49 protein-coding genes and 1 pseudogene (2 of these 50 cut by a window edge) are annotated in these 56,979 nt (G+C 73.5%); 21 read left to right on the plus strand and 29 right to left on the minus strand.

What is annotated here, in order from left to right; all coding sequences use genetic code 11:
• The 6 genes from AB0C22_RS10920 to ligA form a co-directional block, all read right to left on the minus strand.
• On the minus strand, positions 1–1,936 hold the 5' portion of the coding sequence (locus tag AB0C22_RS10920) for a transketolase C-terminal domain-containing protein (protein ID WP_219468029.1). The gene continues 422 nt to the left of window position 1, outside the view; only the first 1,936 of its 2,358 coding nucleotides appear in the window; it begins with the start codon at positions 1,934–1,936; the stop codon falls past the left edge of the window.
• 154 nt (positions 1,937–2,090) lie between these two features.
• On the minus strand, positions 2,091–3,590 hold the full coding sequence (gene gatB / locus AB0C22_RS10925) for an Asp-tRNA(Asn)/Glu-tRNA(Gln) amidotransferase subunit GatB (protein ID WP_219468026.1): 1,500 nt from the start codon (positions 3,588–3,590) through the stop codon (positions 2,091–2,093).
• A 13-nt stretch (positions 3,591–3,603) separates the two neighbouring features.
• Positions 3,604–5,079, minus strand: coding sequence for an Asp-tRNA(Asn)/Glu-tRNA(Gln) amidotransferase subunit GatA (gene gatA / locus AB0C22_RS10930; protein WP_357534682.1), 1,476 nt, complete (start codon positions 5,077–5,079; stop codon positions 3,604–3,606).
• Positions 5,080–5,191: 112 nt separating this feature from the next.
• On the minus strand, positions 5,192–5,497 hold the full coding sequence (gene gatC, locus AB0C22_RS10935; RefSeq protein WP_088641698.1) for an Asp-tRNA(Asn)/Glu-tRNA(Gln) amidotransferase subunit GatC: 306 nt from the start codon (positions 5,495–5,497) through the stop codon (positions 5,192–5,194).
• Between the two features lie 189 nt (positions 5,498–5,686).
• Entirely contained in the window at positions 5,687–8,059 is a 2,373-nt protein-coding gene (locus AB0C22_RS10940) for an EAL domain-containing protein (RefSeq protein WP_219468024.1), read from the minus strand.
• A 191-nt stretch (positions 8,060–8,250) separates the two neighbouring features.
• Entirely contained in the window at positions 8,251–10,389 is a 2,139-nt protein-coding gene (gene ligA / locus AB0C22_RS10945; RefSeq protein ID WP_219468020.1) for an NAD-dependent DNA ligase LigA, read from the minus strand.
• Between the two features lie 182 nt (positions 10,390–10,571).
• Here ligA and AB0C22_RS10950 point away from each other — a divergent pair, with 182 nt between their 5' ends.
• Positions 10,572–11,084: a type II toxin-antitoxin system PemK/MazF family toxin gene (locus tag AB0C22_RS10950; protein WP_219468016.1), complete on the plus strand. Its 513-nt coding sequence runs from the start codon at positions 10,572–10,574 to the stop codon at positions 11,082–11,084.
• Positions 11,085–11,335: 251 nt separating this feature from the next.
• Here AB0C22_RS10950 and AB0C22_RS10955 read toward each other — a convergent pair whose 3' ends face one another.
• The 7 genes from AB0C22_RS10955 to AB0C22_RS10985 form a co-directional block, all read right to left on the minus strand.
• Positions 11,336–12,337 (minus strand): ADP-ribosylglycohydrolase family protein, encoded by a 1,002-nt coding sequence (locus tag AB0C22_RS10955; protein ID WP_357534685.1) that lies wholly within the window; start codon positions 12,335–12,337, stop codon positions 11,336–11,338.
• A gap of 102 nt (positions 12,338–12,439) precedes the next feature.
• Positions 12,440–12,808 (minus strand): VOC family protein, encoded by a 369-nt coding sequence (locus tag AB0C22_RS10960; RefSeq protein ID WP_208567309.1) that lies wholly within the window; start codon positions 12,806–12,808, stop codon positions 12,440–12,442.
• Between the two features lie 37 nt (positions 12,809–12,845).
• Complete coding sequence (locus AB0C22_RS10965) at positions 12,846–13,853, minus strand: methionine synthase (RefSeq protein ID WP_219468009.1); 1,008 nt, start codon at positions 13,851–13,853, stop codon at positions 12,846–12,848.
• 104 nt (positions 13,854–13,957) lie between these two features.
• On the minus strand, positions 13,958–15,031 hold the full coding sequence (gene mnmA, locus AB0C22_RS10970; RefSeq protein WP_219468006.1) for a tRNA 2-thiouridine(34) synthase MnmA: 1,074 nt from the start codon (positions 15,029–15,031) through the stop codon (positions 13,958–13,960).
• A 466-nt stretch (positions 15,032–15,497) separates the two neighbouring features.
• A complete protein-coding gene (locus tag AB0C22_RS10975; RefSeq protein WP_208567312.1) occupies positions 15,498–16,673 on the minus strand; it encodes a cysteine desulfurase family protein in 1,176 nt (391 codons plus the stop codon).
• Positions 16,674–16,960: 287 nt separating this feature from the next.
• Positions 16,961–17,629 carry a class F sortase gene (locus AB0C22_RS10980; protein ID WP_357534688.1) on the minus strand — a complete coding sequence of 223 codons (669 nt, stop codon included), beginning with the start codon at positions 17,627–17,629 and terminating at the stop codon, positions 16,961–16,963.
• The gene (locus tag AB0C22_RS10985) at positions 17,626–18,456 is read right to left on the minus strand and encodes a DUF4397 domain-containing protein (protein WP_208567314.1); all 831 of its coding nucleotides are present in this window, start codon (positions 18,454–18,456) and stop codon (positions 17,626–17,628) included. Before AB0C22_RS10985 ends, AB0C22_RS10980 begins: the two co-directional genes overlap by 4 nt.
• Positions 18,457–18,707: 251 nt before the next feature.
• Between AB0C22_RS10985 and AB0C22_RS10990 the strand changes: the two genes are divergently transcribed.
• Together AB0C22_RS10990 and AB0C22_RS10995 are read left to right on the plus strand one after the other, a co-directional pair.
• Entirely contained in the window at positions 18,708–19,313 is a 606-nt protein-coding gene (locus AB0C22_RS10990; RefSeq protein WP_208567315.1) for a sigma-70 family RNA polymerase sigma factor, read from the plus strand.
• The gene (locus tag AB0C22_RS10995) at positions 19,267–20,145 is read left to right on the plus strand and encodes an anti-sigma factor (RefSeq protein WP_219468004.1); all 879 of its coding nucleotides are present in this window, start codon (positions 19,267–19,269) and stop codon (positions 20,143–20,145) included. Before AB0C22_RS10990 ends, AB0C22_RS10995 begins: the two co-directional genes overlap by 47 nt.
• Positions 20,146–20,382: 237 nt before the next feature.
• On the opposite strand, the gene AB0C22_RS11000 is transcribed toward AB0C22_RS10995, so the two are convergent.
• The 4 genes from AB0C22_RS11000 to AB0C22_RS11015 all read right to left on the minus strand — a co-directional run bounded on the left by AB0C22_RS11000 (position 20,383) and on the right by AB0C22_RS11015 (position 23,756).
• Positions 20,383–21,342: an electron transfer flavoprotein subunit alpha/FixB family protein gene (locus AB0C22_RS11000; RefSeq protein ID WP_208567317.1), complete on the minus strand. Its 960-nt coding sequence runs from the start codon at positions 21,340–21,342 to the stop codon at positions 20,383–20,385.
• A gap of 11 nt (positions 21,343–21,353) precedes the next feature.
• The gene (locus AB0C22_RS11005; protein WP_208567318.1) at positions 21,354–22,133 is read right to left on the minus strand and encodes an electron transfer flavoprotein subunit beta/FixA family protein; all 780 of its coding nucleotides are present in this window, start codon (positions 22,131–22,133) and stop codon (positions 21,354–21,356) included.
• Between the two features lie 406 nt (positions 22,134–22,539).
• Positions 22,540–22,956, minus strand: coding sequence for a hypothetical protein (locus AB0C22_RS11010; RefSeq protein WP_219468001.1), 417 nt, complete (start codon positions 22,954–22,956; stop codon positions 22,540–22,542).
• Between the two features lie 2 nt (positions 22,957–22,958).
• Positions 22,959–23,756, minus strand: coding sequence for a GNAT family N-acetyltransferase (locus tag AB0C22_RS11015; RefSeq protein WP_219467998.1), 798 nt, complete (start codon positions 23,754–23,756; stop codon positions 22,959–22,961).
• A gap of 41 nt (positions 23,757–23,797) precedes the next feature.
• Here AB0C22_RS11015 and AB0C22_RS11020 point away from each other — a divergent pair, with 41 nt between their 5' ends.
• The 3 genes and pseudogenes from AB0C22_RS11020 to AB0C22_RS11030 form a co-directional block, all read left to right on the plus strand.
• Complete coding sequence (locus tag AB0C22_RS11020; RefSeq protein WP_208567321.1) at positions 23,798–24,187, plus strand: DUF202 domain-containing protein; 390 nt, start codon at positions 23,798–23,800, stop codon at positions 24,185–24,187.
• A complete protein-coding gene (locus AB0C22_RS11025) occupies positions 24,184–24,510 on the plus strand; it encodes a DUF202 domain-containing protein (protein WP_307799210.1) in 327 nt (108 codons plus the stop codon). The genes AB0C22_RS11020 and AB0C22_RS11025 overlap by 4 nt, the downstream gene beginning before the upstream one ends.
• A gap of 27 nt (positions 24,511–24,537) precedes the next feature.
• Positions 24,538–24,927: pseudogene (locus AB0C22_RS11030) on the plus strand (PLD nuclease N-terminal domain-containing protein); the annotation flags it as partial.
• Between the two features lie 158 nt (positions 24,928–25,085).
• Here the strand turns inward: AB0C22_RS11030 and AB0C22_RS11035 are convergent.
• The 4 genes from AB0C22_RS11035 to AB0C22_RS11050 form a co-directional block, all read right to left on the minus strand.
• Positions 25,086–25,904 carry an ABC transporter permease gene (locus AB0C22_RS11035; protein WP_208567323.1) on the minus strand — a complete coding sequence of 273 codons (819 nt, stop codon included), beginning with the start codon at positions 25,902–25,904 and terminating at the stop codon, positions 25,086–25,088.
• Entirely contained in the window at positions 25,901–26,893 is a 993-nt protein-coding gene (locus tag AB0C22_RS11040) for an ATP-binding cassette domain-containing protein (protein WP_357534691.1), read from the minus strand. Before AB0C22_RS11040 ends, AB0C22_RS11035 begins: the two co-directional genes overlap by 4 nt.
• A 144-nt stretch (positions 26,894–27,037) precedes the next feature.
• Positions 27,038–28,660 carry an acetolactate synthase gene (locus AB0C22_RS11045; protein WP_208567325.1) on the minus strand — a complete coding sequence of 541 codons (1,623 nt, stop codon included), beginning with the start codon at positions 28,658–28,660 and terminating at the stop codon, positions 27,038–27,040.
• A 149-nt stretch (positions 28,661–28,809) separates the two neighbouring features.
• Complete coding sequence (locus tag AB0C22_RS11050) at positions 28,810–29,583, minus strand: enoyl-CoA hydratase-related protein (RefSeq protein ID WP_219467988.1); 774 nt, start codon at positions 29,581–29,583, stop codon at positions 28,810–28,812.
• A gap of 98 nt (positions 29,584–29,681) precedes the next feature.
• Here AB0C22_RS11050 and AB0C22_RS11055 point away from each other — a divergent pair, with 98 nt between their 5' ends.
• The 3 genes from AB0C22_RS11055 to AB0C22_RS11065 all read left to right on the plus strand — a co-directional run bounded on the left by AB0C22_RS11055 (position 29,682) and on the right by AB0C22_RS11065 (position 31,266).
• Positions 29,682–30,269, plus strand: coding sequence for a DUF6232 family protein (locus AB0C22_RS11055; protein WP_219467985.1), 588 nt, complete (start codon positions 29,682–29,684; stop codon positions 30,267–30,269).
• Positions 30,270–30,415: 146 nt separating this feature from the next.
• Positions 30,416–30,898, plus strand: coding sequence for a DUF6232 family protein (locus AB0C22_RS11060; protein WP_208567328.1), 483 nt, complete (start codon positions 30,416–30,418; stop codon positions 30,896–30,898).
• Positions 30,895–31,266 (plus strand): hypothetical protein, encoded by a 372-nt coding sequence (locus AB0C22_RS11065; protein WP_208567329.1) that lies wholly within the window; start codon positions 30,895–30,897, stop codon positions 31,264–31,266. Before AB0C22_RS11060 ends, AB0C22_RS11065 begins: the two co-directional genes overlap by 4 nt.
• A 23-nt stretch (positions 31,267–31,289) precedes the next feature.
• Here the strand turns inward: AB0C22_RS11065 and AB0C22_RS11070 are convergent, their stop codons facing one another.
• Entirely contained in the window at positions 31,290–32,981 is a 1,692-nt protein-coding gene (locus AB0C22_RS11070) for an alpha/beta fold hydrolase (RefSeq protein ID WP_357534694.1), read from the minus strand.
• 375 nt (positions 32,982–33,356) lie between these two features.
• Here AB0C22_RS11070 and AB0C22_RS11075 point away from each other — a divergent pair, with 375 nt between their 5' ends.
• Positions 33,357–34,169, plus strand: coding sequence for a hypothetical protein (locus AB0C22_RS11075; protein ID WP_219467980.1), 813 nt, complete (start codon positions 33,357–33,359; stop codon positions 34,167–34,169).
• A 237-nt stretch (positions 34,170–34,406) separates the two neighbouring features.
• On the opposite strand, the gene AB0C22_RS11080 is transcribed toward AB0C22_RS11075, so the two are convergent.
• Positions 34,407–35,300, minus strand: coding sequence for a ribokinase (locus AB0C22_RS11080; RefSeq protein ID WP_219470737.1), 894 nt, complete (start codon positions 35,298–35,300; stop codon positions 34,407–34,409).
• Between the two features lie 184 nt (positions 35,301–35,484).
• The gene (locus AB0C22_RS11085; protein ID WP_308291041.1) at positions 35,485–36,315 is read right to left on the minus strand and encodes an ABC transporter ATP-binding protein; all 831 of its coding nucleotides are present in this window, start codon (positions 36,313–36,315) and stop codon (positions 35,485–35,487) included.
• Between the two features lie 131 nt (positions 36,316–36,446).
• On the opposite strand from AB0C22_RS11085, the gene AB0C22_RS11090 reads away from it, so the two are divergent.
• Positions 36,447–37,478: an ATP-binding cassette domain-containing protein gene (locus AB0C22_RS11090; RefSeq protein ID WP_219467976.1), complete on the plus strand. Its 1,032-nt coding sequence runs from the start codon at positions 36,447–36,449 to the stop codon at positions 37,476–37,478.
• Entirely contained in the window at positions 37,475–38,488 is a 1,014-nt protein-coding gene (locus AB0C22_RS11095; RefSeq protein ID WP_357534697.1) for an ABC transporter permease, read from the plus strand. Before AB0C22_RS11090 ends, AB0C22_RS11095 begins: the two co-directional genes overlap by 4 nt.
• A gap of 235 nt (positions 38,489–38,723) precedes the next feature.
• Here the strand turns inward: AB0C22_RS11095 and AB0C22_RS11100 are convergent, their stop codons facing one another.
• The gene (locus tag AB0C22_RS11100; RefSeq protein ID WP_357534699.1) at positions 38,724–39,899 is read right to left on the minus strand and encodes an ROK family transcriptional regulator; all 1,176 of its coding nucleotides are present in this window, start codon (positions 39,897–39,899) and stop codon (positions 38,724–38,726) included.
• Between the two features lie 199 nt (positions 39,900–40,098).
• Between AB0C22_RS11100 and AB0C22_RS11105 the strand changes: the two genes are divergently transcribed.
• Positions 40,099–41,580, plus strand: a complete 1,482-nt coding sequence (locus tag AB0C22_RS11105; RefSeq protein WP_357534701.1) for a glycoside hydrolase family 3 N-terminal domain-containing protein — start codon at positions 40,099–40,101, stop codon at positions 41,578–41,580.
• 174 nt (positions 41,581–41,754) lie between these two features.
• Here the strand turns inward: AB0C22_RS11105 and AB0C22_RS11110 are convergent, their stop codons facing one another.
• Together AB0C22_RS11110 and AB0C22_RS11115 are read right to left on the minus strand one after the other, a co-directional pair.
• Positions 41,755–42,117 (minus strand): STAS domain-containing protein, encoded by a 363-nt coding sequence (locus AB0C22_RS11110; protein ID WP_219467964.1) that lies wholly within the window; start codon positions 42,115–42,117, stop codon positions 41,755–41,757.
• A 427-nt stretch (positions 42,118–42,544) separates the two neighbouring features.
• Positions 42,545–43,207: a GNAT family N-acetyltransferase gene (locus AB0C22_RS11115; protein WP_208567338.1), complete on the minus strand. Its 663-nt coding sequence runs from the start codon at positions 43,205–43,207 to the stop codon at positions 42,545–42,547.
• A 203-nt stretch (positions 43,208–43,410) separates the two neighbouring features.
• Here AB0C22_RS11115 and AB0C22_RS11120 point away from each other — a divergent pair, with 203 nt between their 5' ends.
• Together AB0C22_RS11120 and AB0C22_RS11125 are read left to right on the plus strand one after the other, a co-directional pair.
• Positions 43,411–43,605: a DNA repair protein gene (locus tag AB0C22_RS11120; protein ID WP_244252307.1), complete on the plus strand. Its 195-nt coding sequence runs from the start codon at positions 43,411–43,413 to the stop codon at positions 43,603–43,605.
• 105 nt (positions 43,606–43,710) lie between these two features.
• On the plus strand, positions 43,711–44,229 hold the full coding sequence (locus tag AB0C22_RS11125; protein WP_208567340.1) for a hypothetical protein: 519 nt from the start codon (positions 43,711–43,713) through the stop codon (positions 44,227–44,229).
• Positions 44,230–44,331: 102 nt separating this feature from the next.
• Here the strand turns inward: AB0C22_RS11125 and AB0C22_RS11130 are convergent, their stop codons facing one another.
• Positions 44,332–45,048, minus strand: a complete 717-nt coding sequence (locus AB0C22_RS11130; protein ID WP_219467962.1) for a Clp protease N-terminal domain-containing protein — start codon at positions 45,046–45,048, stop codon at positions 44,332–44,334.
• A gap of 180 nt (positions 45,049–45,228) precedes the next feature.
• On the opposite strand from AB0C22_RS11130, the gene AB0C22_RS11135 reads away from it, so the two are divergent.
• The gene (locus AB0C22_RS11135; protein ID WP_208567342.1) at positions 45,229–46,128 is read left to right on the plus strand and encodes a hypothetical protein; all 900 of its coding nucleotides are present in this window, start codon (positions 45,229–45,231) and stop codon (positions 46,126–46,128) included.
• A 317-nt stretch (positions 46,129–46,445) separates the two neighbouring features.
• Entirely contained in the window at positions 46,446–47,273 is an 828-nt protein-coding gene (locus AB0C22_RS11140; protein WP_357534877.1) for a DUF72 domain-containing protein, read from the plus strand.
• 137 nt (positions 47,274–47,410) lie between these two features.
• On the opposite strand, the gene AB0C22_RS11145 is transcribed toward AB0C22_RS11140, so the two are convergent.
• Positions 47,411–49,861 carry a tetratricopeptide repeat protein gene (locus AB0C22_RS11145; RefSeq protein ID WP_357534704.1) on the minus strand — a complete coding sequence of 817 codons (2,451 nt, stop codon included), beginning with the start codon at positions 49,859–49,861 and terminating at the stop codon, positions 47,411–47,413.
• 364 nt (positions 49,862–50,225) lie between these two features.
• On the opposite strand from AB0C22_RS11145, the gene AB0C22_RS11150 reads away from it, so the two are divergent.
• The 4 genes from AB0C22_RS11150 to AB0C22_RS11165 form a co-directional block, all read left to right on the plus strand.
• The gene (locus AB0C22_RS11150; RefSeq protein WP_357534706.1) at positions 50,226–51,521 is read left to right on the plus strand and encodes a hypothetical protein; all 1,296 of its coding nucleotides are present in this window, start codon (positions 50,226–50,228) and stop codon (positions 51,519–51,521) included.
• A gap of 642 nt (positions 51,522–52,163) precedes the next feature.
• The gene (locus AB0C22_RS11155; RefSeq protein WP_357534708.1) at positions 52,164–53,486 is read left to right on the plus strand and encodes an MFS transporter; all 1,323 of its coding nucleotides are present in this window, start codon (positions 52,164–52,166) and stop codon (positions 53,484–53,486) included.
• A complete protein-coding gene (locus AB0C22_RS11160; protein WP_219467947.1) occupies positions 53,483–55,300 on the plus strand; it encodes a prolyl oligopeptidase family serine peptidase in 1,818 nt (605 codons plus the stop codon). The genes AB0C22_RS11155 and AB0C22_RS11160 overlap by 4 nt, the downstream gene beginning before the upstream one ends.
• Positions 55,301–55,553: 253 nt before the next feature.
• A protein-coding gene (locus AB0C22_RS11165) for a RiPP maturation radical SAM C-methyltransferase (protein WP_357534880.1) crosses the window boundary here: on the plus strand, positions 55,554–56,979 show its 5' portion. The gene runs 509 nt beyond the window's last position; only the first 1,426 of its 1,935 coding nucleotides appear in the window; the start codon lies at positions 55,554–55,556; its stop codon lies beyond the right edge, outside the window.

Here is a 56,979-nt window from a genome sequence, read left to right on the forward strand (position 1 = left end):
GCGGGTACGCCTGGTGCGCGTCCACCAGCCGGTACGCCCCGGCGACCACCTGCCGGCGCAGCACCGCGTCGCCGAGGCGGACCCGGGCCGCCTCGAACGGTGTCTGGTCCAGCGGGCGGGTGCTCAACCGGAAGTAGTACGCCCCGTCCTCGGCCGGCGCGGCGGTAGCGGCCGGCGCAGCGCCCTGCGCGATCTGCCCGAACGCGTCACAGAGCAACCAGTCGAGGCTGGTCGCGTACGCCGGTTCGCAGAAGGTGACCCCGGGCAGTTCCAGGCCGACGGAGGCGGTGATGGTCGACTGGTGGGCGCCACCCTCCGGGGCCAGCGTGACGCCCGACGGGGTGCCGGCCACCACGAACCGGGAACCCGAGTAGGTGCCGTAGAGGAACGCGTCCAGCCCGCGCAGCACGAACGGGTCGTAGACGGTGCCGACCGGCAGCAGCGGCTGCCCGGACAGGTCCCAGGACAGGCCGAGCTGACCCAGCAGCAGGAACAGGTTCATCTCGGAGATGCCCAGTTCGATGTGCTGCCCGGCGGGGCTCTCCGTCCAGCGCAGCATCCGGTCCTGCGACCAGGACCGCCGCTCCGTCGGGGCGAACACCCCGGTCCGGTTGATGAACCCGGCCAGGTTGGTGGAGGTCGCCACGTCCGGCGCGGTGGTGACCAGGTAGGGCGCGACCTGGGGGTCCCGGGCCAGCTCCACCAGCACCCGCCCGAACGCCTCCTGGGTGGAGATCGGCTTCTGCGTGCGTACCCCGGTGGACTCCGGGACGGTGACCCCCAGCGAGCGGTGGCGGGGCGCGCGGGCCAGCGCCTCACGGCGCGCGCCGGCCCGGATGCCGGCCGGACTCGCCGGGTCGAGCCGGTCCCACTCGGTCGCGGTGGTCAGGCCATGCGCCGCCCGCAACACGTCGACCTGCCCGGTGGACAGCAACGCCGAATGGTTGCGCGGATTACCGGCGAGCGGCAACCCCCACCCCTTGACGGTGTACGCGAAGACGACGCTGGGCCGGTCGGTGACCGCGTCGCACTGCGCGTACGCGTCGAGCATCGCCGCCAGGTCGTGCCCGCCCAGGTCGGTGACGAGCGGGGCCAGCTCCTCGTCGGTCAGATCGGCGATGAACCCGGCGATACCGTCGGGCGCCCCGTCCAGGAACTGCTGCCGCAGCGCCGGCCCGGCCAACCCGAACAGCGACTGGTACTGCTCGTTGGGCATCCGGTCGATCCAGTCGCGCAGCGCCGCCCCACCCGGCCGGGCGTACGCCTGCGCCAGCCGACGGCCGTACTTGACCTCGACGACGTGCCAACCGGCGGCCTCGAACTGCCCCCGCCACTGGTCGATCCGGATGCCGGGCACCACCCGGTCCAGCGACTGCCGGTTGAAGTCGACAAGCCACATCACGTTGCCGAGGCCGGTGGTGGCCGGGTCGGCGACCGCCTCCCAGATGTTGCCCTCGTCCAGCTCGGCGTCGCCGATCAACGCGACGAACCGGGAGTGCGGGCGGGCCCCGAAGTGGGCGTCGACGTAGCGGCGGGTCACCGCGGCGAACAGTGGGGCCGCCGCGCCCAACCCGACCGAACCGGTGGAGAAGTCCACCTCGTCCGGGTCCTTCGTCCGCGACGGGTACGACTGCAACCCGCCCCGCGCCCGCAGCTGCGTCAGGTACGACCGGTCCAGGTTGCCGAGCAGGTATTGAATCGCGTGGAACACCGGGGAGGCGTGCGGCTTGACCGCCACCCGGTCCTCGGCGTCCAGGTGGGCGAACCACAGCGCGGTCATCGCGGTGACCAGGGAGGCACTCGACGCCTGGTGCCCACCGACCTTCACCCCGTCGCCGGTGTCCCGGTCGTGGTTGGCCGCGTCCACGATCCGGGTGGCGAGCCACAGCACCCGCCGCTGGATCTCGTCGAGGACGTCGAGGTCGTGCTCGTTCACGGCAACTCCATCCGGGCGTCGCCGTTGACGCCCTCGGTGGGGGGTCGCGCGGGTCGCGCGCGTACCCCGGGGGAAGGGGTGAGGGCCACCGTCGGGTCACGACGGCGGCCCTCGCCGGTCGCGGGCGGGAAGCCTCGGCTCCGGCCCGCTCGGGTCAGCCCTGGACGCCGAGGCGCTCCAGGATCAGGTCACGGAGGGTCTTGGCGTCGGCCTGGCCACGGGTGGCCTTCATCACCGCGCCGACCAGCGCACCGGCAGCGGCGACCTTGCCGCTGCGGATCTTGTCGGCGATGGCCGGGTTGGCGGCGATCGCCTCGTCCACGGCGGCGGTGAGCGCGCCGGTGTCGGAGACCACCTCCAGACCCCGGTTGGTCATGATCTCGGTGGGCGAACCCTCGCCGTCGACCACGCCCTCCAGCACCGTCCGGGCCAGCTTGTCGTTGAGCTTGCCCGCGTCGACCAGGCCCTGCAGCTCGGCGACCTGCGCCGGGGTGGCCCCGATGTCGGCCAGCTCCACACCCGTCTCGTTGGCCCGGCGGGACAGCTCACCCAGCCACCACTTGCGGGCCGCCGCCGGGGTGGTGCCGGCCGCCACGGTCGCCTCGATCAGCTCGACCGCACCGGCGTTGAGCACCGACTGCATGTCGAGGTCGGACAGGCCCCACTGCTCCTGGAGCCGGCGACGGTGCAGCCGGGGCAGCTCCGGCAGGGCCGCCTTCAGCTCGGCCACCCAGGCGGTGTCCGGGGCGAGCGGCACCAGATCCGGCTCCGGGAAGTAGCGGTAGTCGGTGGCGGTCTCCTTGGACCGGCCCGGCGTGGTGTCCCCGGTGTCCTCGTGGAAGTGCCGGGTCTCCTGGGTGATCCGGCCGCCCGCGTCCAGCACCGACGCCTGCCGCAGGATCTCCGAACGGACCGCCCGCTCCACCGACCGCAACGAGTTGACGTTCTTGGTCTCGGTGCGGGTGCCCCACTCCTCGCCCGGCAGGTTGAGGGAGGTGTTGACGTCGCAGCGCAGCGACCCCTCCTCCATCCGCACGTCGGAGACCCCCAGCGAACGCAGCACGTCGCGCAGCTCCGTCACGTACGCCTTGGCGACCTCGGGGGCGAGCGCACCGGTGCCGGGAACCGGCTTGGTGACGATCTCCACCAGCGGGATGCCGGCCCGGTTGTAGTCGACGAGCGACTCGGTCGCCCCGTGGATGCGGCCGGTGGCCCCACCGACGTGCAGCGTCTTGCCGGTGTCCTCCTCCAGGTGCACCCGCTCGATGCCGATCCGCACCAGCTCGCCGTTCACCTCGACGTCCAGGTAGCCGTCGGAGCACAGCGGCTCGTCGTACTGGCTGATCTGGAAGTCCTTCGGCATGTCCGGGTAGAAGTAGTTCTTCCGGGCGAACCGGCACCATTGCGCGATGGAGCAGTTCAGCGCCAGGCCGATCCGGATGGTCGCCTCGATGGCCGCCTTGTTGGCCACCGGCAACGAACCGGGCAGGCCCAGGCACACCGGGCAGACCCGGGTGTTGGGCTCCCCACCGAAGTCGGTCGGGCAACCGCAGAACATCTTGGTGTTCGTGCCCAGCTCGACGTGGGTCTCCAGGCCGATCACCGGCTCGTAACGCGCAACGACCTCGTCGTACGCGGGCAGTGTCGTCGTCATCTGAACTCCAGCCTCACAGTGCCGGTGGGGTGAACGTGCCGACCACGGACTCCAGCGCGGCGGCGACCCGGTACATCCGGTCGTCGGCCATCGTCGGGGCCATCACCTGCAGACCGACGGGCAGCCCCTCGGACAGGCCGCACGGCACCGAGATGCCCGGCCCGCCGTACAGGTTCGTCGGGATGGTGAACAGGTCCGCCAGGTACATCTGGTACGGGTCGGCGGTACGCGCCCCGATCGGAAACGCCACGAACGGCGTGGTGGGCGAGATCAGCGCGTCGACCTGCTCGAACGCCGAGGTGAAGTCCCGGGTGATCAGGGTACGGACCTTCTGCGCCTGCCCGTAGTAGGCGTCGTAGTAGCCCGACGACAGCGCGTACGTGCCGACCATGATCCGCCGCTTGACCTCGGCGCCGAACCCGGCCTCCCGGGTCAGCGACATGACCTCCTCCAGCGACCGGTTGCCGTCGTCACCGACCCGCAACCCGAACCGGACCCCGTCGAACCGGGCCAGGTTGGAGGAGCACTCGCTCGGCGCGATCAGGTAGTACGCCGGCAGCGCGTACCGGAAGTGCGGGCAGGACACCTCGACGATCTCGGCGCCCAGCTTGGCCAGGGTGTCCACCGACTCGCGGAACGCGGCCATCACGCCCGGCTCCGCGCCCTCACCGGTGAACTCCTTGACGATGCCGAGCTTCACCCCGGTCAGGTCGCCCGTCGCACCGAGCTTCGCGGCGGCGACCACGTCCGGCACCGGCTGCGGGATGGAGGTGGAGTCGCGCGGGTCGTGCCCGCCGATGACCTGGTGCAGCAGCGCCGCGTCGAGCACCGTACGGGCACACGGGCCCGGGGTGTCCAGCGAGGAGGAGAACGCGACGAGGCCGTACCGGGAGGTGCCGCCGTAGGTGGGCTTCGCGCCGACGGTGCCGGTGACCGCGCCGGGCTGGCGGATCGAGCCACCCGTGTCGGAGCCGATGGCCAGCGGGGCCTCGTACGCGGCCAGCGCGGCGGCGCTGCCCCCGCCGGAGCCGCCCGGGATCCGGTCGGTGTCCCACGGGTTGTGCGTCGGGCCGTACGCCGAGTATTCGGTGGAGGAACCCATCGCGAACTCGTCCATGTTGGTCTTGCCGAGCATCACCGTGCCGGCCGCGCGCAGCCGCTGCACGATCGTCGCGTCGTACGGCGGACGCCAGCCTTCCAGGATCTTGGAGCCGACGGTGGTCGGTACGCCCTTCGTGGTGAGCACGTCCTTCACCGCCACCGGCACCCCGGCCAGCGGTCCGAGCTGCTCACCGGCGGCCCGCCGCTCGTCGACCGCGCGGGCGGCGGCCAGCGCCCCCTCGGTGTCGACGTGCAGGAACGCGTGCACCCGGTCGTCGACGGCGGCGATCCGGTCCAGGTGGGCCCGGGTCACCTCGACCGCGGAGGTCTCCCCCGAGGCCACCAGGCCGGCCAGGTCGGTCGCGGTCATTCTGGTCAGGTCGGTCATGCCGTCGCCTCGCTCCGCTCACCGGCGCCCCGGACACCCGGCGCACTGTGCTCGATGGTTCGCTCGCCCCGCCCGCTCACCGGATCACACCCGGTGTCACGTTCACACCCGCTCACGACGCCACGTCCTCGTCCAGGATGCGCGGGACGCGGAACCGCTGCTCGGCGACGTCGGGGGCACCCGACAGCGCCTCCTGCGGGGTCAACCCGGGCACCACCACGTCGTCGCGGAGCACGTTGGTCAGCGGCACCGAGTGGGAGGTCGGCGGGATGTCCGCCGCCGTGACCTCGCCGACCTGCGCGACCGACTGGAGGATCACGTCCAGTTGGCCGGCGAAGGTGTCCAGCTCCTCCTCGGTGACGGCGAGCCGCGACAGTCGCGCGAGGTGCGCGACCTCCTCGCGGGAGATGGCGGCCATCGGTGCCCCCTTCGTGGCTGTGCTGCTGCGTCTCGGTGTGCCGGCCGCGCCGTCGACGGGATTGACGCGCGGTGACCGGAGCGAGTCTATTGTCCTGCGCTCACCCCGACACCTCCGACTCCCCCTGCGTCCGGGCCGCCGGCCGGTCCGGGGGCCGCCCGCCCACCCCCGTGGATGTGCCGGCGACCGTCAGCGGGCGTGCCGGCGGGGGATCTCGGCGTCCGGGCTGGGGACGGGGCTCAGCGGGCGGTAGCGGGCCAGCCAGGCGGTCAACTCGTCGGCGGGCATCGGGCGGGCGTAGAACCAGCCCTGCGCGGCGTCGCAACCGGCCGCGTGCAGCAGCCGCCAGGTCCGTTCGTCCTCGACCCCCTCGGCGACCACCCGCAGGCCGAGCGCACCGGCCAGCTCGATCGTCGACTTGACGATCGCCGCGTCGTCGGCGTCCTCGGCCATCCCCAGCACGAACGACCGGTCCACCTTCACCTCGGACAGCGGCAGCCGGCGCAGGTGCTGCAACGACGAGTAGCCGGTGCCGAAGTCGTCCAGCGAGATGGCGACCCCCAGCTGGTGCAGCCGGGTGATGGTGGCCAGCACCCGTCGGGGGTCGGCCATCAGCGCCCCCTCGGTGATCTCCAGCTGCAGCCGTTCCGGGCGTACCCCGGCACCGGCGAGCCGGTCGGCGATCCGGTCGACGATCTCCCCGGTGTGCAGGTCCCGCACGCTGACGTTGACCGCCGCCCGCAGGGTGATCCCGGCCGCCGACCACGTCGCGAGCTGCGCCACCACGTCGTCGATCACCCGGTAGGTGAGCAGGCGCATCACGGCGCTCTGCTCGGCGACCCGGATCAGCTCCTCCGGGTCGACCATCCCCCGGCGCGGGTGCCGCCAACGCAGCAACGCCTCCACCCCGACCACCTCGCCGGTGGCGATGGCGACCTGCGGTTGGTAGTACATGGTGATCTCGCCGACCTCCGCCGGGCCGGCCGGAGGCGCGACGTCCTGCGCCGCCGGGGTCGGCACGGCCGGCCGGTGCTCCGGGACCCCACCGTGACGGCGGACCGGGTCGGCACCGGTGAGGATCCGGTTCAACAACTCGTCGGGGTGCACCGGTGTGGGCCGCTGCCGTCGGCGCGGCAGCCACCACCGGCCCGGTCCGCCGACGCGGGGGGCCGGGCCACCGGCGGGTCCGTCGACGGGGGCCAGCCGGGACGGCAGTGTCGCGCCGTCACCGCCGCGCACGGCCCGCCCGCCCGTCGGCCCCGCCTCCAGTACGCGCCGCAGGTCGGCCAGGAGCGCCAACCGCTCGGCGGAGTTGTGGTCGGACTCGGCCGCGTACATGGCGACGGTGTCGTTGCGGTGCTTCGCGTCGTACATGGCGACGTCGGCGTGGCGCATCAGGGTGGCGTAGTCCTCGCCGTGGTCGGGGAAGAGCGCGATGCCGATCGAACCGCCGACGTCCAGTGGCAGCCCGTCCAGCGACACCGGTTCGGCCAACGCGGCGACCACCCGGTCCGCCAACTCCCGGGCCTCGGCCACCCCGTCGAGCCCACCGGCCACGATCGCGAACTCGTCCCCGCCCAGCCGGGCCAGCAGGTCGCGCTCCCCGATCACCTCGGCGAGCCGGGCACCCACCTCGACCAGCAGCCGGTCACCGACCGCGTGGCCGAGCGCGTCGTTGACGTTCTTGAACCGGTCCAGGTCGATGAGCAGGAGCGCCACCTGTGCGCCGCGGTCCCCCCGGGCGACCCGCTCGGCATGCCGGTGCACCTGCTCGGCCACCTCGGCGAGCAGCGCCTTGCGGTTGGGCAGGCCGGTGAGCGGGTCGAGGGCGGCGAGCTGGACCTGTTCGTCGGAGAGGTGCGCCATCCGGTAGACCGCGAACAGGGGCACCAGCACCAGCGGGATCAGCGCGGCGTTGGCCCGCGCTGCGGTGACCAGGACCGGGGCGAGCAGCAGCAGCGAACCGGTGGAGAGCAGTTCGAAGGGCAGCCCCTGCCGGGCGGCCGGCCACCACCGGCCACCGAAGCGCAGCCGCAACGCGGTGCTGACCAGCCCGTAGTTGACGACGAACCAGGTGACGGTCGCACCCCCGGCGGTGAGGACGTCGGTCCAGCCCACCCGGTCGTCGTCGAACAGCCCGCCCGGTCCGAGCCGGAGCACCAGGTGGGCGGCGGTGAGCGCGCAGGCGTACTGGGCGGCGTTGAAGGTGGTCCGCCAGGGGGCGTGGCCCAGCCGTACGCCGGAGACGGCGACCGCGACGGCCTGCACCAGCACCGCCGGCCCGAGCCCCCAGCCGAGCAGGATGGCGAAGGTGAAACAGGTGGACGGGAAGACCGCTGAGGTCTGCCGGCGTCCCGAGGGGATGAAGGGTCGGGCGTCGCAGCCGACCGCGAGCACCGCCATCGTCCAGAACGCCACCGGGAGCTGGTCCAGCCGGCCGACGAGGTCGATCAGCGGCCCGACGCAGGCCAGCACGGCCAGGCCGATCACCCCGACGACGAGGCCCAGGAACGGCCCCTCCTGCCCGCCCGGGAACGAGTTGCGGGGGTCGGCGGTCTCCATCGCACCTCCCGGGCACGCCCCATCAGGGTGTACGCCGGTCGCACACCTGCCACCATGAAACGCCCTGGGTGCCGGTGGACCCGTACGACAGCCACGAATCGGTCGTAGTCGTGACTAAGTTGGTATACGACCCCAAGATTCACCTATGGGCGGAGCAGGACGGGCGGACGGTCAGGTCAGCGGCCGGACGCTCAGCTCTCCTCGACCCGGGCCACCTCGCGGGCCGCCTCCGGGCCGGCGTCGAGCAGCACCCGGAAGCCGTCCTCGTCGAGCACCGGCACCTTCAACCCGGCCGCCTTGTCGGCCTTGGACCCGGGGTTGTCGCCGACCACCACGAAGCCGGTCTTCTTGGAGACCGAACCGGTGACCTTGCCGCCCCGGCTCTGGATCGCCTCGGCCGCCTGGTCCCGGCTGAACCCGGCGAGCGTGCCGGTCACCACCACGGTGATCCCCTCCAGCGGGCGCGGCCCCTCGTCGACCGCCTCCTCGGCCATCCGGACCCCGGCCTCGGCCCACTTGCGGACCACGTCGCGGTGCCAGTCGACGGCGAACCACTCCTTGATGCTGGCGGCGATGGTCGGACCGACCCCGTCGACCGAGGACAGTTCCTCCTCGGCAGCCGCCTCGATCGCCGCCACCGAACGGAAGTGCCGGGCCAGGGCCTGCGCGGCGGTGGGCCCGACGTGCCGGATGGAGAGCGCCACCAGCACCCGCCACAGGTCGCGTTCCCGGGCCACGGCGAGGTTGTCGAGCAGCTTGGTCGCGTTGGTGCCGAGGCTGCCGTCCTTGTTGACGAAGAACGGCGAGCGGGCGAGCTGCGCGGCGTCGAGGGCGAACAGGTCACCCTCGTCGCCGATGATCTCGGCGTCGAGCAGCGCGGCGGCGCCCTTGTAGCCGAGCACCTCGATGTCGAAGCCGCCCCGCCCGGCGAGGTGGAAGACCCGTTCCCGCAGCTGCGCCGGGCAGCTGCGGGTGTTGGGGCAGCGGATGTCGACGTCGCTCTCCTTGGCCGGGGCGAGCGGCGTGTTGCAGGACGGACAGTGGGTGGGCATGACGAACGGGCGGGCGTCGGCGGGTCGCAGCTCGATGACCGGGCCGAGCACCTCGGGAATCACGTCGCCGGCCTTGCGCAGCACCACCGTGTCGCCGATCAGCACCCCCTTGCGTTCGACCTCGCGGGCGTTGTGCAGGGTGGCCTGGGCGACCGTCGAACCGGCCACGTGCACCGGCTCCAGCACCGCGTACGGGGTGATCCGGCCGGTCCGCCCGACGCCGACCTCGATGTCGAGCAGCGTGGTGTTGACCTCCTCCGGCGGATACTTGAAGGCGATCGCCCACCGGGGCGCCCGGCTGGTCGAGCCGAGCCGACCCTGGATGGGCACCGGGTCGACCTTGACGACCACCCCGTCGATCTCGTGCTCGACGTCGTGCCGGTGCTCGGCGTAGTGGGCGATGTATTCCGCCACGCCGGCCAGGTCGGGCACCACCCGCCAGCGGTCACTGGTCGGCAGCCCCCACGCCTTCAGCGCCGCATACGACTCGGACTGGGTGGCCGGCCGGAAGCCGGTGCGGGCGCCGGTGCCGTGCACCACCAGCCGCAGCGGCCGGGACGCGGTGATCCGGGGATCCTTCTGGCGCAGGCTGCCGGCGGCGGCGTTTCGCGGGTTGGCGAACGGCGCCTTGCCCTGCTCGACCAGGCTGGCGTTGAGGTCGGCGAACCCGGCGACCGGGAAGTAGATCTCGCCCCGCACCTCCAGCAGCTCCGGAACGTCGGGGAACTCGTCGGACGGGGTGAGCCGGGCCGGCACGCTGCGGATGCTGCGCACGTTGGCGGTGACGTCCTCACCGGTGCGCCCGTCGCCCCGGGTGGCGGCGCGGACCAGCCGACCCTTCTCGTAGGTCAGGTTGATGGCCAGGCCGTCGACCTTCAGCTCGCACAGGTAGGGCACCGGGCCACCGGCGTCCCGCTCGACCCGCTCGGCCCAGGCGGCCAGCTCCTCGTCGGCGAAGGCGTTGTCCAGCGACAGCATCCGCTCGGCGTGGGTGACCGGGGTGAAATCGGTGGAGAAGGTGCCGCCGACCCGCTGTGTCGGCGAGTCGGGGGTACGCAGTGCCGGGTACTCCGCCTCCAACGCCTCCAGCTCGCGCAACTGCCTGTCGAACTCGGCGTCGGTGATGGTCGGCGCATCGAGGACGTAGTAGCGGTACTGGTGTTCGGTCAGCTCCTGACCCAACGTGGCGTGCCGCTCCCGGGCCTCGGGGGTGGGCTCACCGCCGGCCGCCGCCTCCTGGGCCGCGCTGACCTGCTGGGGAATCTCTTCTTCCGACACCCTGTCGCCTCCGGACACCGTGCGAACCTCCCCCGTGATCACGCTACTGGAGCACGGTAACCGGCCGGTGGGACATTCCCCCTGCCTGCCCCACCCCGCCCGACGGGCGACCGGCCCCGGGGCGTGCGACGATCGCCGCACGTCGGCGGCGCGGTGGCCGCCCGGAGGAAGGCGGGGTACCGATGCCGGAGTGGTTGCTGTGGGGGCTGCTGATCGTCCTGGCGGTCGCCGCCGGCTGGGCCTGGAACGAGTGGCGACGCCGGGGCGGGCGACCGTCGAGTGGCGACGGGCGCACCCGACCGGAGCGGGGCACCCCGCCCCGGGACCGGGCCCGACCGACCGCGCCACCGCGTCCCCGCACCCCCACCGGCACGCCCCGCCCGGGTGACATCTGGTGGGCGGACGTACCGTTCCACGACGGCACCGGCTCGAAGGTACGCCCCTGCCTGGTGGTACGCGCCGACGACCGGGGCATCGAGGTCCTCAAGATCACCAGCCAGGACAAGAGCGACCGGGACGACCACGTATCGATCCCGACCCGGGACTGGGACCCGGACGCCGAACACGACAGCTGGCTGGATCTGGCCGAGCCGATGCGTATCCCCGCCGACGCCTTCTCCCGCCGGGCCGGTAGCTGCGACCCGGCCCTGTGGCGGCGGGTGAAGCGACTGCACGGGCGACGCAGCCCGGCCTGAGCACCGCACCACCCCCGGCGCTCCCGTCGTGGTGACCGACACCGCGACGGCGCGGCATCCGGCCGGCCGGGCGGCATCCGGCCGGCCGGGCAGGTGGGCGGCATCCAGCCGGCCGGGCATCCGGCCGGGTGGCATCCGGCCCGGCGGCCGGGCGGGCGGTCCGGCGGCCGGGCGGGCGGTCCGGCGGCCGGGCGGGCGGTCCGGCGGCCGGGCGGGCGGGCGGGTTGGCGGCATCTGGCCGGGCGGGCGGGTCAGTCCCAGGCCGCGCCGAGGGTGGCGAGCTGGTCGGCGTACTCGATGCGGGTGGACCAGGCAGGCGGCCAGCCGGACAGCCCGTAGGCCGCGCCGAGGAACGCGCCGGCCAACGCGGCGATCGAATCCGAGTCACCCGCGGTGGTCGCGCCCCGGCCGAGCGCGGCCACCGGGTCGTCGGGGTGCCGCCGGACGCAGAGCAGCGCGGTGGCGAGCGCCTCCTCGGCGATCCAGCCCTCGCCCGTGTACCGGCACGGGTCTCCCCCGTCGTCCGGTCGGCGCAGCGCGGCGTCGAGCCGCTCCAGCGCCGACCGGCACTCGTCCCAGCCGGTGGCGATGAACTCCGCCGGGGAGTCCGCCCCGCACCGCCGCCACAGGTCACCCAACCAGTCGTCGCGGTACGTGTGGCGCTGGTCGCGGGCCCGGTCGGTCAGCAGGCCGGGCAGCTCCGTCAGCGCCGCGCCGTCGCACAGCACCCGCACCGCGTACGCGGTCAGCTCACTGGCGGCCAGGCCGGTGGGGTGGCCATGGGTGAGGCCGGCCTGGAGCTGGGACAGCCCGGCGAGGGTGTCCAGGTCGACGTCGAGCAGGCCGACCGGGGTGACCCGCATGTTCGCGCCGCACCCCTTGGAGTCGACCACCGTCGCCTGCTGCCAGGGCAGCCCCCGACCCAGCTCGCCGCAGGCCCGCAGGCAGGTCATCCCCGGTGCCCGGTTGTTCTCCGGGCTGGCGGCCCAGTCCAGGAAGCGCCGACGCAGCAACGGTTCGACGGCCTCCGGGGTGTACCCGGGTGCGTCGTGCAGGGCCCACGCCACCGCGAGCGCCATCTGGGTGTCGTCGGTGACCAGCACCGGATCGCCGACCAGTTCCCGTGGCCCCGCCGGGCCGTACCGGCGGTGGATCTCGGGCACGGACAGGAACTCGGTCGGCTTGCCGAGCGCATCGCCGTAGGCGAGCCCGAACAGCGAACCGGAGGCGCGACGGAGCGAGGAGTCGATCACGACCCGATCATGCCCCGCCCAGGCCACCCCGGCACCCCGGACGCCGCCGGCCGGGCAGCGCCACGGCGGCACCCGCCGCTGCCCGTCCGGCGGCGGAAGGCATCAGTCCCAGCAGAGGCAGAACGGGTGGCCCACCGGGTCGGCGTACACCCGGAAACCCTCCCCCTCGCCGGGCAGCCGCCGGGCGCCCAGGGCGAGCGCCGCCTTCTCGGCCACCTCGATGTCGTCGACCGTGACGTCGAGGTGGACCTGCTGCGGACGCGCCGGATCAGGCCAGGCCGGGGGAATCAGGTCGGTTGCCTGTTGGAAGGCGAGCCGGGGCTGCTGCCCGAGCGGACCGCCCAGCACGACCCACTCGTTGCCGTCGGAGTCCGCCTCGACCAGGGGCAGACCGAGCAGCTCGGCGTAGAAACCGGCCAGGGCACGCGGATCGGGACAGTCGATGGCGACGGTACGCAGTTTTCCAATCATGACCGTCATCCTGCCCACCCGGTACGACGGAAAACCCTCACTCCTCGTGCAGCCGGCGGGCGGCGTCCCGGCAGGCGGTGAGCACCGCGCGGGCGTACTCCGGGCCGGCTCCGGCGAGACCGCAGGCCGGGGTGACCACCACCTGCTCGGCGAGCTGACGGCGCGGAAAGCCGAGGCGGTCCCAGAGTCCGCGTACCCGATCGGCGAGCTGGGCCGACGTCGGCGCGCGGCCGGCCGACGGCGGCTGCGTCGGCGCCACCCCGGCCAGCAGGCCGAGACCGGCGTCGATCGCCTCGCCCAACGGGTCCAGGTCGGTGAGCAGGGCGAGGTCCAGCGCCACCCCGACCGCCCCGGCGGTGCGCAGCAGCTCCAACGGCACGTCCGGGGCGCAGCAGTGCACCACCGTCGGCACCCCGGCCGCCTTGATCACCTCGCTCAGCAGGGAACGGGCGACGGTGGTGTCGACCGGCCGGTAGGTGCCCAGACCGCTCTCGGTGCGGACCCGGCCGGCGAGCGCCGCCGGCAGCGACGGCTCGTCGAGTTGGAGCAGCACCGAGGCCCGGGGCAGCCGGCGGGCCACCGCCTCGACGTGCAGCCGCAGCCCCTCCGCCAGGGACGCGGTCAGCTCCCGCACCGCACCCGGGTCGCGCAGCAGCCGCCCGCCGATCGGCAACTCCACCGCCGTGGCCAGGGTGAACGGTCCCGCCGCCTGCACCTTCACCGGCCCGGCGTACGCCTCGGCCTGCTCGGCGAGCTGGTCGAGGTCACGTTCCAGCAGGTCCCGGGATCGGCGCAGGTCCCGACCGGGGCGGGGGGCGATCCGCCAACGGGCGGCGTACAGCTCCACCGGCAATTCCACGAGCAACCCGCCGGTACGCCCGATCAGGTCGGCGCCCGGCCCCCGGGCGGGCAACTCGGGCAGGTGCGGTAGGGCGGGCAGTTCACCGATGACGATCCGTTGCGCCTCGGCGATGTCGGTGCCGGGCAGCGAACCGATGCCGGTCGCCGCGCCCGCCGGCCAGGGCCAGAGCTGCTGTCGAGTCACCGCCGAAGGGTAACCGGCCCCCGCCGACCCACCCGACCGACGGTCAGTTCAGCAGCGACCCACCCGACCGACGGTCAGCCCGACGGCACCCCGTCGTGGGCGGATCAGCCGGTGATGGTGGCGGAGCCGAGCACCACGTCACCGGCCGGATCCGGCCGGTACGCCACGACGGCCTGCCCGGCGGCCACCCCGCGCACGGGACGGCGCAGCTCGGCGACGAGCGTGTCGCCGTCCACGCTCACCGTGGCCGGTACGACGTCGCCGTGCGCCCGCAACTGCACCTCACACTCGATCGGCGCGGTCGGCCGCGCACCACCGGTCCAGACCGGACGGCTGGCGCGGACCACGGAAACCTCCAGCGCCTCGGCGGGTCCGACGGTGACCGTGTTGGTCTTGGGGGTGATGGAGAGCACGTAACGCGGCCGCCCGTCCGGGGCGGGCCGGTCCAGGTGCAGGCCGCGCCGCTGGCCCACCGTGTAGGCGTACGCGCCGGTGTGACTGCCGACCACCTCGCCGGTGGACGCGTCGACCACCTCGCCGGGCGCCTCGCCGAGCCGCCCGGCGAGGAAACCCCGGGTGTCGCCGTCGGCGATGAAGCAGATGTCGTGCGAGTCGGGCTTCTCGGCGACCGCCAGGTCACGCCGGGCCGCCTCGGCGCGGACCTCCGCCTTGGTGGCGTCACCGAGCGGGAACACCGACCGGTCGAGCTGCGCGCGGGTCAACACCGCCAGCACGTACGACTGGTCCTTGGCGAGGTCGACACTGCGGCGCAGCAGCCCGTCCGGGCCGAGCCGGGCATGGTGACCGGTGACCACCGCGTCGAAGCCCAGCGCCACCGCCCGGTCCAGCACCGCCGCGAACTTGATCTTCTCGTTGCAGCGCAGACACGGATTCGGGGTACGCCCGGCCGCGTACTCCGCGACGAAGTCGTCCACCACGTCGGCGTGGAACCGCTCGGCCATGTCCCACACGTAGAAGGGGATGCCGATCACGTCGGCAGCCCGCCGCGCGTCCCGGGAGTCCTCCAGCGTGCAGCACCCCCGGGCCCCGGTCCGGAAGGTCTGCGGGTTGCGGGACAACGCCAGGTGCACCCCGGTCACGTCGTGCCCGGCGTCCACCGCCCGCGCCGCCGCCACAGCGGAGTCCACCCCGCCCGACATCGCCGCCAGAACCCTCACCAGCCACACCCCTTCTCCCCCACCAACCCTACCCACCCACCCCACCCCCACCCTCGCCCCGTCCCGCCCTCCCCCTCCCCACCCTCGCCCCACCCCGCCCTCGCCCTCGCCCCGGTGATCAAGAGGTTCGCGTCATCCCAGCGCCCGTTCCTGACCTAAATCTCTTGATCACCGAACACCACCACCGCCCACGCGCGACGGGGCGGGCTGGAAGGCCTGCACGGGCAGGTGAGGGTGGAGGCCGGCAGGGGGCCGGGCCGGCAGGGGGCCGGGCCGGCAGGGGGCCGGGCCGGCAGGGGCGGGTGATCAAGAGGTTTGCGTCAGAATCCGGCCGACGGGTGACGTAAACCTCTTGATCACCGGGGCGGGCCGGGGCGGGAGCGGGCGGGGCGGGAGCGGGCGGGCCGGGGCGGGAGCGGGCGGGGCGGGGCGGGAGCGGGCGGGGCGGGAGCGGGAGCGAGCGCTGTTAGCGGGGGGTGCGGAGGGCGGCGGCTCGGCGGGCGCGGTCGACGGCGGCGGGTAGGGCGGCGATGAGGGCGTCGACGTCGGCGGAGGTGCTGGTGTGGCCGAGGGTGAAGCGCAACGAGGAGCGGGCCCGGTCGTGGTCGGCACCCATCGCCAGGAGTACGTGGCTGGGCTGGGCCACCCCCGCCGAACAGGCCGAGCCGGTGGAGCAGGCGATGCCCTGGGCGTCGAGCAGGAGCAGCAGGGCGTCCCCCTCGCAACCGGGGAAGGAGAAGTGCGCGTTGCCGGGCAGCCGGTCGACGGGGTCGCCGTTGAACACCACTTCGGGCACCGCCTCCCGGACCCGTCGGACCAGGTCGTCGCGGAGCGCGGCCACCCGGGCGGCGTACTCCTGCTGGCCCTTGACCGCCGTTTCGACGGCGACCGCGAAGGCGACGATGCCGGCGGTGTCCAGGGTGCCGGAGCGGACGTCGCGTTCCTGCCCGCCGCCGTGCAGCAGCGGGGTGGCGGCGACGTCCCGGGCGAGCAGCAGCGCGCCGACCCCGGTCGGGCCGCCGAGCTTGTGCCCGGTCACGGTGAGCGCGGCGACCCCGCTGGCCGCGAAGTCGACGGGGACCTGACCGACCGCCTGCACGGCGTCGGTGTGCAGCGGCACCCCGTGTTCGGCGGCCACGGCGGCCAGCGCGGCCACCGGCTGCACGGTGCCGACCTCGTTGTTGGCCCACATGGCGGTCACCACGGCGACCCGCTCGGCGTGCTCGGCCAGCTCGGTGCGCAGCCGTTCCGGGTCGAGCTTGCCGGCGGCGTCCGTGGGCAGCCAGGCGACCTCGGCGGCTTCGTGGTCGGCGAGCCAGTCGACCGCGTCGAGGACGGCGTGGTGCTCGACGGCGCTGGAGACCACCCGGACCCGGTCGGGCCGGGCTGCCCGCCTGGCCCAGAAGATGCCCTTCACGGCGAGGTTGTCGCTCTCCGTGCCGCCGCCGGTGAAGATGACCTCGGAGGGGCGGGCGCCCAGCACCGCGGCCACCCGCTCGCGGGACTCCTCCACCCGACGCCGGGCACGCCGGCCCGTCGCGTGCAACGACGACGCGTTGCCGACCTCGCGGGCGGTGGCGACGTACGCCGCCAACGCCTCGTCGAGCATCGGGGTGGTCGCCGCGTGATCCAGGTATGCCATCACTGTTCAGCGTAACGGCCGGGGCACGGACCGTCGGATGCCGGATCGCCCCGTACCGAAGTGTGGCCCGGCCCGACCCGGTCGGACCAGGCCGAAGCGTGGCCCGGCCCGACCCGGTCGGACCAGGACCGGTTCGGTCCCGGTCCGACTGGAAGCCGGGCCGACCCACCGGCGCATCACCGGCCGTCCGGACGGCGGCACGCGGGTACGCCGGCGCGGCGGCCGTCCGGAGGCCGACACGGCAGCGCATCAGGCCGACACGGCAGCGCCCCAGGCACGGCAGCGCCTCAGGCCGGTACGGCCGTGACGACGATGTTGTCCCGGTAGTGCCGGGTCTTCGGGTCGAACGGGCCACCGCAGGTGATCAACGTGAGGCGCGGCTTGCCGTCCCGGGCGAAGTACCGGTCCAGTGGGATCTTCGTCTTGGCGTACTCCTCGCGGGCGACGACCCGGTAGGCCCGCTGTTTCCCGTCCGCGCCGGTGGCGGTGAGGGTGTCGCCCCGGTCGAGTTCGCGGAGCCGGAAGAACGCCCCCTTGCCCTGCTCGGAGCTGTCGACGTGGCCGGCGATCACCACCGAGCCGGCGTCGGTCTCCAGCCCGGGGCCGTACCGGTACCAGCCGATCTGGTCCACGCTCGGCGGGACGTCGAACTCGTCGGTCCGGGTGTCGACGCCCACCGGGTTGACCGTGGCGGTGACGTCGATCGCCGGGATGCGCAGCTTCACCGGTGGCACGGTCCGCTCGTCGGTCGGCAGGCCCCCGGCGGTCACCGGCACCGAGGGGCCGGCGCCGGTGCCGGTCGTCGGACTCGGCGGGTTGCTGCTGGCCAGGGCCGCGGCCTCGTCGGTGCCGACGTCGTCGGCCGGTTGCGATCCGCAGGCCACGACGGTGGCGATGGTGAGCGCGGCGACGCCGGCGGCCATCGCCGCCAGCGCCCCGCGGTGTCGCACCGTCACCGGCGACCGGTCCGGGTGGTGGCCACCCGCGCCCCACCGCCGACCAGCAGCAGTACGCCGGCGCCCGCCAGCACGTACCACCAGGTGTCGACGCCGGTGCCGGCCTGCCCGCCGGTGCCGCTGGGCACCCCGCCCGGGGCGGAGTGCAGACCGGTGATGGTCTGGGCGACCACGTCGAGGTTCTTGGCCTCGGCCGAGCCGATCGCGTAGACGATGGTGGCGGTGCCCTCCTTGAGGTTGAGGTCCGCCGGGCCGATCGCCACGGTGTCGGTGCCGGCCAGTACCACGTCGGCCTTGACCGTGCCCGCGTCGACGTCCGCCTTGGCCTCCTTCGGGTTGGTGAGGTCCTCGAAGACCGGCTTGCCACCGGCCCGGACGTCGACCGCCGGGGCGGCGGCGGTGTGCCGGACGATCAGTCGGGCCTTGCCGGCGGCCAGCTTGGCGGTGTCGTTGACGAAGGGGGTGATCTGCGGCTTGCCGTCCGCGCTGAGGTGCGCGGCGAGGCTGATGTTGGCGCCACCGGGCACCTTGGCGTCGTCGACCTTGAGGATCGCGCTGCCGACCGGCTCACCCGGCTTGGTCAGCGCGATGTCGTACTCGCCCTCGGGCAGGGTCAGCGGGCCGGCCACGTCACCGGGCTTGAAGTTGTCGAGGGTCTTCTCGCCGTTGACGTAGACGTCGACCGGGGTGTCCGGGATGCCGTGCACGACGGAGACCTTGGACGAGGCGGCGTACGCCGGGGTCGTGGTCGCGGCGCCGACGCCCGCGAAGGCCAGGGCGGCCACCGCGCCGCCTGCGGCGACCCGACGGAAGATAGCGAGCTGCATGTCTGCCTCCTGGTGATTGGTGCTGGTTCGTCAGGTCTGGCTTGCAGAACGGGTTACGCCACCCGTCGCACCGCCGGATGCAGCCGGACACCACTTTCTTTTTCTTCGTCCGGGGTGCATCCGGGGCCGCCCCCGGCGACGAAGAGCAGGTGAGACGAGTGGAGGCGAACACGGACCGGGAGAGTGGGGCGGAGGCTGTGGGCGTTACAGTCGGGCATGCCCCAGGGAAGGCGACCCGCCCGGTGACAGCGGTGGGAACAGCAGGCCAGGAACCCGAACCCCCACCCCCCGACGAGTTGGCCGCGCGCTTCCGGGCGGGCGACGAGAGCGCGCTGCGGGAGGCGTACGACCGGTACGGCCGGGCCGTGCACCACCTGGCCACCAGCACGCTGGCCAACCGCAGCGACGCGGAGGACGTGACCCAGGCGACGTTCGTCGCCGCCTGGTTGGGGCGGGACACCTTCGACCCGGCCAAGGGTTCACTGATCGGTTGGCTGCTCGGCATCGGCCGGCGCAAGGTGATCGACCGGCTGCGCGCCTCGGCCCGGGAGATGCGGGTGGTGGAGACGGTCCGGCAGCTGCCCGAGCCGGTCGCCACCGGCGGGGACCCGGACACAGTGGTCGACCGGCTGGTGGTCGCCGACGAGCTGGCCCGGCTCCCGGACGACCAACGGCGGATGTTGGAGCTGGCCTTCTACGACGACCTGACCCACCAGCAGATCGCGACGGTGACCGGAGTGCCGTTGGGCACGGTCAAGAGCCACATCAGACGGGGCATGGCGAGCTTGAAACGCAGATGGGAGGTGGACGGTGCAGCACCTGGACCACGACCGGCTGGTCTTTCTGGCGCTCGGTGAGAGCGAGGCGGACCACGGTGAGACCGACCACCTCGGCGGCTGCGTGACCTGCCGGGGCGAGCTGGACACCCTCCGGCACGTCGCCGGGCTGGGCGCGCAGACCCAGGGCCTGCACGACCTGCCCGACCCGCCGGCCCACCTCTGGGCGGGCATCCTGGCCGAACTCGACGCCGTGGCGCAGGCGCCGTCGTCGGCGCAGGCCCACCGTCAGGATCTCGGGCCCGACCCGACGGGGGTACGTCCCGTGCCGGCACAGCCGGCGACCGGTGACGACGTCGACCCGGCGTACCGGCAGCTGTCGGCGGTGACCGGCGACCGGCCGGGTTCCCGGCGGCGGCAGTCGTCCCCGGGCAGCGGGCGGGCCGCCGCACGACCGGCGGGCCGGTCCCGGCGGTGGCCCCGCTGGGCGACCACGGTCGTCTCGGCGACCGCCGCCGCGGCGATCGCGGTGCTCGGCACCGTCGCCGTCCTCGGTGACCGGGACTCCACACCCCGGCAGGAGGTGCTGGCCAGCGCACCACTGGCCGCGTACGGCAGCACGCCGAAGGACGCCAACGGTGACGCCCGGGTCTTCGCCGACGGCCGACTGCATCTGCACGTCGCGAATCTCCCGGACGTTGCGGGGTACTACGAGGTCTGGCTGATCAATCCGACGAGCATGGAGATGTTCTCGGTGGGTGTGCTGCGGGGCAGCTCGGGTGATGCGCTGCTGCCCCTGCCCCCGAATGTGGATCTCCAGGCGTACTCGGTGGTCGACGTCTCCGCCGAGCAGTACGACAACAAGCCCGCCCACTCCGGCGACAGCCTGCTGAGGGGCACCCTGACGGGCTGATCGGTGGGCCGGTTCAGCTCCCCGGCCCGCCGATCAGCTCCCCTCACCACGGCCGGAACCGGGGTCGTGCCCCCGTCTTCCGGGTCGTTGCGCAATTCGGCGCCGGCCGGATCGCCGGGCAGCGCCGCCGCCCGCCCGTCACCACGCCGGGACCGGGCACCACGCCAGACCCGGCACCACGACGGAGCCGCCGCCCGGGCGGACCGGACGGCGGCTCCAGTGCGGACCCGGGTCGGGTCACTTACGCTTGCGGATCTCCTCGGCGGCCTGCGGCACGATCTTGAACAGGTCGCCCACCACGCCGTAGTCGGCCAGCTCGAAGATCGGGGCCTCGCCGTCCTTGTTCACGGCGACGATCGTCTTCGAGGTCTGCATGCCGGCCCGGTGCTGGATCGCACCGGAGATGCCCAGCGCGACGTAGAGCTGCGGGGAGACGGTCTTGCCGGTCTGCCCGACCTGGAACTGGTGCGGGTAGTAACCGGAGTCGACCGCCGCGCGGGACGCCCCGACGGCACCGCCGAGCAGGTCGGCCAGCTCCTCGACCAGCTTGAAGTTGTCGGCGTTGCCGACGCCGCGACCGCCGGAGACGACGATGCCGGCCTCGGTCAGCTCGGGGCGGGAGCCCTTCTGCTCGGCGACCCGCTCGACGACCTTCGCCAGCTTGTCGGTGTCGGTGACCGCGACGGTGAGCTGCTCGACGGCCGGGGTGGCCGCCGCCGGCGTCGGGGTGACCGAGTTCGGCCGTACGGTGACCAGCGGCAGGCCCTTGGTGACCTTGGACTTGACGATGGTGGAGCCGGCGAAGGCGACCTGGGTGGCGGTGCCGTCGGCGTCGAGGCCGACCACGTCGGTCAGAATGCCGTTGTCCAGCTTGACGGCCAGCCGGGCGGCGATCTCCTTGCCCTCCTGGGCCGAGGCCAGCAGGACGGCGGCCGGCTGCACCCGGTTGACCAGTTCGGCCAGCACGGTCGCCTTGGGGGCGACCAGGTGACCGTCGATCTCCTCGCTCTCGGCGGCGTAGATCTTCTCCGCGCCGTACTCGCCGAGCTTGGCGCTCAGCGCGTCGGCGGCACCGGCGCCGCCGAGCACCACGGCGCTCGGGGTGCCCAGCCCGCGGGCGAGGGTCAGCATTTCCAGGGTGACCTTCTTGACGCCGAACTCCCTGGTGGCTTCGACGACGACGAGTACCTCAGCCATGTTCAGACCCCTCAGACGAACTTCTCGGTGGCGAGGAACTCGACCAGCTTGACGCCGCCCTCGCCCTCGTCGGTGATCTTGGCGCCGCCGGAGCGCGGCGGACGCCTGGTGTGCTCGACGACGGCGCTGGTCGCGCCCTCGAAACCCACCTCGGTCGGCGCGACGCCCAGGTCGGCCAGGGACAGCGTCTTCACCGGCTTCTTCTTGGCGGCCATGATGCCCTTGAAGGAGGGGTAGCGCGGCTCGTTGATGGTGTCCCAGACGGAGACCACGGCCGGGGTCGAGGCGGTGACCACCTCGTAGCCCTCCTCGGTCTGCCGCTCCACGGTCAGCGTGCCGCCGTCGACGGTGAGCTTGCGGGCACCGGTCAGCGCGGCGACCCCCAACCGCTCGGCGAGCATGTGCGGCATGACCTGGACCCGGCCGTCGGTCGACTCGGCGCCGCAGATCACCAGGTCGGCGCCCAGCTGCCCGAGGGCGGCGGCGAGCACCTTCGAGGTGGCCACCGCGCAGGACCCGTGCAGGGCGTCGTCGAGGACGTGCACGGCGGCGTCGGGGCCCATGGAGAGCGCCTTGCGGATCGATTCGGTGGCCCGGTCGGGCCCCATGGTCAGGATGGTGACCTCGCCACCGTGCGCCTCCTTGATCTTCAGCGCCTCCTCGATGGCGTACTCGTCCATCTCGTTGATGACGTTGTTCGCCGAACCGCGGTCGACGGTGTTGTCGTCAGCACGCAGGTTGCGGTCCGCGCCCGAATCAGGCACCTGCTTGACGAGTACGACGATGTTCATCGCGATTCGACAACCCTCCTGTTGGTGGTGTGCGATCTGCTCGCCCGGTTAAGGGCGGAGCTTTGCGCGTCGTTGACACCCGGTCAACCGCGGGCTGCTGTGCAGTTGCCCACGAACGCAATGTTACCTGCCAGTAGGTTAACCCTCCGGGTCACCCGCGGTGACACAGCTCACCGCGACAGGCGCACCCTGACGCAGAGCCGACAGCCCACCCCTCGAACCTGACCACCCACCGAGAGTTGGGCCACGACCTCGTCGGGGCGGCGGCGGACGTCGACAGCGGTGAACCGCAGGAACCGGTCGGCACCAGCACGACCGACCACCCCGGACCGGCGACCTCGGGGTCGATCAGGGCCGCCGACCCGGCCCCGGGCCAGCCCGGCGCAACCGGGCACACGCGACCCGATCAGGCCGGCTCGACGGGCCCGGCCAGGGCGGTCCTGATCCGCTCGATGGCGTCCGCCTCGGCCGGCGTCACCCCCCGGTGCGCACTGGCCACCTGCTCCGCCGCCGTCACCACCAGCTCGCGGTACGCCGACAGGTCGGCCGGCGACTTCTCCCGCAGGATGTCCACCGCACGCCCCAACGCCGGCAGCACCACCGACTCGATCTCCAGCGCCGAGTCCCGGGGCAGCCGGGGCAGCCCGCCCGCGGTCAGCGCCTCCTTCACCAGGCCACTGGCCCCGGCGAACGCCCCGGACGCGGCGAAGCTCTCCCGGATCATCGCGAACACGCCCGGATCGGCGTTCGACACCAGGAAGACCGCCCCGAAGGCGCCCGTCTTGAGAACCTGCTGCTCGTCGTCCGTCAGCCGCTGCTCCATCATCACGGAGTGTAGACGTAGGGGGTGGTCGTGGTGACCGGTACGAAGCCGAGTCGCTCCAGGATCGGCCGGCTGTCCTCCGAGGCGTCCACCTGCAACAACGTCTTGCCCCGCTGGTCGGCCAGCCGGGCCCGGTAGGCCACCAGCGCCCGGTAGATGCCCCGCCGCCGCCACTGTTCGAGCGTCGAACCGCCCCACAGGCTGGCGAAGCCGGTGCCGTTGAGGTAGCGCACCCAACCGGCGCTGACCACCGTCTCCCCCGCCTCGGCCACCACCACCGTGATCGACTGCGGGTCCGCCTCGATCTCCCGGGCCAGCCCGGTGACCAGGTGGGAACGGTCGCTGCGCCAGACCTCCTCCTCCATCGCGGCGATCCGCTCCAGGTCGACCAGACCGGTGACCTCGCGCAGCCGTACCCCCTCGGGGAGCACCGGCACGGCACCCGCCAGCGGCGCGACCGGCCCGATCAGCACGGTCTCCCGGTCCTCCGGCACGAAGCCGGCGGCGCGCAGCCGGTCCGGCAGGTCGGCGGGCTCGTCGTGGGTGTTGTGCTTCCACTCCACCGACTCGCCGCGCTGCCGGAACAGCTCGACCTGCCGGGCGATCAGCGCATCCAGGTCCTCCCCGACCAGCCCGTCCAGGGTGCGGTAGGTGAGGAAACCGCCATGGTCCAGACCCAGGACGCGCACCAGCGGGCCGTCGTGTTCGACGGTCACGCCGGCCGGGACCGGGTCGGGGATCTCCGGCCGGAGCTGCCGGTCGTAGGTGTCGCGCAGGGTGGAGGCATCAAGATCGGTCATCGCTCCAGGCTATGTCGACGGTAAAGCGGATAATCGGCGTCGTGTGGCAGGCGATCAGACGGTGGTTCGACCCGTCGGACCTCAACTCCGTGGGCAGCACCCCCGACTACCGCTTCTCGCTGGCCAACGAACGGACCTTCCTGGCCTGGCTGCGCACCGGGCTGGCGCTGATCGCGGGCGGGCTGGCCGCCGCCCAGTTCCTCCCGCCGCTGCCACTGCGCCACCTGCGGGAGGCGATCGCCGTGGCGCTGCTGCTGCTCGGCGCGACCGTCGCCGTCCGGGCGGTGGACCACTGGTCCCGCACCGAACGGGCCATCCGGCTCGGCGAACGCCTGCCGGCCTCCCGCTTCCCGGCCGTCCTCGCCCTGATCGTGGCGGTGGGCGCGCTGCTGCTGGTGGTGGCGGTCCTGGCGCGCGGGGTGAGCGGGTGACCGGGGTGCCGGCGGGCGGGGACGGCACCCGCGATCCCGGCCTGCAACCGGAGCGCACCCGGCTGGCCTGGCGGCGCATGGGGCTGGCGTACACGGTGGTGACCGTGCTGGCGGTCCGGTTGGCGCTGACCGGCGACACCGCCGGTGCCCTGCTGGCCGGGGTCACCGTGGCGACCTGGTGGGCGACGCTGGTGGTGGGCTGGGGGCGGGCCACCGGCCGCCGGCAGGCCCGGATCGACACCCACGCCGTACCGCTGATGGCCCTCGGCACGACCGGTCTGGCACTGCTGTGCGTGGCGCTGGTGCTGCGTGGGGTGTGGTGACGCGCACGGCTGCGCCATGATGGGGGCATGGCCCGGCTCTATGTGGTGTTGTTCCTGCTCCAGGTGGTGCTCGCCGCCGGTGCGCTGATCAGTTGCCTCTCCGCGGAGGACGAGGGGATCCGGGGGCTGCCCCGGTTCGCCTGGGTCCTGGTCATCCTGGTCTTCCCGTTGGTCGGCTCGATCGCCTGGTTCCTCGCCGGTCGACCCGCCCCCACGGGTGACCGACGCGGCGGATGGCCGTCCGGCACCGGCTCCCGACGACCCGTCGCGCCTGACGACGACCCCGAGTTCCTGAAGTCGATCGACGAACGTGCCCGCCGGGACGACAACGCCCTCTTCCAGCGTTGGGAGGAGGACCTCCGCCGCCGGGAGGACGACCTGCGCCGGCACGACGGGAAGCGCCCCCGCGACGGTGCGCCGCCACGGGAGGACACCCCGCCCGCCGACCACCCGCCGACCCGACAGGACGCCGCACCGCACGACGGCGAACGACCCCGCGAGGGCGACCGGCCCGAGATCTGACCCCGCCGGGGTCACCCGAACACACCGGGTGACCCCCAACGTCGCCACCCCGGTCACAACCGACGGCGTAGACCCCTGACCGCGAGCGGGGCGAAGACGGCGGCGATGACGACCGCCCAGAGCAGCGACTGGAGCACCGGCCCGGCGACCGGCCCGCCGACCAGCAGGCCGCGCAGCGCGTTCGCCAGGATGGTCACCGGGTTCACCTCGACCCAGTGCTGAAGCCAGGACGGCATCGTCTCGGTCGGCACGAAGGCGTTGCTGGTGAAGCTCAGCGGGAAGATCACCGTGAAGCCGAAGATCTGCACCTTGTCCGGCTCACTGACCAGCACCCCGACCAGCACCGACATCCAGGCGGCGGCCAGCGAGAAGACCAGCAGCAGAGCGAACGCGGCGAGCAGGCCGAGCAGGCCGTTGCCGAGCCGGAAGCCGAGGATCATCCCGACGCCGAGCAGCAGCGACAACGACCACGCCTGCTTGACCGTGTCGGCGACGATCCGGCCGGCGAGCGGGGACCACCGGGCCACCGGCAACGACCGCAGCCGGTCGAAGACGCCCTTGGTGAGATCCTGGTTCAGCCCGAAACCGGTGGTCATGGTGGCGAAGAAGGCGTTCTGCACGATGATGCCGGGCAGCGCGAAGGTGAGGTATTCCCCCGGGCTGCCCGAGATCGCCCCACCGAAGACGTAGGTGAAGAGCAACACGAACATCACCGGTTGGATGCTCAGGTCGAGCAGCTCCATCGGGTTGTGTTTGATCTGCACCAGGCTGCGCCAGGCCAGCGTGCCGGTGTGCCGCAGACCGGCGGCCGGGCTGAGCCGGCGGGCCGGTACGGGTCGGGCCGACGGAGCGGCGACGGTCACGGCGGTCATGCCGGGCTCCCTTCCAGGGCGTCAGCGGTGTCGGCGAGGTCGGCGGTGTCGGCGGTGTCCTCGGCGCGGTGGCCGGTGAGGGAGAGGAACACCTCGTCGAGGCTGGACCCGCGCAGGGCCAGCTCGGCGACCTGCACCTCGGCGTCGTCGAGCCGGCGCACCACGGCGGGCAGCGCGCCCGGACCGTTGACCGGCGCGCTGACCGTGGTCTGGACGACCTCCGGGTCGACCCCGGTCACCTCGCCGACGACGGCGAGCACGGTGGCCAGGTCGGTGGCCTCGACCGGCCGGACCGTCAGCACCTGGCCGCCGGTCTTGGCCTTCAGCTCCTCCGGGGTGCCCTGGGCGATCACCCGACCGTGGTCGACCACGGCGATCTCGTCGGCCAACTGGTCGGCCTCCTCCAGGTACTGCGTGGTCAGCAGCACGGTCACCCCCTCGGCGACCAGGCCCCGGACGATGTCCCACAGGTCGTTGCGGCTGCGCGGGTCGAGACCGGTGGTCGGCTCGTCGAGGAAGAGCACCTGCGGCCGACCGACCAGGCTGGCCGCCAGGTCGAGCCGCCGGCGCATCCCGCCGGAGTAGGTCTTCGCGGCCCGGCCGGCGGCGTCGGTGAGCTGGAACCCGGCCAGCAGCTCGGCGGCCCGGTCCCGGGCGTCGCGCCGGGACAGGCCCAGCAGCCGGCCGATGAGCAGCATGTTCTCGGTGCCGGTCAGGTTCTCGTCGACCGAGGCGTACTGGCCGGTGAGGCCGATCAGCTGGCGGACCTGGTGGGCGTCGCGGCGGACGTCGTACCCGCCGACCGTGGCGTGGCCCGCGTCGGCGGTGAGCAGGGTGGCGAGCACCCGTACCGCGGTGGTCTTGCCGGCGCCGTTGGGGCCGAGCAGCCCGAAGACCGTCCCGGTGGGCACCTCAAGGTCGACCCCGGCCAGGGCGGTGGTGGCACCGAACCGGCGCACCAGCCCCTCGGCGCGGATGGCGAATGTCATCAGAACTCCCGTCGTTATCGCTGGATCGTCCAACGATGAGCGAGGGGTCTGACGTTACGTGTGTCGCCGCTGACATTCCGCCGATTTATCCGCTCGGCAGAACGCGACCGCCGCCGGGTCCGACGACGGTCGCGCGCCGGGTGGTCAGGCCAGGTTGGACGAGCGCGGGTACGCGTCGGCCGGGTCGGTGAGCACGTTGACCAGGTACGGCACCCCGGCGTCGAACGCCCGCCCCAGCGCCGGGCCGAGGTCGGCGGCCTTCGCCACCGTCTCCCCGGCCCCGCCGAGCGCCTCGACCACCTTGTCGTAGCGCAGCTCGGGCTGCAGGTCGGCGGCGACGTCGTAGCCGTACATGGCCCGCATCGGGTGCTTCTCCAGCCCCCAGATGCCGTTGTTGCCGACCACGATCACCACCGGCAGCCGCTGCCGGACCAGCGACTCGACGTCCATCAGCGAGAAACCGGCCGCGCCGTCGCCCATCAGCACGCAGACCTGCCGGTCGGGGTGGCTGACCCGGGCCCCCATCGCGTAGCCCATCCCGGTGCCCAGGCAGCCGTACGGGCCGGGGTCGAGCCAGGTGCCGGGCTGCGACGGCTCCAGGTAGCGCCCGGCGTACGAGACGAAGTCGCCGCCGTCGCCGATGGTGATCGCGTCCGGGGCGAGGGCCCGGCGCAGCTCGCCGTAGACCCGGGCCGGGCGGATCGGGTCGGTGTCGGCGGCCATCTCGGCGGCGTCACGGGCCCGTGCCGCGTCCTCGGCGGTGCGCAGCCGGGCGATCCAGTCGGCGTGGTCGGCCCGGTCGCCGGTGTGGTCGGCGAAGGCGGACAGGATCAGCCGCAGGTCACCGGCGGGGCTGGCGGCGGGCTGGACGTGCCCGGCCCGCTGGGTGGGGGCGTCGACGACGTGCACCACCGCCGCGTCGCCGAAGTCGCCGAAACTGAGCCGGAAGTCCAGCGGGGTGCCGACGACGACCACCACGTCCGCGTCGCCGAGGGCGACCCGGCGGGCCTTGGCGAAGGCGAGCGGGTGCTGCGGCGGGAGCGCGCCGCGGCCCATGCCGTTGGTGAAGACCGGCACCTGCAACGCCTCGGCGGCCTCGCGGAGCGCGGCGACGGCGTCCCCGGCGTACACGTCGGAACCGGCGATGATCACCGGACGGTCGGCGGCGGCGATCAACCGGGCCGCCTTCGTCACCTCGTCCGGGTCGGGTTCGACCGGGGCGACGGCGGTCGGGGCGGCCAGTTCGGTGTCGCCGACGGAGAAGATCGCCTCCAGCGGGAAGTCGAGGAAGACCGGGCCCCGGTGCGGGGTGAGCGCGGTGGTCAACGCGGCGGAGACCGCGCGGGGGATGTCGTCGGCGGTGAACACCGTCTCGGCGTGCTTGGTGACGGGGGCGACCAGCGGCAGGTGGTCCATCTCCTGGAGGCTGCCGGAACCCCAGCGGAACTGCGGGGCCCGGCCGCCCAGCACCAGCACCGGTGAGGCGTTGAAGAAGGCGCTGGTCAGGCCCGAGATGCCGTTGGTGACGCCGGGGCCGGCGGTGAGTACGGCGAGGCCGGGGCGGCGCTGAAGCTTGGCCACCGCCTCGGCGGCGAAGACGGCGGACTGCTCGTGCCGGACGTCGTAGATCGGGAAGCCGGTGGTGTGCGCGGCGTCGTAGAGCGGGAAGACGTGCCCGCCGGAGAGGGTGAACATCTCCCGTACGCCGTGCGCCCGCAGTGCCGCCAACGCCAGCGCTCCGCCGTGGCCCTCGACCCGTTCCGTCATCGCCGCTCCCTCGTCCGCTGACCGGAGTCACACGCTACTGGCCGGTAGGCGGGATGTGAACACCTCCCGGCACGGCGTCGGCGGCACCGCCACCATCGCGCCGGGAGTCCGCCCCGGACCAGCAGGAGCGCGGCCCGGGGCGGGACGGGTCAGCGGCCGGTGAAGTCCGGCTTGCGCTTCTCGACGAACGCGGCCATCCCCTCGCGCCGGTCGTCGGTGGCGAAGAGCGCGGCGAAGAGCTGGCTCTCCCACGCCAGCCCGGAGGTCAGGTCCATGTCCAGGCCGGCGTCGACCGCCAGCTTCGCCGCCCGCAACGCCTGCACCGGCCCGGTCAGGTACGGCCGCACCAGCGCGACGGCGGTGTCGTAGACCTCGGCGGCCGGGGCGACCCGGTCCGCCAGCCCGATCCGCAGCGCCTCCGCCGCGTCCACCATCCGGCCCGACATGATCAGATCCTTGGCGCGGGCCGGGCCGACCAGCCGGGCCAGCCGCTGGGTGCCGCCCGCACCGGGGATGACGCCGAGTTTGATCTCCGGCTGGCCGAGCTTGGCGTCCTCGGCCACCACCCGCCAGTCACAGGCCAGCGCCAGCTCACAGCCGCCACCGAGGGCGTAGCCGGTGATCGCGGCGACCACCGGCTTGGGGATCCGGGCGAGCGCGCCGACGGCGCTGGACAGGTCGGCGGCCCGCTCCGCCATGTCCACGTAGGACATGTCGGCCATCTCCTTGATGTCGGCGCCGGCGGCGAAGACCTTCTCCCCGCCGTACACGATGACGGCGCGGACGCCCGGGTCGGCGGAGGCGGCCGTCGCGGCGGCCCGCAACTCCTCCTGGACCTGCTTGTTGAGCGCGTTCATCGGCGGCCGCTCCAGCCGGATGGTGCCGATGCCGTCCCTGGTCTCCAACCGCACGAACTCGCTCACGCCACCCCTACTTCCTCGTCGAAGTCGTGCCAACCTTACGACCCGGATCGTTGGGGTACGTAGTCTGGTGTTCGCCACCCGCGCCCGGGAGTCCCGCCATGATCACGTATTACGACGACCGGTCGGTGCAGGTCACCTCCACCGCCATCCGGGTCGACGGTCGCGCCTTTCCGCTGGCCGAGATCGGCCTGGTCTGGCACCGCCGGGGCGACCGCTCCTGGCGGGTGCTCGCCGGACGGGGGGCGATCGGCGCCGCCCTGGCCGGCCCGCTGGTGGCTGCGGTGATCGGCATCGCGGTGGCGGTCTGGCTACACCGCTCCCCCACCGTCACGCTCGCCATCGTCGGCGCGTCGGTGCTGGTCGGGCTGGCCGTCGGGCCGGTCGCCGACTTCCTCTTCGACCGCCTGGACCGCTCCTACGACCAGGGCAGCCGGCAGCGTGAGCTGTGGGTCCGCTGGCATGGGCGGCCGGTGCTGCTGCTGCGCACCGGCGACGCGCTGCGCTTCGGCCGGATCTACCGGGCGGTGCAGCGGGCGATGGAGAACACCGCGCCACCACCCCGGGCCGGCCACGACCCCGGGCCGCCGGTGCGCACGGAGCGCCACGGCGGGTCGACGGCCGGCCCCGGGCGGCAGCACGCGACCGGCTCGACCGGCGAGGGCCCCGGGCCCCGCCGCAGTTCGTAGCCGTCCGCACCACCCGTCGTCCCGGGTACGGACCACCAGGTCACCGGGCCCGCGAAGCACCGGCCGACCGGCAGCCGGCCCTCAGGAAGGCCCGATCGACCGAACACGGCCCGGCACCGGCCGGCTGCGAACGGTTAGGGTTAGTGATGACCCTCTATTACCGGGACGACACGGTGCAGGTGACCTCCGAGTCGATCACGGCCGGCGGGCAGATCGTCCGGATCGCCGACGTGGCGTACGTCTGGCACGCCCGGGGGGCCACCACGATGGCCGTCCGGTCCCGCATCCTCGGACGCGGCGTACTGGTGCTGCTGCTCTCGCTGCCCCCCTTGGTCGCCCTGGTCTGCGTGGTCTCACTGCTCTGGTCGGCACAGGACCGCGGCGAATGGAAGCCGGCCCTGCTCGTGCTGGCCGCCTGCGCCGTCGGGGTGCTCGCCCTGCTGCCCTTCCTGGAGCTGCCGCTGGGCTGGCTGGACCGCTCCTACGAACGCGGCAACCGGGTCAACGAGCTGTGGGTGCAGCACCTCGGTCAGGAAGTGATGCTGCTGCGCACCCCCGACGCGCTACGGTTCGGACAGATCTACCGCGCCGTCCAACGCGCGGTCGAACAGCAGGGGGAACACCGATGAGCACCCGTCGCGGCGAGGCCGTCGCCCTGGCCGGTCTGCTCGCCCTGGCCGGCGTCACCCACTTCGCGAAGCCCCGCCCGTACGACCGGATCGTGCCCCGGGCACTGCCCGGACCCGCCCGCCGCTGGACGTACGCCAGTGGGGTGGTCGAGCTGCTGGTGGCGGCGGCGCTGGCGCACCCGGCCACCCGACGCCGGGGCGGTCTGGCCGCAGCGGCGCTGTTCACCGCGGTGTTCCCGGCCAACGTGCAGATGGCGGTGGACTGGCGACGGCAACCCCCGCTGCGCCGGGCGGTCGCCTACGGGCGGGTGCCCCTACAGGCGCCGCTGATCTGGTGGGCGCTGCGGGTGGCCCGCGCCCGGCCGTGACCCCCCGCTGCGCCGGCTGCGGGTCAACTCAGGGGCAACGCGGTGGCGACCGGCCAGGCCAACAGGACCGCGCCCACCACCGCCGGTGACCACCGGGGCGCACCGGCCCGCCGCAGCACCGCCGCCCAGGCGGCCTGCCAGCCGAGGAGCACCGCGAGCAGCGGCACCACCAGCAGTACGAACCCGGGGGCCAGCCCCACCACGGCCGCCCCGGTCAGCGCCGGCACGACCAACGCGCCGACCGCCGCGTACCGCCAGCTCCGGCCGTCCGTCACCAGCTCGGCACCGGCCAGGAAGACCAGACAGGCGACCGCCACCACGGGCAGCAGCCACCACCGGGGGCCCACCGGCACGGCCCAGGTGAGGCCCAGGTGGATCGGCACGGCGACGGCGATCGCGGCGTACCCGGTCAGCAGCAGAACGGCGACCACGGACCGCACCGGCGTGCGGCCCCCGGGTGGCGCGGCGGCCGGGACGGGCCCGCCGGCAGGAGCCGGGGCGGCGGGGACCGACGTGGCCGCGCCGACCTGGGTTGCAGCCGGAGCCGGGACGGTGGCCGGGGTTGCAGCCCGAGCCGGGACGGTGGTCGGGGTTGCAGCCGGAGCGGTGGCCGCATCCGGGGCGGGGGGCCACGTGTGCAGCGGCCACCAGCGTGCGGCGGCCAGTAGGACGCCGGTGACCAGCAGGAAACCGGTGAGGTAACCACCCATCGCAAGGGGGAGCCGGTCGGTGGGCGTCACCGCACCCGACAGCACGCCCACGCCGATGGCGCACGCCGCCACCGCCACCACGACCGGGGCGACCGTGACCGGTCGGCCGAGCCGGCGGCGGGCGGCCGGCGGCACCCGCCGCGGGCCCAGCAGCAGCGCCGCCAACGGGGCGAAGCCCAGCACGAACCCGAGCAACAGCAGCCCAGCCGGGACCAGCCGGGCGACCGGCCGCGGTGCCGTGGTGCCGCCACCGCCGACCCAGGCGGCGACCTCCGCGTGGGTACGGCCGGCGAAGAGCACCGAGACGTGTTCCGTCCCCGGCACCACCACCAGTCGTCGGCCGGCACCCCGGCGGGCGGTCGCCTCGGCGGTGGCGCGGAAGTCGGGGAATTCGAGACCGCCGACGATCAGCAGCAGCCCCTCCGGCCGGCCGTCGGGCAGCTCGCTGCCGTCGGGCAGTGAGATCGCCACGGTCCGGGCGATGTCGGGGTGACCGGCGGCGTACCGGGTCACCGCGCCCGCGCCCATCGAGTCGCCGAGCAGCACTATCCGCGCCGGGTCGACGCCGGGCCGGCCGCGCAGGTGGGCGACGGCGACGGCCAGGTCGTGTTCGAGGACGGCACGGGAGTCGACGTCGTCGCGCCCCGCCCCGACCAGCGGTGCCGGATTACCGCCGTGCCCGGCGAAGTCGACCAGCAACGCGACCACCCCCTGCCGGGCGAGCGTGTCGGCGAACGGACGCATCAGCCGGGCCGAACCGGCGAAACCGTGGGCGATCACCACCCCCGGCCGACGTCCCTGCGCCGGCCCGGCCTCCGTCCCGCCCGGTGTTTCGGCCCGCACCTCGGTCAACGGCACCCCGTCGACGGTCACCTGCCGGGTGGTCAGCCCGGCGTCCGCCCGGGACAGCCCGTAGCCGCCGGCGAACACGGCGAGCACGGCGAGGATCGCGAGGCCCGCCAGACCACGACCGGCCGGCGTCACGCCGCGGGGGCGGACCGACATGCCGGCACCCTACCGCCCGGCGCGACGGCCGCTTTCCGGCCGGCCCACACCCGCGCCCCGGCCCTGACCGCACCCCTGGCCCCGCCCCCGTTCCCGTCCCACCGTGGTCCCGCCGTCTCGGCCCCTGGTCCGGATCTGGCCCCGCCGCTGGTCCGGACCTGGCCCTGGCTGGGATCCCACCCCCGGTCCAGACCTGGCCCCACCCCTGGTCCGGACCTGGCCCTGGCTGGGATCCCACCCCCGGTCCGGACGTGGCCCCACCCCTGGTCCGGATCTGGTCCCGCCCTTGGTCCGGATCTGCTCCCGTCCCCGGGCCGGCCCGGGCCCGACCGTGCCGACGGGCAGCACTGGCCGAGCCGACGCACACTGGGTGACATGGCCCTCTCCCTGCCCCGACCGACCGCCGTCGTCGGCCTCACCCGTGCCGCCCTCGACCAGGCGGTCGGGTCGGCCGCCTCGTTCGCCGCCGTGCCGGCCCGTGCCTTCGCCGTGCTCGACGGGGTGGAGGCGCTCCTGACCCGGATCAACGGGGTGGTGGACCGGATCGAGGAGACCCTGGACCGGACCGACCGGGTGCTCACCGACGCCGAGACGGCGGTGCGTGAGGTGGCGGTGATCAGCACGGCGGCCACCACGGCCATCGTGCAGGCCACCGAGGTCGCCGGGGCGGCGGCCGTGGTGGTCGCCGAGGCCGAACGGGTCTCCGGGGCGGCGGCCGTGGTGGTCGCCGAGGCCGAACGGGTCTCCGGGGCGGCAGCCGGCCTGGTGGCCGAGGCCGGACAGGTGTCCCGGGCCGCCGGCACCGTGGTCGCCGAGGCCGGGGCGGTGGCGGGTCGGGCCGCCGGCACGGTGGCCACCGCGGAGGGCGCCGCCGCCGTCGCGTCGGAGCTGCTGACCGCATACGAGCCGGCCTTGCGTCGGGGTGCGCCGATGGCGAACCGGTTCGTCGCCGAGCTAAGCCACGAGGAGGTGGTCGCGGCGATCCGGCTGGTCGACGAGCTGCCCAAGCTCAAGGAGCACCTGACCTCGGACGTGCTGCCGATCCTGGCCACCCTTGACCGGGTCGGCCCGGACCTGCACGACCTGCTCGACGTGACCCGCGACCTGAAGCTCGCCGTCGCCGGCATCCCCGGCCTCGGCATGTTGCGCCGCCGGGGCGAACGGCTCAGCGACGACCCGGCCGGCTGAGCCACCGGTCAGCAGGATGACGCCGGGCCGGGCCGCCCGGTCGGTCCGGCGGCCGGGGCGATCGCCACGTCGGCGACAGGGCGGGCCGGGACGCGACGGGAGGCGACCGTCGGGGCGATCGCGGCGTCCGCGACAGGGCGGGCCGGGACGCGACCGTCGGGGCGGGTGGTGGACCGGGCTCGCGGGCCGGCGGTCGGTACGCCGACGTTCCCGTGCCGGCCGATCCCGCCCCGCTCGTCACGGGGCGTACAGGGCGTCGATCTCGGCACGGCGGGGCAGGGCCACGGACGCGCCGAGCCGGCGGACGCAGGCCGCACCGGCCGCCGCCGCCCAGCGCACCGCGTCGACCACCTCGCGACCCTCACCCCAGGCCACGGCCAGGGCGGCGGTGAACGCGTCTCCGGCAGCGGTCGTGTCGACCACGTCCACGGCGACGGGTGGCACGTGCACGGCCCGGCCGTCCCGCTCGACGTACCAGGCGCCCTCGCCGCCGAGGGTGAGCACCGCCCTCGGCACCAGGGCCAGCAGCGCCGCCGGCTCCTCGCGCCCCCGGCCGGTGAGCAGCTGCGCCTCGGTCTCGTTGACCACCAGCAGGTCCACCGCGGCGAGCAGCTCGGCGGGCACCTGCCGGGCCGGCGCGGCGTTGAGGATCACCCGGGTACCGGCGGCACGGGCGGCCACCGCCGCCTCGGTCACCGTCTCGACCGGGATCTCCAACTGGGCGACCAGCACGTCCGCCCCGCGTACGACGTCCAGCTCGGCGTCGGTGAGCGCGGTGAAGGCGGCGTTCGCGCCGGGGGTGACCAGGATGGCGTTCTCCCCGGCGGCGTTGACCATGACCAGCGCCACCCCGGACGCCCCGTACACCACCCGCAGATGGCTGGTGTCCACCTGCGCGGCGGTGATCCGGGCCCGCAGGGTGACCCCGAACGAGTCGGAGCCGAGCGCGCCGAGGAAGGTGCAGGCGGCCCCGGCCCGGACGGCGCCGACGGCCTGGTTGGCGCCCTTACCACCGGGCACCATCACGAAGTCGTCGCCGAGCACGGTCTCGCCGGGCCGGGGCAGCCTCGGACCGGCCCCGACCACGTCCATGTTCGCGCTGCCCACCACGACGATCCGGCTCTGCCGCACCCCACCTCCCACCGACACCACACCCTCCCCACCGCCCCGCCGGACACGACCACGACGAGTCTAAATCCCCACCCCCGCCCACCCATCCCGTCGATCATGGACTTACGGTGGCCGCAAAAGGGACATGGGAGGGCGTTTCTCCCACCACAACTCCATGATCGACGTTGGGGTGGGGGGTGGGGGGTTAGGCGGCGCGGGCGGTCCAGCGGGGGCCGTGGCGTTCGACCAGCAGGGGCAGACCGAAGGTCTTGCTGAGGTTGTCGCCGGTCAGCGTGTCGGCGAGCAGTCCCTGGGCGACCACCGCGCCGTCACGCAGCAGCAACGCGTGGGTGAAGCCGGGCGGGATCTCCTCGACGTGGTGGGTGACCAGCACCATCGCCGGGGCGTCCGGGTCGTACGCCAGCTCGGCGAGCCGGCCGACCAGGTCCTCGCGCCCACCCAGGTCGAGCCCGGCGGTCGGCTCGTCGAGCAGCAGCAGCTCCGGATCGGTCATCAGGGCGCGGGCGATCTGCACCCGCTTGCGCTCACCCTCGGAGAGGGTGCCGTACGTCCGGTCCGCCAGGTGCCCGACGCCGAGCTGCCCGAGCAGGGCACGGGCGCGGGCCTCGTCGGCCGGGTCGTAGTTCTCCCGCCAGCGGCCGACCACCGACCAGGCGGCGGTGACCACGACGTCGCTGACCCGTTCCTCGGTGGGAATCCGCTCGGCCACCGCGGCGGTGGTCAACCCGATCCGGGTCCGCAGCTCGGTGAGGTCGGTCCGACCGATCCGCTCGCCGAGCACGTGCGCCACACCCGCGCTCGGGTGCAGCCGACCGCAGGCGAGGTTGAGCAGGGTGGTCTTGCCGGCGCCGTTGGGGCCGAGCACCACCCAGCGTTCGTCCAGCTCGACCTGCCAGTCGACGTCGTGCAGCAGGGCGGTGCCGGATCGCCGGACGGCGACGCCGTCCAGGCTGACCACCACATCCGCGTCCACGGGTGAGGGGGCGGCTGCGGCGGGGAACGGGTCAGCAGTCACCGCTCCATCCAACCACGCAGCCTGAGGCCGCCCCCCACGGGCGGTGGCCCGGCCATAGGGTGGGGCACCGTGTCGTTGGTCACCACACCCGGAGGACGGCCCATGCCCGTGAGCGACGAGGAGCGGTGCGGATGAGCGCGGTCATCGAGATAGCCGGTCTGCGCAAGACGTTCCGTACCCTGCGCCGGGGCAGCCGGGTGGCGGTGGACGGTTTCGACATGGTCGTCGAGGCGGGCCAGGTGCACGGCTTCCTCGGCCCCAACGGCTCCGGCAAGACCACCACGCTGCGCGCCCTGCTGGGGCTGGTCAACGCCGACGCCGGTGAGCTGCGGGTTCTGGGCGCGTCGGCCCCGGAGCAACTGGGTCGGGTCGCCGGCCGGGTCGGCGCGATCGTGGAGAGCCCGCAGTTCTTCGGCAACTTCACCGGGCACCGTACGTTGCGGTTGCTGGCGGTCGCCGGGGGTGTGCCGACGTCGCGGGTGGACGAGGTGCTCGACCAGGTGGGTCTGCGGGACCGGGGCGAGGACCGGGTGAAGGGCTATTCGCTGGGCATGAAGCAGCGTCTCGCCGTCGCGTCGGCGTTGCTGAAGAACCCGGAGCTGCTGATCCTGGACGAGCCGGCGAACGGGCTGGACCCGGCCGGTATGCGGGAGATGCGCGAGCTGATGCGCACCCTCGCCGAGGCCGGGGTGACCGTGCTGGTGTCGAGCCACCTGCTGGCCGAGATCCAGCTGATCTGCGACCACGTCACGATCATCGCGCGGGGTCGTCGGGTGGCCGCCGGCCGGGTGGACGACGTGCTGGCCGGGCACGACCCGCACGAGTGGCGGGTCCGGGTGGCCGAGTCGGAGCGGGGCGCGGAGCTGCTGCGGACAGTCGGCCTGACGGTCACCGTCCACCCCGACGACGTGCTGGTGGTCGCGGGCGCACCGGAGTCGGAACTGATCAGCAGCACCCTCGGCGGCCAGGGCCTGTGGGTCCGCGAACTGACCCCGATCCGGCCGGACCTGGAGAGCGTCTTCCTCGAACTCACCGCCGGGGCGGCCCCACCCCGGCAGTCGGACGGTGCCGATCCGGACGACGCCCCGCCCGACGACACCGGTGCCGCCGCTGAGCCGCTGATCGAACTTGACCGGACCGAAGGTCGGAGGGTGGACGCGTGAACCTGGTCCGTGCCGAGGTGGAGCGGTTGGCCGCCCGACGCTTCGTCCAACTGATGGTCCTGCTGCTCGCGGTGGCCTTCACGGTGACCACCGCGACCACCCTGCTCGGCTCGCACCGGCCGACGACGCAGGAGATGTACGCCGCGCAGACGCAGGCCGCGCAGGCGGTGGCCGCGATGGAGGCGGACCACACCCGTTGCCTGCGGATCAGGGCGGGCGAGATCCCGATCATGGAGGACGCCGGGTACGTGCCGGCCGACTGCGGGGAGCTGGACCCGGCGCGGATGGAGCGGCTGCCGCTGGCCACCGACTACCTCACCTCGGTCTTCGTCTTCTCCCAGGAGGCGCGGGGGCTGCTCTACTTCCTGATCGCGTTCCTGGTGCTGTTCGGCTTCCTGGTGGGCGCGTCGTACATCGGGGCCGACCTGAACTCCGGCGGGGTGGTCAACCTGCTGCTGTGGCGGCCGGGTCGGCTCACCGTGCTCGGTACGAAGCTGGGCACCCTGGTCGGGGTGGTGGCCGCGCTGTCGGTGCTGGCGTCGGCGCTCTACCTGGGCACCTTCTGGACGATCGGGCAGACGGCCGGTGTGTCGGGCCCGCTGGGCGGGGAGTTCTGGGGGCAGCTCGGCGCCATCTACGGGCGGGGTCTGGTGCTGGTGCTGCTGACGACGGTGCTCGGCTTCGGGATCGCCACGTTGGGCCGGCACACCTCGGCGGCGCTCGGCGCGGTCGCCGCGTACGCCGTGGTCTGGGAGCTGGGCGCCCGGCTGGTGCTGCAGATCCTCGACGTGGCCCGGGCGGACCTGCTGATGCTCTCCAACTACCTGGGCGCGTGGTTGTCCGGTCGGTTGGAGTTCTGGGACGACCGGGGTTGTCCGCCGGGCAGCGGCGTCTGCGACGGCGGCACCTACGTGATCACCTGGGGGCCGGCGCTGCTGGTGCTGTTGGCGCTGACCGGGGCGGTCACCGGGTCCGCGTTCGCCGCCTTCCGCCGCCGCGACCTGCTCTAGCTGTACTGACCACAGACCCCGGGGTGCCGGGACCACGCCTCGCCGTCGGCGGCGCTCCCACCCCCGTCACACCGGCATCGGGGGAACTCCTGAGACGACTGCTGCCGCGCTTGCCCTGATCCCGTTCAGCCCCATCCTGCCGACCGAACTGACCGCCCCCGATCCTGGCAGGATATTGCCAGGATCGGTGAAAATGGTGAAGTATTCCTTCATGGCGGATGGGCGGGGTGAACGACTAACCGACGGTCGACCCGAACACCTCGTCCCGGACGGCGTCCAGCGCGGTGCGCAGCGCCCCCCGCAGGATCGGCTCCTCGGTCAGCCCGGTCGGCACCACCCGGGGCCGGACCAGGGTGATCGCGGCCACCTCGTGCTGCACCCGCTCGGCCAGCGCCGCGCCACCGGCCTGCCCGACCTCACCGGCCAACACCACCAGCGGCGGGTCCAGCACCACGCAGGTGCTGGCCACGCCGAGGGCGAGCCGGCGGGCGAGTTCGTCGAGAAGCGGGCCACCGGCGGTGCCGGCGGCGATGGCGGTGCGCACCGCGTCGGCCGCGTCGGGCGCGTCGACGCCGTGCTCACGGGCCACCGCCCGGACCGCGTCCGCCCCGGCGAGCTGCTGGAACGCCGGCTTGGCCCGGCGCGAGACGTCCCGGGGGATCGGCACCCCCGGCACCGGCAGGTAACCGATCTCGCCGGCCGCACCGCTGCTGCCGTGGTGCAGCCGGCCACCCAGCATGATCGCCAGGCCGACGCCGGCACCCACCCAGACCAGCACGAAATCCGTCATCCCCTGCGCCGCCCCGGACTGCGCCTCCGCCACGGCGGCCAGGTTGACGTCGTTCTCGAAGACGACCGGGGTGTGCAGGTCCTCCCGCAGCGCGGCGAGCAGCCCCCGGTGCCAGCGGGGCAGGTTGAAGGCGAAGGTGATGTCGCCGCTGGTCGGGTCGACCAGGCCCGGGGTGCCGAGCACCACCCGCCGCACGCTGTCCAGGTGCGCGCCGGCCCGACTGGCCGCCTGCACCACCGCGGTGTGCACCACGCCGACCGGGTCGTCGGTGTCCCGGGTGGACTGTTCGACCTGACTGACCACCGCACCGGTGATGTCCGCGCAGGCGGCCACCACCCGTTCCGCCCCCACGTCCACCCCGACCACGTACGCGCTGCCCGGTCGGACGGCGTAGAGCTGCGCGTTCGGCCCCCGCCCACCGGCCTGCTCGCCGACCCGGGCGACCAGCCCCCGCTCCTCCAACCGCTCGACCAGCTGCGAGGCGGTGACCTTGGACAGGCCGGTCAGCTCACCGAGGCGGGCCCGGGTGAGCGGGCCGCGTTCGAGCAGGAGTTCCAGCGCCGCACGGTCGTTGAGCGCCCGCAACAGTCGGGGGGTGCCGGGCAGCCGGGTCGCACTCATGCCACGTCCTCTGTTTTTCGTAAACTCTGCTAACGAATCGCGCTGGTCAGGGATGTCCGTAGCGTATCGGCCGACCCACGCCGGGAAACTCGGACGACCCGGCCGGCCGCGCCGACACTCGTGCCATCCGGCGGCACAGGGCCGCGACCCGGGACATCCGGGCAGCCGTACGGGACACACCGGCGGAAAGGAGACTCAGGTGGGGGATCCGGGGCTGCGCCGGCTGGCGCTGGGCACACTGCTGGCCGCCTACCCGGGGCCGGTGCCACCGGACTGGGCGGTCGACCTGGTCGCCGAGGGACTGGCCGGACACACCCTCTTCGGCACCAACGTGCACGACCCGGCCCAGCTGGCGGCGAGCACCGCCGCGCTGCGTACCGCCCGGCCCGACGTGCTGGTCGCCATCGACGAGGAGGGTGGCGACGTGACGCGGCTCGCCCACGCCACCGGCAGCCCGTACCCGGGCAACGCGGCGCTCGGCGTGGTCGACGACACCGCACTCACCCGGCGGATCTATGCGGCCATCGGCGGCGAACTCGCCGCCGTCGGCGTCACCGTCGACCTGGCCCCCACGGTGGACGTGAACACCGCCGACGAGAACCCGGTGATCGGCACCCGTTCGTTCGGGGCCGACCCGGGGCGGGTCGCCGCCCACACGGCAGCCGCCGTGGCGGGTCTCCAGTCGGTCGGGGTGGCGGCCTGCGCCAAGCACTTCCCCGGCCACGGCGCGACCGTCGCCGATTCGCACCACGAGTTGCCCACTGTGGACGCCGACACGGCGCTGCTGCGGGCCCGGGACCTGCCGCCCTTCGCCGCGGCGGTCGACGCGGGCGTACAGGCGGTCATGACGGCGCACATCCGGGTGCCGGCGCTGACCGGGGACGGGCCGGCCACCTTCAGCCGGGCTGTCCTGGTCGACCTGCTGCGCGGCGAACTCGGCTTCACCGGCACGGTCATCACCGACGCGTTGGAGATGAAGGGCGCGGCCCTCGCCGCCGGTGGGGTCGGCCCCGCCGCCGTACGGGCGCTGGCCGCCGGGGCGGACCTGCTCTGCGTGGGCGCACGGGTGGACGCCGCGCTGGTCGAGCGGGTCGTGGCCGAGATCGTCGGAGCGATCGGCGACGGCCGGCTGGACCGGGCCCGGGTGGAACAGGCCGCCGGCCGGGTCGCCGCGCTCGCCGCCTGGACCCGGGCCGCCTGCCCACCCCGCCCCCTCCCGGCCGGCGCTGACCGCACGCCCGGGTCCGGCCCGCCCGGCATCGGTTACCGGGCTGCCCGCCGGGCCGTCCGGGTGGAGGGCGAGCTGCCCCGGGGGGAACGGCCGCTCGTGGTGCAGGTGTACGCCGCCGCCACCATCGCCGAGGGGCGGGTGCCCTGGGGACTGGGCCCTCACCTGTCCCGGGTCGAGCAGGTCCGGGTGGTTGCCGCCGAGGCGGACCCCGCAGCGTTGCGGCGTCTCGCCGCCGGGCGGCCGATCGTACTGGTCGGCCGGCACCTGCACCGGCTGCCCGGCGGGCCGGCCCTCGTCGGGTCGCTGGCCGCGACACACGCGCTGACGGTGCTCGAGATGGGCTGGCCGGGGCGGTGGCGACCGAGCGGGGTGCGGGCCTTCGTCACCACCTACGGCGCGAGTCATGCCAACGGTCGCGCGGCGGCGGAGGTGCTCGGCCTGACCGACTGAGTCAGGACCTGCCTGCCGGGCCCGGCCCGACCGACGACGCCAGGTCACGCGCCCGCAGTCCGCCTCGCGGCACTTCACAGACCGGCGCTCACCCGCCGGTCCCCCACCGGCAGCCGGCCGACGACACCCGGGGGCCCGGCAGGGACAGTTGCCGTGGGCGCCCGGGGAGGTCGGTCAGCGACGCCAGGGGGCCGGGTCGGCGATGCCCGGGGGCCGGTCGCCGTGGTCGTCGGGGAGGCCGAGCAGCCGCCCGACCGCGGTGATCCGTAGCACCCGGGACACCACCGGTTGCGGGTCGACCAGCCGCAGGGTGGCTCCCCGGCCGACCGCCTCGGCCGCCCCGCGCAGCAGTGCGGCCACCGCCGTGGAGTCGAGGAAGGTGACGCCGGCGAGGTCGACGACGATCTCCAACAGGCCGGCCCGGCCGAGCGCCTCGTCGAGAGCGTGTTCCAGCCCGGGAACGGTGGCGATGTCCAGGTCACCCACCGGTGCCAGCACCACCCGGCCGGACTCCTCGCCCGGCGTCGGCAGCTGCATACCCGCCCATTTCCGCTTCGCCGGCCACCGCTGACCGCGCGCCGACCCTCGCCGCGACGGCCGACCATACCGGTGGCCCCTGACATCGTTTGGGCGGGCAGCCGCCGGAGCATCTCCGGCCGCCTGCACAGCACGGTGCGTCATCGGAGCGCGCCGGGGTGCCGGCCACCTGTCTGGGCAGCTCAAGTCCACTACCGGACAATGTCAACGCGCCGGGCGCCCCTTGCCCGGCACACCGACAAGCACATAGCGTAACCAGCGCCGTAGGTCGGCCGGCGGTGCCGGTCACGGCGGGGCCTGGGGCGGTTTGCGGACCGTGGATCCGGCCCGGGATCCACGGTCCGCGCGCCATCCGACCGACGTGGCCGGCGAGCGACCGGGTGCCCATCTCGGGCTGGACGCCACCCGTACCGCCCCCGGACGCCGGTCAGGGCGGGTAGACGCCGCACGACGACCAGCCCCGGTCGGGGAAACCGGCCGCCTCGGCGACCCGGGCGGAACCGAGGTTCGCGGGGTCGTGGCGGTAGGTCGGCACCGCACCCTCGTCGAGCACCCGCCGGGCGGCCTGCGCGACGAGTCTGCGGGCCAGCCCCCGGCCGCGCGCCGCCGGGACCGTGCCGACCGCCAGTTCATGCCCGTACGCGTCGTGGCGTTTGATCCCGACACCGGCCAGGTAGCCGCCGTCGTCGTCGCGGACCACGAGCACGTCGGAGTCGAACAGGTGCAGCCAGGGCGGCAGGGCCGGATCGGTGGGAGCGGTCCACCCGCCGACGTCGGGCAGTGCCGGCGGGGTGAGACACCACCGGAACACGTCGTCGTGGACCACCCAGCCGGGCTGCCCGACCATGGCCGGCAGGGCCTCGTGCAGCGCGGAGCGTGACCTCGCGGCGAGCGCCCGGACGGCTTCGACCCGTCGCGGCGGCACGGAGAGCACCGTGCTGCCGGCGACCCGGACGGCGATCGCCGGGCGGAGACGGCCGTCCCAGGCCGGGCGGGTGCGCCGCCAGGAGCCGACCACGTGCAGACCGGGGCCGGCCGGCCACTGCCCGAGCCAGGTCGCCAGGTGCAGGTACAACCGCCGCTCCAGCACCGCCCGCCCCTCTCACCCGGTGGCCATCCCATGATCCACGGTACGCCGCACCGCCACCGGCGGCGGTCCGGTTACCGATGGCGGTGCGCGGGTAGCAGAGGAATGGACCGTGACCTGCCTCACCGGAACCCGGTCCATCGACGATGCGTCATATCTATTTCCATACATGTACACCTTTCTTTGGGACGGTAATGGTCATGCCCATGCAGCCGAATGACCGATACCAGCAGCACGGCGTGTGTTTCTGGGGTACGGCGGAGGCCACCGGCCTCTTCCCCGCCCAACCGCGGTACCGGGAGATCCGGTGCGGTCGCGGCGTCGAGGGACGACTCTCCTGGAGCGAACTCGACACCCTCCCCGCCGGCTCCTCCGCCCGACGCGGTCTCACCGCCCACTGAGATGCGGACCGGCGCCCCTACCGGGGTGTCCGGCCGGGGCGTTCGCACACCTGTCGGGTAGCGTCTTGTGGTCGATTCCGGCCAGCGACAGGAGAAGCTCAGCGCATGGGCAAGAAGACGATCCACGTCTCCGACTTCAGCGGCACCGTGCTGCGTCCCGACGACGAGGTGGTCCGGGTCGTCGTGCTGGAGCACCCCGACCTGGTGGCCGGGCCCGTGCAGTTGGACGCCACCGTGACCGAGGTGGAGGGCATCGACGACGCCGCGCTCGACGTGGCGGTGGTCGAGATCCACGACCTGCACGCGGGCGGGGAGCCGCGCCGGGTGGTGCTGACCGCGAGCGAGTTCGACGCGATGGCGACGGACACGCCGATGGCGCAGCTGTTGCGGACGGCGGAGCGGGTCCGTCCGCCGAAGGCCCGCAAGAGCACCGAGAAGATCGACTACGGCACCCTCGACCACGCCGGGAGGCCGCACCGGGGCCGGGTCACCGAGGAGGAGGCCCGGCTGGTGCGCGAGCAGCTCGACGAGGTCAACAAGCGCCTCGCCGACGCCGGGGTCCGGCAGATCGACCCGGCCGACCCGGAGCACGCCCTGCGTTACGGCTTCCCGGCCACCGACTGACTCACCGGTGGCCGGGCATCCCGGTCCCGCGCCCGGCCGTCGGTGGGACCGCCCGGTCCCGCCGGGCCGGTGTGCGTCGTCCCGGCCGCCGACGGGGGTGCGCTACCGCCCGGAGAGCGCGGCGGCCACCCGTGCCTCGACCCCGTTCTTGGTCAGGCCCAGGCCGGACAGCACGCCCGCACCGTCCTCCAGCTCCAACAGGGCCAGCAGGACGTGCTCGGTGCCGATGTAGTTGTGCCCGAGCCGCAACGCCTCCCGGAAGGTGAGTTCGAGGGCTTTCTTGCCCTGCCCGTCGTACGGGATCAGGTCGGGGACCTGGTCGGTCGGGGCGGGCAGTGTCGCCGCGACCGCCTCCCGGACGGCCGCCGGGCTCAACCCCTCGGCGACCATGGCTTTGGCGGCGAGGCCGTCCGGTTCGGCGAGCAGGCCGAGCACCAGGTGTTCCGGTCGGATCTCGGCGTTGCCGGCGCCCCGGGCCTCCTCCTGCGAGGCGATCACCACGTTGCGGGCGCGTGGGGTGAACCGGCTGAAACCCGCGTTGGGGTCCAGGGCCGCCGCCGCGTCGGCCTTCGTGGCGGAACGCTTCTGGGCAGCCTGCTTGCTCACCCCCATGCTGTTGCCGATTTCGGTCCAGGAGGCACCGGAGCGGCGGGCCTGGTCGACGAAGTGGCCGATCAGGTGGTCGGCGAGGTCGCCGAGGTGGTCGGCGACGAGCACCGCGTCGCTGAGCTGGTCGAGGGCTGCGGGACGGGCCTTCTTGATGGCCTGGATCAGCTCGTCGAGGCGGACAGGGCGCGGGAGTTGAGTGGGTTCCGTCATGCGTCAACCATAGGTTGACGCCCCCTCATCGTCAACCATGGGTTGACGATGAACTTCGCGGTGAGTAAATCCCGACACTCACGGTGATCCGGTGGTCTCGTACCGCAACATCAGTGGGGCCACTAATCGATATCGGTCTCTGTAGACCGGAGGAGGTTCCGTCCCCTCATGCTCGGAACGATGAAACGCCTCGCCGCCCTCACCACCACAGCGCTGCTCCTCACCACCGCCCTCGGCGCGACCGCCGCGTCGGCCGCCCCCGACGCCGCCCGGTCCGCCCCCGACCGCGCCGCCAAGACCACCCTCGTCGCCTCCTGGTACTCGGGCACCCTCGCCGCGGGCGCCACCCAGAACTGGCAGTGGAACAACAACCCGGCCGGCGCCGTCTACCAGGTCGGGCTCTCCCCCACCGGGGCCAGCACCACCCAGCCGTGCCAGTTCCAGGTGACCCGGAGCTGGTACACCCAGCTCTACAGTGGTGAGCGCCGGTTCAACTGGACCATCCGCAACACCGGCGCGATCGCCTGCGGCACCCAGGTCATGCTCAGCTCGCTGAACTCCGGGGCCAGCTGGGCTCTCGGCGGCATCTCCCCCGGCGGCTCGGTCACCTCGGTCTGGAACAACAACCCGGCCAACATGGCGTTCCTGCCCGGGGTGGCGCCCAGCGGCGCCACCAGCGCGACCCCCTGCCAGTTGGAGGTGACCAGCTCCTGGTACGCCCGGCAGACCAACGGTGAGCGCAAGTTCTACTTCACCGTCAAGAACGTCGGCTCCATCACCTGCGCCGGCACCGCGCTGCTGGGCAACACGTCGACCTCGACCACCTGGTCCACCGGCACGCTCGCTCCGTCGGCCAGCAGCGGATCGGTGTGGTACAACGCCAACCCGACGACGCTGGTCTACCTGCCCGGCCTCAACCCCGCCGTGTCCACCAGCACCTGCCAGTTCGGCGTCACCAGCAGCTACTACCAGCAGGTGGTGAACTCCGACGGCACCGTCCAGCGGCAGTACCTCGCCTACTACACCAACAACGGCGCGGTCAGCTGCTCCGCAACTTTCCTCCTCGCCTCGATCACCTGATCCACCGGTGCGGCGGCCCACCCGACCCGGGTGGGCCGCCGCACCCGTATTCCAGCAGGGCACCCGTCTCTTCCAGCAGGGCACCCGACTTCCAGCAGGGCACCCGTCGGCCGGCAGGGCATCCCGACTTCCAGCAGGCGGCAGGGTGGAGACGCCCGTGCCCGACCACTCCCGCAGTCCACCTTCCGGCAGCACCCGTTCCGGTACCGGTCCGCCCGACGCGGGTCGCCAGCGCTCCGATACCGTGCGCCCACGGACCGGATCGGACGGCGCTGCGGGAGGGGATCGGGATCATGCGGTTGCACGTCGGCTGCGCGATGTGGACCCACCGGTCGTGGCAGGGGCGGCTGATCGCCCACCCGCTTGCGGCCCAGGAACGGCTGCGGCACTACGCCGGCTGGTGCGACGCGGTCGAGGGGAACACCACGTTCTACGCCACCCCGACCCGGGAGACCGTGGAGTCCTGGGCCCGGCAGACCGGGCCCGACTTCCGGTTCGTCCTCAAACTGCCGAAGGCCGTCACCCACGAACGCCGGCTCGTCGACGCCGACGCGCCGCTGCGGGCCCACTTCGACGCGATCGCGCCGCTCGGCAGCCGGGCGCACGCCCTGTGGATCCAGCTGCCGGGGTCGTTCGCACCGACGGACGTCCCCGTGCTCGCCGACTTCCTCCGTCGGCTGCCTACCGAACACCGGTACGCCGTGGAGGTCCGGCACCCCGCCTTCTTCCGGGAGCCCGGCGCGACGCGACTGCTGGAAGGGGTGCTCGCCGACGCCTCGGCCGAGTGGGTCCCCTTCGACACCACCGCGTTCTTCCGTACTCCGCCGACCAGTGACGCGGAGCGGGAGGCGTGGACGAAGAAACCCCGCCTGCCGTTGCGGACGGCGGCGCTGACCGACCGGCCGATCATCAGGTACCTCGGCCGCGACGCCGAGTCGGAGACGGTGCAGGGCTGGCAGCGCTGGGTCGAGATCGCCGCCGGCTGGTTGCGGGAGGGCCGGTCACCGACCATGTTCGTGCACACCCCGGACAATGCCGACGCACCCCTGCTCGCCCGCCGGTTCCACGACGAGGTACGGGCCCGGGTGCCCGCGCTGGCGGCGCTGCCCGAGCCGATCCCGACCGGACCGCTCACCCTGTTCTGACACCCGTACGACCTGCCGTCGGGGCATCAGGCCGCCCGCACCCCGTCGGGCGTCGCGCCGGGCAGGCCGCCCCACCGGGGTGGGGATCAGGAGTTTCGTGAGCCTGACCCCGGCCGGCCTGTCGGGCACAGCACCGATCAACCACTCCCCTCCACGCCCGGGCCAGGAGTCCCGCCCGCACCTGTCCCGACGGTGACCCGGGTCAGCAGGTCACGGACCCGGGCGGCGTCCGGGTGGCCGAGGTCGTCGAAGATGTCCAGCGCCCGCCGCCAGGTCCGCAGGGCACCGGGTACGTCCCCCGCCGCCTGCCGGGTCGCACCGAGCCGGGTCAGGGTGTCGGCCTCGTCGTACCGGTCACCGATGCGCCGGTAGAGCGCCAGCGCCAGGCCGTAGCAACGGATCGCCCGCCGGTGCTGGCCCAGCCGGTCGTGGATGAAGCCCAGGCTGTCCCAGGTGTTCGCCTCGCCGTGCCGGTCGCCGGTCGGGCGCAGCAGGGCCAACGCCTGGGAGCAGTGCTCCAGCGCCGGCCCGTACTGGCCGAGTTGGGCGTGCGCCCAGCCGACCCCGTTGCGGGCGCTGGCCTCCCCGGCCAGGTGCCCGGCGGCCCGGTAGAGCGCCAGCGCCCGCTGCCCGTGCTCCAACGCCTCGGCGTACCGGCCGAGCCCGTCGAACATCGCGCCGAACGCCCGGTGGGTGCGCGCCTGCCCGGTGTGGTCGCCCAACGCGGCGAACAGGATCAGCGCCTCCCGGTAGTGCGCGACCGCCTCGTCCAGCCGACCCAACCGGCAGAGCACCCGGGCCAGGTCACGGTGGGCGTTCGCCTGCCCCGCCCGGTCCCCCACCCGTTGCGCCCCGGCCAGGGCGGCCTGCTGGGCGGCGGCCAGGTCCAGCCAGTTCCCCCGGCGCTGGAGGAAATCCACCAGGGTCCAGGCCAGTTGCCAGGCATGGCCGTCGAACCCGGTACGCCTCGCGTGCGAGACCGCCGCCAACAGCACCGGGTACTCGGTGGTGAACCAGGCCAGGGCCGCAGCGTGGTCGGTCAACTCCTCGGGCGTCACCCCGGGCAGGGCGGTCGCCAGCACCACCGGGTCCCGACCGGGTTGCAGCAGCAGCGCCGCCGTGTGCGCGGTGTGTAGGTAGTGGTCCAGTCCTCGCCGGACCGCGGCCTGCCGCTCCTCGGCGGGGTCGAGGCTCTCGGCCAACTCGCCCGCGTACGCCCGCAGCAGGTCGTGCGCGGTGAACCGGCCGGGCGCGTGTTCGGTGACCAGGTGGGCGTGGGCCAGTTCGGCCAGCAGCCGGGACACCTGGCTGCGGGGCAGTCCGGCCAGGCTGGCCGCCGCGGCGATCCCGACGTCCGGCCCCGGGTGCGAGCCGAGCAGCCGGAACAGTCGCGCCGCCGGTGGGGTCAGGTTCCGGTAGGACCAGGAGAAGACCGACTGCACGTCGGTGCCGGTGTCCCCGCCGTCGAAGGAGTCCAGCAGGCGGGGCGCCTCCCGCAGCTCGGCGACGATGGTGGACAGGGGGAACGTGGGGTGCGCCGCCCCGCGCGCGGCGAGCACGGCCAGCGCCAACGGCAGCCGTACGCACCGCTCGATCATTTCCTCCACCGCCTGCGGTTCGCCCGTCAACCGGGCCGCGCCGAGCCGGCGGGCCAGCAGTTGCCAGGCCTCGGCGGTGCTGAGCAGGTCGACGGCGATCTGCCGGGCCCCCTCGGTGGCGATCAGCCCGGCCAGCCGGTTGCGACTGGTGACCAGGAACAGGCAGCTCGGGCCGCCGGCCAGCAGCGGCCGGACCTGCTCGACGTCGCGGGCGTTGTCCAGCAGCACCAGCATCCGCCGGCCGGCGAGCAGACTGCGGTAGAGGCCCACCTGCGCGGGCAGGTGGGTGGGGATGCGCTCGGGCGGCACCTCGAGGGCTTCCAGGAATCCCCGGACCGCCTCGGCGGCCGTCACCACCGCCCCGGTGGCGTCGAAGCCACGCAGGTCGACGTAGAGCTGGCCGTCCGGGAAGCGGTCGGCGACCCGGTGGGCCCAGTGCAGCGCCAACGTCGTCTTGCCGACCCCGGCCGTGCCCGACAGGGTCATCGTGGTGGTCGACTCGGCGCAGCCGGGCGTGCCGTGGCCGGCGCAACCGGCGTCGAGCTGGGCGAGCTGCGCGGCCCGCCCGACGAAACCGGGCAGCGCCGGGGGCAGTTGCCGGGGCACCGGAAGCCGCGCCGCCGGTGTGCCGACCCGGGTGCCGCCGGCTCTGGCCCGGACGGTCGCGCGGCCGGCCCGGCCGGCGGGTGGGTGTTCCGGGTTGGTGTTCCGCCGGCGTTCCTCGACTCGGTCCCGTGCGGTGGCCAGCGCCCCCTGCTCGGCGGGGCTGGCCCCGAGCAACCGGATCAGCGTGTCGAAGCGCTCCGGTGGGGGCAGGATGTTGCCGGCGAAGTACTCCCCGATCACTCCCCTCGACCAGCCGGTCTTCGCCGCCAGTTGGCGGTAGGTCAGTGGGGTCTCACCCTGCTGCCGGGCCTCCCGGCGGCGCAGCTGGCGCAGCAGCCCGGCCAGCTCCTGCACGGTCTGCGCCCCCGCGTCCAGGTGGGTCACCGCCGCTGCGGGACGGTTCGTCCCGGTGCCCCCCTGTCGCGCGCCCGAAGGTACCCGTTGGTCGGACATGCGCCCTCCACCCCCGTCATCCCGTCGCCCCGGAATGCCGACACCGGCAGGGTAGAACCGGTCACCCGATGCCGGTAGGTCACCGCCGATGTATGACAGTTCCATGTCGCGCTGGTTTCGCCTGATGGGATGTGTCCCGCCGACCATCGGCGTGCGACCGGTCCGGGCGGCTTCCCGTCCGACGCTGTCCGGGGGTGTCCGACGGTGTCCAGGATGGACCGCCGGACACCCTCGACACCTGCCAATGTCCCCAGGGCGGGCTGGCGCCCGCACCACTCTGGGGAAGGAACACTTCATGACTCGTCCACACCCGACCGTGCTGCGGTCGGCAGGGATGCTGCGTCGCGTCGCCGTCGCCGCATTCGGCGTCACGATGCTCGTCGCGGGGGTGGCCACCGCGCCGGCCACCGCCGCACCCGCTCCCGCCGCGCCGGGCGGCAAGGCGGCCACCACCGGATCGTTCGTCGACAGCACGCCGGTGCCCGGGGGCTTCGCCTCCTGGAAGGAGCTGCTCACGTTGCAGCAGCGGATGAACACCGCTGCCGCCCGGATCACGAAGATCGCACAGCGTGACGCCAAGTCCGGTTTCGCCGGTGTGGTCGCCGACCCCACCGCCCGCAAGCTGCAGGTCTTCTGGAAGGGCGAGGCACCGGCCAGCCTGGTGGCGACCAGCCGGGCCACCGTGCCGACCGAGGTGCTGCCCGCCGCGTACACCCGACGGGAGCTGGACGTCGCGGCGGCCAAGCTGCGCCGCTCGGCCGGCAACAAGATCACCACGGTCGGGCCGCGCGCCGACGGCGCCGGCCTCCTCGTCGGTACGCAGAGCGGCCTGCTCGGCGCGGCCAGCATGGCCGGCGTCCCGGTGACCGTGCAGACCGGGGTCTCCGCCGCGCCCGCCACCCGGTGGGACGACACCGCGCCGTGGTGGGGTGGTGCCGCGTGGCGCAACACCGCCACCGGTGGCGGCTGCTCGACCGGCTTCGGCGTGTTCCGCACCGGCAACGCGCGGGTGCTCACCGCGGCGCACTGCGCCAACATCAACGTCGTCGCGGCCGACCCGACCGGTCAGACCATCGGCGCGGTCGGCATCCGCAACACCGGCACCGACACCCTGCTGTTGACCGCCAGCGCGGGCGGCCGGGTCTTCAACAACAGCACCGACGCCAACGGCGCGGTGGTCAGCGAGTTCAACAACCAGGTGATCGGCGCGCTGGCCAGCCAGGTCGGCAACTTCGTCTGCACCTCCGGGGCGTACTCCGGGACCCGCTGCTCGATCCAGGTCAAGGCCCGGGACCTGTGCATCAACGTGCGTGACTTCGCCACGGTCTGCGGCCAGGTGCAGGCGGAGAGCACCACCCGTACCAACGCGGTCGGCCAGGGCGACAGCGGCGGCCCGGTGCAGATCGTCAACGGGGCGAACACCCTCCAGGTCTGGGCCACCGGCACCAACACCGCCATCGACGACCTCAACACGCTGACGCCGTGCACCGGCTACGTTCCCGCCAACCGCAAGTGCGCCTGGCGGATGTACTACGAGGACATCATCTCCGGGATGGCGGGCGTCGGCGCCTCGGGTGTGATCCTCGGCTGACGGACCTGCTCCTCGGTCGACGAGGGCTGGCGGAGGAGGGTCGGTCGGCGGGGCAGGCTCCGCAACCGTCGATCGACCCGGCGGCCGGGTCGGCGTGCGTCCAGCACGCCGGCCCGGCCGTTCGTCGTCCACCGGGCCCGCCGTTCGTCGTCCACCGGCCCGGCCGTTCGTCGTCCACCGGGCCCGCCGTTCGTCGTCCACCGGCCCGGCCGCTCGTCGTCCACCGGCCCGGCCGCTCGTCGTCCACCCGGCAGGCGGGCGCGGTGGCGCGTCAGGCGTCCGGGCGTCGGGGGCCGGACCGCGGGCGGTCGACGCCACTGCGGCGACGCCGTCGAAAATCACGAATTCAGCGGAGATTGTCGTCAATGAAACGATCGACTCCGGGCACTGTTCGGAGGTTCGGCGCGTAGCGCGGATTATCCGAACAGAGACGTACAAGTCTCTCATCATCCCCACAACCCAATAACCACCGAACAACTAGACGTATTTGAATCCTTGCGTTCGGCACACGGCATTGTTAGCCTCATACGCACCCCACTCCACATTGGGGTAAAGGAATTCAGCCCCGGATCGCGCGAACTCGTACCGAACAGACCTCGCACCGATATTTGGGAAAATCATGAGCACAATGCGGCCAGGGCAATGACGGCTGCCCCCAGCCAGGAAACAAAACCCGCAAATAGCCCCCACCGGGGCCGCGATTTCCGCCTCTACTGGATCGCCGGCGCAATCGACCAACTCGGGTCGCAGGCGTCCGGGATCGTTCTTCCACTGGTCACCCTGGCCGTGACCGGCTCACCGGCGGCGGCCGGACTGGTCGGCGCCCTCGCCCTCGCCGGGCGGCTCGTCGCCGCTCCGGTGGCGGGGGTGCTGGCCGACCGGCTGCCGCGTAAACGCATGATGGTCAGCTCGCTGCTGGTCGCCGCCGCCGCGATGTCGACGATCTTCGTCGTACTGGTGGCCGACGTGGCGACCCTCGGCCTGCTGGCCGCCGCCGCGTTCGTCGAGGGGATCGCGCAGAGCGGCTACGAGGCGGCCGGCTCCGGTGCCATCCGCCGCCTGCTGCCGGACGACGACCAGAAGGCACTGTCGCGGTTGGAGGCCCGCAACCACGCCGCCCGGCTCACCGGCCCGTTGTTGGGCGGGGTGCTCTACCAGCTTGCCCGCTGGCTGCCGTTCCTGGCGGACACGCTGTCCTACCTGCTCGCGGCAGCTCTCGTCGCCACCATCCGGACCGACCTGACACCCGAACGCGCCGAGCGCACCTCGTTCCGCACCGACCTGCGCGTCGGGCTGCGCTTCGTGTGGCGGCAGCCGTTCCTGCGGTTCGTCACGATCTGGGCGGCCGGCATCAACTTCACCTTCGGCGCCCTCGTCTACTACGCCATCCTGACCGCCGGTCGGCAGGGTGCCCCCGCGGCGTCGATCGGCCTGATCCTCACCATCGCCAGCGTCGGTGGCCTGAGCGGCGCACTGGCCGCTCCGATGATCTTCAGCCGGGTACGGCCGACGACCGTCATCGTGTTCGCCTCGTGGGCCATGGTCGGCCTCGTCGTCGCGATGTCCCAGGCCCGGCAGACCTGGAGCTACGGGCTGTTGTTCGGGTTGGTCTTCCTGCTCAGCCCGCTGCTCGGGGTCATCTTCCAGTCCCGGGTGATCGCGTTGACGCCCGACGAGCTCCAGGGTCGGGTGGCGACCGTGATGGGCACCGTCGGCGAGGCGCTCCAGACGCCCGCGCCGCTGCTCGCCGGGGTGCTGGTGGCCTGGTACAGCCCGGGCACCGTCGCCCTGGTCTTCGCCGCCGCGCTGGCGCTGCTGGCCACGTACACCACCGTCAGCCTGCGCCAGCTCCGCGCCGGCGCCGGTGCGACGGCCGGCACCGACCCCGGCCCGACCGACGACACCGACCCCGGCCCGGCCGTCGGTGCCGGGGCCGCCCCCGACCCCGAGGAGGCCCGTCGATGAGTCGTGGTCACCGGCTGTTCTATCCGGCGCTGCCGGTCGTCGCCGAGCACGCACCGCACCGGGCGGTCTACGTCGGTGACGCCGGGGGGCGCTGCGAGATCCTCGCCTGGGACCGGCTCGCCGGCACCGCCCGGCAGGTGACCGACCGGGCGGCCGGCACGATCCGGGCGGCGCTCGACCCGACCGGGTCCACCATCTGGTGGTTCGACGACGATCTCGGCGGCGTCGGCACCTGGCGGACGTGCGACTTCGACCAGCCCGACCGGTCCGTCGCGGCGCTGCCGTCGGTGCCGCCGGCCCGCCACGCCGGCATCGCCATGGCCACCGACGGCACCACCGCGATCGGCCTGTCCGACGACGGCGGGATGACCCTGTTCCTGCGCACCGGCGACGGCCGGGTGAGCGAACGGACCCACGTCACCGGCTACGCCTACCTGGTCGATCTCGATCCGGCCGGGCGGCTCGCCGTGATCGGCGCCGATGCCGCCACCGACGCGGCGGTCACGGTGGTCACCACCGACGGCGTCCGGGTGGCCGGCATCGCCGGTTGCGCCGACGGGCGGGTGTGGGCCCTCGGTTTCGCCCCCGGCTCCGGCCCGGCCCGGCTGCTGCTGGTGATCGAGGACGAGGGCGGCTACCTCCCGGCGACCTGGACCGAGGAGGAAGGTCTGGTCCGGCACGACTGGTGCCGCTTCGACACCGAGGTCACCGCCGGCTGGTTCCCGGACGGGCGGCGGCTGCTCGTCCGGCAGGACCGGCACGCCCGCAGCCTGCTGCACGAGGTGGACCTCGCCGGGCGGACCCGGTCGGTCGTCGACACCCCCACCGGCAGCATCCTGGACGCCGCGGTGTGGCCCGACGGGGACGTCGCCTACGTGTGGACCGACTCGGTGACCCCACCCCAGCTGCGTTCCGTGCGTGGGGTGCAGCTGCCGGAGCACCCCGGCGGTCAGCCCGACGTGGGCGGGCCGGACCCCGTCGCGACGCCGGTGGAGCACCGCCGCGAGGAGATCCGGGTGCCGGGCCCCGGTGGGCCGATCCCCGCGCTGGTCGCCCTGCCGGCCGACCGGGAGGGACCGAGACCGGCCGTCTTCCTGGTCCACGGCGGGCCCTTCCAGCACGCCCGCGACGCCTACGACCCGCTGGTCGAGATCCTGGTCAGCACCGGCTGCGCGGTGGTCCGGGTCAACTACCGGGGCTCCAGCGGGTACGGCGCGGCCTGGCGCAACGACTTCTCCGCCGGGGTCGGCCTCACCCAGTTGGCGGATCTCGCCGCGGTCCGGGCCCACCTGGTCGCCGAGGGTGTCGTCGAGGACCGGCGCACCGCCCTGTGGGGAACGTCGTGGGGCGGCTACCTGACCCTGCTCGCGCTCGGCCGGCAACCGGAGCTGTGGCGGCTCGGGATCGCGATCAGCCCCGTCGCCGACTACGTCGCCGCCTTCGAGGCGGCCACTCCGGCGGTACGGGCGCTGGACGTGCTGCTGTTCGGCGGCACCCCCGACGAGGTGCCGCAGCGGTACGCCCGGTCCTCCCCGATCACCTACGTCGACCAGGTCCGGGCCCCGGTGCTGCTGGCCGTCTCCACGGGTGACGTGCGCTGCCCGCCGGCACCGGTGGAGCGCTACGCGCGGCTGTTGGCCGAGCGCCGCATTCCCCACCAGGTGGTCCGGCGGCGGGCCGGTCACGAGGACTTCGACGCGCAGAGCCACCTGGCTCTGATGCAGACCGTGCTGCTGTTCATGCAGCGGCACTTCGACGGCGTGCGGGACGAAGGCACACCGGTGGCGCTCGCGATGGCGCGACCGGCGGGCTGACCCCGGCACGTGACCCGATCCCCTCGATAACGGAAAGGAGGTGAACGACATGCGCAAGAACGTTGTCGAGAACGACCCGATCAACGGCAACCGCGACCAGCTCCGGGCCTCGAACGTCACGGTCACGGTCACGGTCAAGGTCAGCTTCTAGCGGCCGTACGGGGTGGGGCCACCCGCCCGGGCAGGTGGCCCCACCCCGTATCCGTCATCCGGTCCGAACAGCTCACGAGAGAGGAGAGGTTACGTGCGGGTCATGCTGGTCAATATGCCATGGACTTCCATCGACGTCCCTTCGTTGGCGATTGGAATCCTCACCAACAGCGTCCGGCAGAAAATGCCGGACGCCGAAGTGGAGGCCGTCCACGCGAATCTCGACTTCGTCGACTGGGTGGTCGACCGGACCGAGTTCGGATTGAGCGACTACTACTACTATTCGCTGTTCACCTATTTCGCGGGCTGTGGTGACTGGGTCTTCTCCTCGGCCCTGTACGACGATCCCCAATGGCGGGTGCAGGAGTTCACCGACCGGGTCCGGACCCAGATGACCGAGCGGGAACTCGCGCTCAACCTGGAGCTGCACCGGCTGGCCCCGGAGTTCGTCGCGGAACTGGCCGACCGGATCGTCGCCCAGGCACCGGACGTGGTCGGCTTCACCTCCACGTTCCAGCAGAACGCCGCCGCCCTCGCCACCGCCCGGGCGATCAAGAAGCGGTCACCCGGCATCCGTACGGTCATGGGCGGCGCGAACTGCGACGGTGAGCAGGGTGCCGCGATCCACCGCAACTTCTCGTTCGTCGACTTCGTGGTCCGGGGTGAGGGCGAGACCGCGTTCCCCCGGCTGCTCGCCGCGCTCGACCCGGCCCGGTCGGCGGCCGGCGGGGCGGAGCCGGCGGGCGGGCTCGCCGACATCGAAGGGCTGTGCTGGGGCGGCCCGGACGGCCTGTCCGTGGCGAATCCGATGAGCACCACACCCCTGCCCCCGGCCGAGATCGTCGCCCCGGACTACGCGGGCTACTTCGAGCGGTTGGCCGCGTCCCGGGCGCAGCACTGGGTCGAGCCCCGGCTGGTCGTCGAGGGCGCCCGGGGCTGCTGGTGGGGCGAGAAGCACCACTGCACGTTCTGCGGCCTCAACGGATCGTTCATGCAGTTCCGCAGCAAGCACCCGGGCAGGTTCTACGACGAGATCATCGAGCTGGTCGAGCGGCACCAGGTCCTGGACATGTTCGTCGTGGACAACATCCTCGACATGAGTTACGTGACCTCGCTGCTGCCCCGGCTCACCGAATCCGACTACGACCTGCGGTTGCAGTACGAGATCAAGTCGAACATGAAGGGCCCGCAGGTGCAGGCGCTGGCCGACGCCGGTCTGGTCAGCGTGCAGCCCGGCATCGAGAGCCTCAACAGCCGGGTGCTCAAGCTGATGGACAAGGGGGTCAGCGGCTGCCTCAACATCCGGATGCTGCGTGACGCCGAGACCAGCGGGATCACCATCGCCTGGAACTACCTGTACGGGTTCCCCGGCGAGACCGAAGACGACTACCTGCCGGTGATCGCGCAGATGCCGGCGCTGCACCACCTGTGCCCGGCCGACGGGAGCACCCGCATCGCCATCGAGCGGTTCAGCCCCTTCTTCGTCCGCCCCGAACTCGGCTTCACCGACCTGCGGCCGGCGGCGCAGT

The sequence above is a fragment of the Micromonospora sp. NPDC048894 genome, assembly GCF_040649765.1.
In the GTDB taxonomy this organism is placed as follows: Bacteria; Actinomycetota; Actinomycetes; order Mycobacteriales; family Micromonosporaceae; genus Micromonospora; species Micromonospora antibiotica.

Excerpts from the sequence above, each read along its gene's own strand:
- gatC (WP_088641698.1), bottom strand. The coding sequence starts at position 5,497 with ATGGCCGCCATCTCCCGCGAGGAGGTCGCGCACCTCGCGCGACTGTCG.
- AB0C22_RS11130 (WP_219467962.1), bottom strand. The coding sequence starts at position 45,048 with ATGACGGAACCCACTCAACTCCCGCGCCCTGTCCGCCTCGACGAGCTG.
- AB0C22_RS11070 (WP_357534694.1), bottom strand. The coding sequence starts at position 32,981 with ATGTCGGTCCGCCCCCGCGGCGTGACGCCGGCCGGTCGTGGTCTGGCG.
- AB0C22_RS11110 (WP_219467964.1), bottom strand. The coding sequence starts at position 42,117 with ATGCAGCTGCCGACGCCGGGCGAGGAGTCCGGCCGGGTGGTGCTGGCA.
- AB0C22_RS11100 (WP_357534699.1), bottom strand. The coding sequence starts at position 39,899 with ATGAGTGCGACCCGGCTGCCCGGCACCCCCCGACTGTTGCGGGCGCTC.
- gatA (WP_357534682.1), bottom strand. The coding sequence starts at position 5,079 with ATGACCGACCTGACCAGAATGACCGCGACCGACCTGGCCGGCCTGGTG.
- AB0C22_RS11075 (WP_219467980.1), top strand. The coding sequence starts at position 33,357 with ATGGCCCTCTCCCTGCCCCGACCGACCGCCGTCGTCGGCCTCACCCGT.
- AB0C22_RS11015 (WP_219467998.1), bottom strand. The coding sequence starts at position 23,756 with ATGACCGATCTTGATGCCTCCACCCTGCGCGACACCTACGACCGGCAG.
- AB0C22_RS11035 (WP_208567323.1), bottom strand. The coding sequence starts at position 25,904 with ATGACCGCCGTGACCGTCGCCGCTCCGTCGGCCCGACCCGTACCGGCC.
- AB0C22_RS11005 (WP_208567318.1), bottom strand. The coding sequence starts at position 22,133 with ATGAACATCGTCGTACTCGTCAAGCAGGTGCCTGATTCGGGCGCGGAC.
- AB0C22_RS10950 (WP_219468016.1), top strand. The coding sequence starts at position 10,572 with ATGCCGGAGTGGTTGCTGTGGGGGCTGCTGATCGTCCTGGCGGTCGCC.
- AB0C22_RS10940 (WP_219468024.1), bottom strand. The coding sequence starts at position 8,059 with ATGGAGACCGCCGACCCCCGCAACTCGTTCCCGGGCGGGCAGGAGGGG.
- AB0C22_RS11010 (WP_219468001.1), bottom strand. The coding sequence starts at position 22,956 with ATGGAGCAGCGGCTGACGGACGACGAGCAGCAGGTTCTCAAGACGGGC.
- AB0C22_RS11040 (WP_357534691.1), bottom strand. The coding sequence starts at position 26,893 with ATGACATTCGCCATCCGCGCCGAGGGGCTGGTGCGCCGGTTCGGTGCC.
- AB0C22_RS11125 (WP_208567340.1), top strand. The coding sequence starts at position 43,711 with ATGGGCAAGAAGACGATCCACGTCTCCGACTTCAGCGGCACCGTGCTG.
- AB0C22_RS11045 (WP_208567325.1), bottom strand. The coding sequence starts at position 28,660 with ATGACGGAACGGGTCGAGGGCCACGGCGGAGCGCTGGCGTTGGCGGCA.
- AB0C22_RS11055 (WP_219467985.1), top strand. The coding sequence starts at position 29,682 with ATGATCACGTATTACGACGACCGGTCGGTGCAGGTCACCTCCACCGCC.
- AB0C22_RS11140 (WP_357534877.1), top strand. The coding sequence starts at position 46,446 with ATGTGGACCCACCGGTCGTGGCAGGGGCGGCTGATCGCCCACCCGCTT.
- AB0C22_RS11065 (WP_208567329.1), top strand. The coding sequence starts at position 30,895 with ATGAGCACCCGTCGCGGCGAGGCCGTCGCCCTGGCCGGTCTGCTCGCC.
- AB0C22_RS11000 (WP_208567317.1), bottom strand. The coding sequence starts at position 21,342 with ATGGCTGAGGTACTCGTCGTCGTCGAAGCCACCAGGGAGTTCGGCGTC.
- AB0C22_RS10960 (WP_208567309.1), bottom strand. The coding sequence starts at position 12,808 with ATGATTGGAAAACTGCGTACCGTCGCCATCGACTGTCCCGATCCGCGT.
- AB0C22_RS11090 (WP_219467976.1), top strand. The coding sequence starts at position 36,447 with ATGAGCGCGGTCATCGAGATAGCCGGTCTGCGCAAGACGTTCCGTACC.
- AB0C22_RS11150 (WP_357534706.1), top strand. The coding sequence starts at position 50,226 with ATGACTCGTCCACACCCGACCGTGCTGCGGTCGGCAGGGATGCTGCGT.
- AB0C22_RS11155 (WP_357534708.1), top strand. The coding sequence starts at position 52,164 with ATGACGGCTGCCCCCAGCCAGGAAACAAAACCCGCAAATAGCCCCCAC.
- gatB (WP_219468026.1), bottom strand. The coding sequence starts at position 3,590 with ATGACGACGACACTGCCCGCGTACGACGAGGTCGTTGCGCGTTACGAG.
- AB0C22_RS11160 (WP_219467947.1), top strand. The coding sequence starts at position 53,483 with ATGAGTCGTGGTCACCGGCTGTTCTATCCGGCGCTGCCGGTCGTCGCC.
- AB0C22_RS10985 (WP_208567314.1), bottom strand. The coding sequence starts at position 18,456 with ATGCAGCTCGCTATCTTCCGTCGGGTCGCCGCAGGCGGCGCGGTGGCC.
- AB0C22_RS11120 (WP_244252307.1), top strand. The coding sequence starts at position 43,411 with ATGCAGCCGAATGACCGATACCAGCAGCACGGCGTGTGTTTCTGGGGT.
- AB0C22_RS10975 (WP_208567312.1), bottom strand. The coding sequence starts at position 16,673 with ATGGCATACCTGGATCACGCGGCGACCACCCCGATGCTCGACGAGGCG.
- AB0C22_RS11060 (WP_208567328.1), top strand. The coding sequence starts at position 30,416 with ATGACCCTCTATTACCGGGACGACACGGTGCAGGTGACCTCCGAGTCG.
- AB0C22_RS11135 (WP_208567342.1), top strand. The coding sequence starts at position 45,229 with ATGAAACGCCTCGCCGCCCTCACCACCACAGCGCTGCTCCTCACCACC.